The sequence below is a fragment of the Nonomuraea sp. NPDC050786 genome (genome assembly GCF_040654115.1).
In the GTDB taxonomy this organism is placed as follows: Bacteria; Actinomycetota; Actinomycetes; order Streptosporangiales; family Streptosporangiaceae; genus Nonomuraea.
On the sequence record NZ_JBFAHJ010000003.1, the window covers coordinates 392,449 to 449,958 of the forward strand.

General features: G+C 71.1%; 49 protein-coding genes (1 of these 49 only partly in view). 26 read left to right on the forward strand and 23 right to left on the reverse strand.

The features are described 5' to 3' along the window. Window positions 1-105 precede the first annotated feature (105 nt). From AB0H84_RS09410 to AB0H84_RS09425, 4 genes are all read right to left on the reverse strand, one after another. Window positions 106-927, reverse strand: a complete 822-nt coding sequence (locus AB0H84_RS09410; RefSeq protein ID WP_357600669.1) for a sulfurtransferase — start codon at window positions 925-927, stop codon at window positions 106-108. Next, window positions 924-2,204: a nucleotide pyrophosphatase/phosphodiesterase family protein gene (locus AB0H84_RS09415; RefSeq protein ID WP_357600672.1), complete on the reverse strand. Its 1,281-nt coding sequence runs from the start codon at window positions 2,202-2,204 to the stop codon at window positions 924-926. The genes AB0H84_RS09410 and AB0H84_RS09415 overlap by 4 nt, the downstream gene beginning before the upstream one ends. A gap of 70 nt (window positions 2,205-2,274) precedes the next feature. Further along, entirely contained in the window at window positions 2,275-2,865 is a 591-nt protein-coding gene (locus AB0H84_RS09420) for a DUF5998 family protein (RefSeq protein ID WP_344989111.1), read from the reverse strand. A 135-nt stretch (window positions 2,866-3,000) separates the two neighbouring features. Then, window positions 3,001-6,006 (reverse strand): GNAT family N-acetyltransferase, encoded by a 3,006-nt coding sequence (locus AB0H84_RS09425; RefSeq protein ID WP_357600675.1) that lies wholly within the window; start codon window positions 6,004-6,006, stop codon window positions 3,001-3,003. A gap of 168 nt (window positions 6,007-6,174) precedes the next feature. Between AB0H84_RS09425 and AB0H84_RS09430 the strand changes: the two genes are divergently transcribed. Then, on the forward strand, window positions 6,175-7,068 hold the full coding sequence (locus tag AB0H84_RS09430; RefSeq protein ID WP_357600678.1) for a sugar kinase: 894 nt from the start codon (window positions 6,175-6,177) through the stop codon (window positions 7,066-7,068). Window positions 7,069-7,223: 155 nt separating this feature from the next. Then, window positions 7,224-7,457, forward strand: coding sequence for a hypothetical protein (locus tag AB0H84_RS09435; protein WP_357600680.1), 234 nt, complete (start codon window positions 7,224-7,226; stop codon window positions 7,455-7,457). Here the strand turns inward: AB0H84_RS09435 and AB0H84_RS09440 are convergent. Both AB0H84_RS09440 and AB0H84_RS09445 read right to left on the reverse strand, forming a co-directional pair. After that, entirely contained in the window at window positions 7,450-9,555 is a 2,106-nt protein-coding gene (locus AB0H84_RS09440) for a RecQ family ATP-dependent DNA helicase (protein ID WP_357600683.1), read from the reverse strand. The genes AB0H84_RS09435 and AB0H84_RS09440 overlap by 8 nt on opposite strands. Window positions 9,556-9,602: 47 nt before the next feature. Further along, entirely contained in the window at window positions 9,603-10,427 is an 825-nt protein-coding gene (locus AB0H84_RS09445) for a TauD/TfdA family dioxygenase (RefSeq protein WP_357600686.1), read from the reverse strand. Window positions 10,428-10,820: 393 nt separating this feature from the next. Between AB0H84_RS09445 and AB0H84_RS09450 the strand changes: the two genes are divergently transcribed. Further along, the gene (locus tag AB0H84_RS09450; protein WP_357600689.1) at window positions 10,821-13,334 is read left to right on the forward strand and encodes a DNA topoisomerase IV subunit A; all 2,514 of its coding nucleotides are present in this window, start codon (window positions 10,821-10,823) and stop codon (window positions 13,332-13,334) included. A gap of 132 nt (window positions 13,335-13,466) precedes the next feature. Further along, window positions 13,467-16,511: a glycoside hydrolase family 3 N-terminal domain-containing protein gene (locus tag AB0H84_RS09455; protein ID WP_357600692.1), complete on the forward strand. Its 3,045-nt coding sequence runs from the start codon at window positions 13,467-13,469 to the stop codon at window positions 16,509-16,511. Window positions 16,512-16,570: 59 nt separating this feature from the next. Here the strand turns inward: AB0H84_RS09455 and AB0H84_RS09460 are convergent, their stop codons facing one another. After that, complete coding sequence (locus AB0H84_RS09460) at window positions 16,571-16,792, reverse strand: VOC family protein (protein ID WP_357600985.1); 222 nt, start codon at window positions 16,790-16,792, stop codon at window positions 16,571-16,573. 40 nt (window positions 16,793-16,832) lie between these two features. On the opposite strand from AB0H84_RS09460, the gene AB0H84_RS09465 reads away from it, so the two are divergent. Continuing rightward, window positions 16,833-17,396: a thioredoxin family protein gene (locus AB0H84_RS09465; protein WP_357600695.1), complete on the forward strand. Its 564-nt coding sequence runs from the start codon at window positions 16,833-16,835 to the stop codon at window positions 17,394-17,396. A gap of 16 nt (window positions 17,397-17,412) precedes the next feature. Here the strand turns inward: AB0H84_RS09465 and AB0H84_RS09470 are convergent, their stop codons facing one another. Next, window positions 17,413-17,730 carry a hypothetical protein gene (locus AB0H84_RS09470; protein ID WP_357600698.1) on the reverse strand — a complete coding sequence of 106 codons (318 nt, stop codon included), beginning with the start codon at window positions 17,728-17,730 and terminating at the stop codon, window positions 17,413-17,415. Window positions 17,731-17,869: 139 nt separating this feature from the next. Between AB0H84_RS09470 and AB0H84_RS09475 the strand changes: the two genes are divergently transcribed. Next, entirely contained in the window at window positions 17,870-18,364 is a 495-nt protein-coding gene (locus AB0H84_RS09475; RefSeq protein WP_357600701.1) for a carbonic anhydrase, read from the forward strand. Window positions 18,365-18,741: 377 nt separating this feature from the next. On the opposite strand, the gene AB0H84_RS09480 is transcribed toward AB0H84_RS09475, so the two are convergent. Next, window positions 18,742-20,808: a DNA topoisomerase IV subunit B gene (locus AB0H84_RS09480; RefSeq protein WP_357600704.1), complete on the reverse strand. Its 2,067-nt coding sequence runs from the start codon at window positions 20,806-20,808 to the stop codon at window positions 18,742-18,744. Between the two features lie 247 nt (window positions 20,809-21,055). Here AB0H84_RS09480 and AB0H84_RS09485 point away from each other — a divergent pair, with 247 nt between their 5' ends. Then, complete coding sequence (locus AB0H84_RS09485; RefSeq protein ID WP_357600707.1) at window positions 21,056-21,286, forward strand: hypothetical protein; 231 nt, start codon at window positions 21,056-21,058, stop codon at window positions 21,284-21,286. A gap of 128 nt (window positions 21,287-21,414) precedes the next feature. Here the strand turns inward: AB0H84_RS09485 and AB0H84_RS09490 are convergent, their stop codons facing one another. Then, window positions 21,415-22,161, reverse strand: coding sequence for a GNAT family N-acetyltransferase (locus tag AB0H84_RS09490; RefSeq protein WP_357600710.1), 747 nt, complete (start codon window positions 22,159-22,161; stop codon window positions 21,415-21,417). 110 nt (window positions 22,162-22,271) lie between these two features. Here AB0H84_RS09490 and AB0H84_RS09495 point away from each other — a divergent pair, with 110 nt between their 5' ends. After that, window positions 22,272-22,607 (forward strand): rhodanese-like domain-containing protein, encoded by a 336-nt coding sequence (locus tag AB0H84_RS09495; RefSeq protein ID WP_357600713.1) that lies wholly within the window; start codon window positions 22,272-22,274, stop codon window positions 22,605-22,607. A gap of 61 nt (window positions 22,608-22,668) precedes the next feature. After that, window positions 22,669-23,415, forward strand: coding sequence for a peroxide stress protein YaaA (locus AB0H84_RS09500; protein WP_357600715.1), 747 nt, complete (start codon window positions 22,669-22,671; stop codon window positions 23,413-23,415). 336 nt (window positions 23,416-23,751) lie between these two features. Here AB0H84_RS09500 and AB0H84_RS09505 read toward each other — a convergent pair whose 3' ends face one another. The 3 genes from AB0H84_RS09505 to AB0H84_RS09515 form a co-directional block, all read right to left on the reverse strand. Then, window positions 23,752-25,410 carry an RNA polymerase sigma factor gene (locus AB0H84_RS09505; protein WP_357600718.1) on the reverse strand — a complete coding sequence of 553 codons (1,659 nt, stop codon included), beginning with the start codon at window positions 25,408-25,410 and terminating at the stop codon, window positions 23,752-23,754. Between the two features lie 242 nt (window positions 25,411-25,652). Beyond that, window positions 25,653-27,746, reverse strand: a complete 2,094-nt coding sequence (locus AB0H84_RS09510) for a SpoIIE family protein phosphatase (RefSeq protein ID WP_357600721.1) — start codon at window positions 27,744-27,746, stop codon at window positions 25,653-25,655. Window positions 27,747-27,993: 247 nt separating this feature from the next. Next, on the reverse strand, window positions 27,994-28,557 hold the full coding sequence (locus AB0H84_RS09515; RefSeq protein ID WP_357600724.1) for an HhH-GPD-type base excision DNA repair protein: 564 nt from the start codon (window positions 28,555-28,557) through the stop codon (window positions 27,994-27,996). 154 nt (window positions 28,558-28,711) lie between these two features. On the opposite strand from AB0H84_RS09515, the gene AB0H84_RS09520 reads away from it, so the two are divergent. The 5 genes from AB0H84_RS09520 (at window position 28,712) to AB0H84_RS09540 (ending at window position 32,908) form a co-directional block, all read left to right on the forward strand. After that, the gene (locus AB0H84_RS09520; RefSeq protein ID WP_185078019.1) at window positions 28,712-28,936 is read left to right on the forward strand and encodes a hypothetical protein; all 225 of its coding nucleotides are present in this window, start codon (window positions 28,712-28,714) and stop codon (window positions 28,934-28,936) included. Window positions 28,937-29,111: 175 nt separating this feature from the next. Beyond that, on the forward strand, window positions 29,112-30,602 hold the full coding sequence (locus tag AB0H84_RS09525) for a hypothetical protein (protein WP_357600986.1): 1,491 nt from the start codon (window positions 29,112-29,114) through the stop codon (window positions 30,600-30,602). Window positions 30,603-30,678: 76 nt separating this feature from the next. Continuing rightward, window positions 30,679-31,434: a 5-oxoprolinase subunit PxpA gene (locus AB0H84_RS09530; protein ID WP_357600727.1), complete on the forward strand. Its 756-nt coding sequence runs from the start codon at window positions 30,679-30,681 to the stop codon at window positions 31,432-31,434. Then, window positions 31,431-32,045: an allophanate hydrolase subunit 1 gene (locus tag AB0H84_RS09535; RefSeq protein ID WP_357600730.1), complete on the forward strand. Its 615-nt coding sequence runs from the start codon at window positions 31,431-31,433 to the stop codon at window positions 32,043-32,045. Before AB0H84_RS09530 ends, AB0H84_RS09535 begins: the two co-directional genes overlap by 4 nt. Further along, the gene (locus tag AB0H84_RS09540) at window positions 32,042-32,908 is read left to right on the forward strand and encodes a biotin-dependent carboxyltransferase family protein (RefSeq protein WP_357600733.1); all 867 of its coding nucleotides are present in this window, start codon (window positions 32,042-32,044) and stop codon (window positions 32,906-32,908) included. Before AB0H84_RS09535 ends, AB0H84_RS09540 begins: the two co-directional genes overlap by 4 nt. On the opposite strand, the gene AB0H84_RS09545 is transcribed toward AB0H84_RS09540, so the two are convergent. Continuing rightward, window positions 32,886-33,716, reverse strand: a complete 831-nt coding sequence (locus tag AB0H84_RS09545) for a PhzF family phenazine biosynthesis protein (protein WP_357600736.1) — start codon at window positions 33,714-33,716, stop codon at window positions 32,886-32,888. The two genes, AB0H84_RS09540 and AB0H84_RS09545, sit on opposite strands and share 23 nt — an antisense overlap. 60 nt (window positions 33,717-33,776) lie before the next feature. Here AB0H84_RS09545 and sthA point away from each other — a divergent pair, with 60 nt between their 5' ends. Then, window positions 33,777-35,192, forward strand: coding sequence for a Si-specific NAD(P)(+) transhydrogenase (gene sthA, locus AB0H84_RS09550; RefSeq protein ID WP_357600738.1), 1,416 nt, complete (start codon window positions 33,777-33,779; stop codon window positions 35,190-35,192). 20 nt (window positions 35,193-35,212) lie between these two features. Here the strand turns inward: sthA and AB0H84_RS09555 are convergent, their stop codons facing one another. Together AB0H84_RS09555 and AB0H84_RS09560 are read right to left on the reverse strand one after the other, a co-directional pair. Further along, entirely contained in the window at window positions 35,213-35,866 is a 654-nt protein-coding gene (locus AB0H84_RS09555; RefSeq protein WP_357600741.1) for a DoxX family protein, read from the reverse strand. Window positions 35,867-35,901: 35 nt separating this feature from the next. Continuing rightward, the gene (locus AB0H84_RS09560; RefSeq protein WP_357600744.1) at window positions 35,902-37,431 is read right to left on the reverse strand and encodes an MFS transporter; all 1,530 of its coding nucleotides are present in this window, start codon (window positions 37,429-37,431) and stop codon (window positions 35,902-35,904) included. Between the two features lie 260 nt (window positions 37,432-37,691). Here AB0H84_RS09560 and AB0H84_RS09565 point away from each other — a divergent pair, with 260 nt between their 5' ends. The 7 genes from AB0H84_RS09565 (at window position 37,692) to AB0H84_RS09595 (ending at window position 48,975) form a co-directional block, all read left to right on the forward strand. Further along, entirely contained in the window at window positions 37,692-39,539 is a 1,848-nt protein-coding gene (locus AB0H84_RS09565; protein ID WP_357600747.1) for a hypothetical protein, read from the forward strand. A 163-nt stretch (window positions 39,540-39,702) separates the two neighbouring features. Beyond that, window positions 39,703-42,060: an AAA family ATPase gene (locus AB0H84_RS09570; protein WP_357600750.1), complete on the forward strand. Its 2,358-nt coding sequence runs from the start codon at window positions 39,703-39,705 to the stop codon at window positions 42,058-42,060. A 134-nt stretch (window positions 42,061-42,194) separates the two neighbouring features. Further along, window positions 42,195-43,178 (forward strand): ABC transporter permease, encoded by a 984-nt coding sequence (locus AB0H84_RS09575; RefSeq protein WP_357600752.1) that lies wholly within the window; start codon window positions 42,195-42,197, stop codon window positions 43,176-43,178. Further along, window positions 43,178-44,092, forward strand: coding sequence for an ABC transporter permease (locus AB0H84_RS09580; RefSeq protein ID WP_357600755.1), 915 nt, complete (start codon window positions 43,178-43,180; stop codon window positions 44,090-44,092). Before AB0H84_RS09575 ends, AB0H84_RS09580 begins: the two co-directional genes overlap by 1 nt. Next, a complete protein-coding gene (locus AB0H84_RS09585) occupies window positions 44,089-46,101 on the forward strand; it encodes an ABC transporter ATP-binding protein (protein ID WP_357600758.1) in 2,013 nt (670 codons plus the stop codon). The genes AB0H84_RS09580 and AB0H84_RS09585 overlap by 4 nt, the downstream gene beginning before the upstream one ends. A 30-nt stretch (window positions 46,102-46,131) precedes the next feature. Beyond that, window positions 46,132-47,826 (forward strand): ABC transporter family substrate-binding protein, encoded by a 1,695-nt coding sequence (locus AB0H84_RS09590; protein ID WP_357600761.1) that lies wholly within the window; start codon window positions 46,132-46,134, stop codon window positions 47,824-47,826. 45 nt (window positions 47,827-47,871) lie between these two features. Further along, window positions 47,872-48,975 (forward strand): winged helix DNA-binding domain-containing protein, encoded by a 1,104-nt coding sequence (locus AB0H84_RS09595; RefSeq protein WP_357600764.1) that lies wholly within the window; start codon window positions 47,872-47,874, stop codon window positions 48,973-48,975. Between the two features lie 7 nt (window positions 48,976-48,982). Here AB0H84_RS09595 and AB0H84_RS09600 read toward each other — a convergent pair whose 3' ends face one another. Then, on the reverse strand, window positions 48,983-49,234 hold the full coding sequence (locus AB0H84_RS09600; RefSeq protein WP_357600767.1) for a hypothetical protein: 252 nt from the start codon (window positions 49,232-49,234) through the stop codon (window positions 48,983-48,985). Window positions 49,235-49,469: 235 nt separating this feature from the next. Between AB0H84_RS09600 and AB0H84_RS09605 the strand changes: the two genes are divergently transcribed. Next, a complete protein-coding gene (locus tag AB0H84_RS09605) occupies window positions 49,470-49,919 on the forward strand; it encodes a hypothetical protein (protein ID WP_357600770.1) in 450 nt (149 codons plus the stop codon). Window positions 49,920-49,961: 42 nt separating this feature from the next. Here the strand turns inward: AB0H84_RS09605 and AB0H84_RS09610 are convergent, their stop codons facing one another. Next, on the reverse strand, window positions 49,962-50,957 hold the full coding sequence (locus tag AB0H84_RS09610) for a protein kinase family protein (RefSeq protein WP_357600773.1): 996 nt from the start codon (window positions 50,955-50,957) through the stop codon (window positions 49,962-49,964). 91 nt (window positions 50,958-51,048) lie between these two features. Here AB0H84_RS09610 and AB0H84_RS09615 point away from each other — a divergent pair, with 91 nt between their 5' ends. Further along, window positions 51,049-51,492: a carboxymuconolactone decarboxylase family protein gene (locus tag AB0H84_RS09615; protein WP_357600776.1), complete on the forward strand. Its 444-nt coding sequence runs from the start codon at window positions 51,049-51,051 to the stop codon at window positions 51,490-51,492. Window positions 51,493-51,807: 315 nt separating this feature from the next. Next, window positions 51,808-51,975 carry a hypothetical protein gene (locus AB0H84_RS09620; RefSeq protein WP_357600779.1) on the forward strand — a complete coding sequence of 56 codons (168 nt, stop codon included), beginning with the start codon at window positions 51,808-51,810 and terminating at the stop codon, window positions 51,973-51,975. Window positions 51,976-51,990: 15 nt separating this feature from the next. On the opposite strand, the gene AB0H84_RS09625 is transcribed toward AB0H84_RS09620, so the two are convergent. The 3 genes from AB0H84_RS09625 to AB0H84_RS09635 form a co-directional block, all read right to left on the reverse strand. After that, complete coding sequence (locus AB0H84_RS09625) at window positions 51,991-52,611, reverse strand: pyridoxamine 5'-phosphate oxidase family protein (RefSeq protein WP_357600782.1); 621 nt, start codon at window positions 52,609-52,611, stop codon at window positions 51,991-51,993. 89 nt (window positions 52,612-52,700) lie between these two features. Continuing rightward, the gene (locus AB0H84_RS09630) at window positions 52,701-53,774 is read right to left on the reverse strand and encodes a PrsW family intramembrane metalloprotease (protein ID WP_357600785.1); all 1,074 of its coding nucleotides are present in this window, start codon (window positions 53,772-53,774) and stop codon (window positions 52,701-52,703) included. Window positions 53,775-53,832: 58 nt separating this feature from the next. After that, window positions 53,833-55,044: an amidohydrolase gene (locus tag AB0H84_RS09635; protein ID WP_357600788.1), complete on the reverse strand. Its 1,212-nt coding sequence runs from the start codon at window positions 55,042-55,044 to the stop codon at window positions 53,833-53,835. Between the two features lie 134 nt (window positions 55,045-55,178). Here AB0H84_RS09635 and AB0H84_RS09640 point away from each other — a divergent pair, with 134 nt between their 5' ends. Next, window positions 55,179-55,646 carry a TIGR03618 family F420-dependent PPOX class oxidoreductase gene (locus AB0H84_RS09640; RefSeq protein WP_357600791.1) on the forward strand — a complete coding sequence of 156 codons (468 nt, stop codon included), beginning with the start codon at window positions 55,179-55,181 and terminating at the stop codon, window positions 55,644-55,646. On the opposite strand, the gene AB0H84_RS09645 is transcribed toward AB0H84_RS09640, so the two are convergent. Beyond that, a complete protein-coding gene (locus AB0H84_RS09645; protein ID WP_357600794.1) occupies window positions 55,594-56,985 on the reverse strand; it encodes an MFS transporter in 1,392 nt (463 codons plus the stop codon). The two genes, AB0H84_RS09640 and AB0H84_RS09645, sit on opposite strands and share 53 nt — an antisense overlap. Window positions 56,986-57,106: 121 nt before the next feature. Then, on the reverse strand, window positions 57,107-57,510 hold the end of the coding sequence (locus AB0H84_RS09650) for a glycerophosphodiester phosphodiesterase family protein (RefSeq protein WP_357600797.1). Its footprint extends 415 nt past the window's final position; 404 of the gene's 819 nt are visible here — the last part of the coding sequence; its start codon lies beyond the right edge, outside the window; the stop codon is at window positions 57,107-57,109.

The following is a 57,510-nucleotide window of genomic DNA, read 5'->3' on the forward strand; positions in this document are numbered from 1 at the left end:
CCGCGCCTCCGCACAGCCCGCGCCGCACGGCCGGCTGCTCAGCCCGTGGCGGCCGGTCACTGGGACTGCCAGTCACCGGGACGACCAGCCACCGGAACGACGGGGTCAGCCCGTGGCGACGGGTCTGGAGGGGTCGGCGACCCAGTTGGACCAGGAGCCCACATAGAGCGCGGCAGGCAGGCCCGCCACCTCCAGCGCCAGCACCTCGTGCGCGGCCGTCACGCCAGAGCCGCAGTACGCACCCACCGGTACGCCCTCGCCGGCCCCGAGCCCGGCGAAGCGGTCACGAAGAGCGGCTGGGGCGAGGAAGCGGCCGTCGGCCCCCACGTTCTCGGTCGTGGGCGCGCTGACCGCCCCCGGGACGTGCCCGGCCACCGGGTCGATCGGCTCGACCTCGCCCCGGTAGCGTTCGGCGGCCCGGGCGTCGAGCAGCACGCCCTGGGTGGCCAGCGCCGCCGCCTCGTCGGCGGTCAGCACCGGCATCCCGCCCGGCCTCGCGGTGAAGTCACCCTCGGTGCGGCCGGACGCCGGCACGTCCTTCGTCGTGGGCAGCCCGGCCTCGGTCCACGCGGGCAGTCCGCCGTCGAGCACGCGAACGTCCTGGTGGCCGAAGTAGCGCAGCGCCCACCACGCCCTGGCCGCGACCGTGGAGGCGGTGTCGTCGTAGACCACCACCGGCCGCCCGTCGGAGACCCCGAGCCGCCGCATCGCGCTCTGGAACGCCTCCGCCTCGGGCAGCGGATGCCGGCCGCCCTCGCCGGGAGGCGCCGCGAGGTCTTTGTCCAGGTCGCAGAAGACGGCGCCGGGAATGTGCCCCTCGCGATAGGACTCCACGCCGGGCGGTCCGCCCAGCCGCCAGCGAACGTCGAGCACCGTGACGTCGTCGAGCGCGTCGAGCGCGGCAGGTGTGATCAGCGGGCTGGTCAAGTGCGTACCTCCAGGAGCGGGACATGCTGCTCGGCCGCCGTCATCGAACCGTGGTATCCGATGAAGAGCGCCTCGATCGGGTTGCGGGTGGGGGCGGTGATGGCCAGGTCGGTGTGGGGCACGGCCACGACGTCGCCGATGCGTTCCAGCCACGCGTCCCGCACCCGTGGCCCGAACCAGCCCGACTCCACCGCCTCCTGCCTGGACACTACCCAGGCCTTGTCTCGGAGGGTGTCGCGCCACGCCTCCAGCACGTCTTTCCCCGCGCCCCGCTCGGCGTAGACGTGCCTGGCCCTGGCCTCCCCGCCGAGCAGTGCCACGCCCTCCATCAGCCCGGGCACCTGCTCGGCGTCGATCTTCTCGGTGGCGTTGACCATGCCGTGGTCGGCGGTCACGTAGAGCGCGGAGCCGGGAGGCAGTCCCTCGGCGAGCCGGCGCGCCATGTCGTCGACGACGGCGAGCTGCCGGAGCCACTCCTCGCTCCCCCATCCCGTCATGTGGCCGGCGGCGTCCAGGTCGCCGTAGTAGACGGTGACGTGCGCCGAACCCGCCCGCAGGGCCTCGTGCACCCGCGCCACGCGGTCGCCCACGGCGTCGGCGGCCACGTAACGCACGCCTCGATAGACGGCCCTGGTCAGCCCGGTGCCCTCGAACTGCGCGGGACCGACGTAGACGGAGTCGATCCCGGCCCGTACGGCGCGCTGGTAGACGGTCGGGGCGGGCTGCCACTGATCCGGATCCATGGTCAGGCCGCCGGGCAGGCTCCACCGCAGGCAGTTGAACAGGTGACCGGTGCCGGGCACGGCCAGCGTCAGCCCGAGCATGCCGTGCTCGCCCGGTGTCAGGCCGGTGCCCAGGGAGCAGAGGCTGGTGACGGTGGTGGCGGGGAATCCGGCGGTGAGCGTCCTGCCCGCCATCGAGGAGAGGAACGGGGCGGCATCGGCGTGCGACCGCAGCAGCTCGGCGCCCAGACCGTCCACCAGGAAGAGGCAGACGCGCTCGGCGGGCTCCAGGACAAGCGGGGGGACGTTTGACGTGGTGGAGGTGGGGGCCCTGTCGGGCGCGGTCGCCGAGTCTCGCGTGGTCGCCGTGTCCGGCGCGGTCGCCGTGGCCGACGCGGTGGCCGAGTCGCGCGCGGTCGCCGTGCCAGGCCCTTCGGAGGTCGTCTCGGGAGCGCTCGACGTAGCAGAGGTGCCGGGCTCGTGGACGCCCAGCGCCGCCAGCAACGCCCCAGGCAGATCTGCCAGCGACCCGCCGCCGTACCCCGGCACCAGCATGCCCATCATCCTATGCCTTGGCGAATTTCTCCCTTTTCGCGCGGACCTCTCCACCCCTCGGGCGGCGGTTTCAGGAGGCGGCGCGGGCGGTGGCCTCGGACAGGGCCTTGGCGAAGGCGAGAACGTGGGTGACCGCCTCCGGGCCGTCGGCCGCCTCGCTGACCCTGAGCGACAGGTCGTCGGCCGTGATCGCGCCCGTGTAGCCGTGGTCGGCCTCGCAGTTTTCGTCACCGCACGTCGCCGGCTCCAGGTCCACGTGGGAGATGGCGCCCCAGCCGATCGTGAGGGTCGCCTCCGTCGGAGGGACACCCGGCACGTACGAGGCGGGATCGGGCACCACGCGGGTGACCGCGACCGACTGGATACGGCTCAGCCGGACGGCCTCCGTGGTCGTCGAGGCGTGGGATGTCGAGACGCCCTCCACCGCGGGGTGCTCGTCGGTGTGGCAGACCAGCAGCCGCGTCGCCGACAGCACCAGGACGGTGACGTGCCGGCGCACCTCCATCGCGGGATCGAACGTGGCCTCGTGATGGACCACGAAGGCGGTCACCGCCTCCTTGCCCAGCGCGGATTCGACCGCGTCGGTGACGAGGTCGGGATAGTAGCCGCTGCGCTCGATCGCTTCGCGCAGGCCCGCGGCGGAGACTCGGGTTTCCCTCATGGGTCCATCCTGCCAGGGACGGGCAGTACACTCACCCGCCGGATATAACGCTCTATAACGTCTTTTATCCAGGCATCAGATGGCACTTGGGTTCACTTCATTTGCCGCCATTCGCCGTCATTCGCTGAGAGCGGATCAGGAGAGTCTCCGAGGGCCGCCGTCGAGGCGCGGGCCGGCCGGAGTGCGCAGGGTGGCGCGGGCGCCGAGGATGATGACATTCGACTCGCCGACGAGCACCTGGTCCAGGTCCAGCCTGGCGACCTCCGGTAGGTCCCCGGCCAGGCGGCCGACGCGTACGAGGAGGTCTTCCAGGGCCTGCACGGCCACGGGCGGGTAGCCGTACTGGCCGAAGAGCAGGGGGGCCGCCCGCACGGAGCGCACGAGGGCGGCGGCGTCCTCACGGGTCAGGGGCGCCAGCCGGAACCCCTGGTCGAGCAGGAGGCGCGCGGTCACCTCGCCGAGCCCGAACGACACGACGGGGCCGAACGCGGGGTCCTCGACGGCGCCCACGACGGTCGGCACGGCGGGCTGCGGCGCCATCCGCTGGACCGCCAGCTCGACCTCCTGGCCCAGCTGGCCCGCGAACCCGGCGAAGGCGTGCCGCACCATCTCGGGGCCGGTCAGGCCGAGGCGTACGGTGCCCGCGCGGCGCGAGGCGCCGGGATCGGCCACCTTGAGCACCACGGGCCACCCGAGCCGCTCGGCCGCCTCCACCGCCTCGTCCGGCGAGCGCACCACCTCGGACGGCCAGACGGTCAGGCCGTAGCAGGAGAGCAACTCGGTGGCGTCGACCTCGACCGGCGGCCCGGGCTGCGCGAACACACCCGACGGCGACTCGTTGACGGCGCCCCGCGACTCGGCGGGAGCGGCCGCCGACCCGGCGGAAGCGGTCGTCGACCCGGCGGGGGGTGATGGCTCCGAGGTGCTCGGAGGGGCCAACTCGGTGGATGCGCCCGGCGACCGGCCCGAGGGCACGTCGGAGGAGCCCGCCGCCGTCGGGCTGGGACCACCCGCCACCTCAGCCGGAACGCTCGCCACACTCGCGGAGGCGTCCCTGAGGTCGTCCGGTGTGGATGACGGTTCGGCGGCCGGAGCGGACGGCGGTTCGGTGGCCCGAGCGGACGGCGGTTCAGCGGCCCCAGCGGGCGACGAACCCCGTGCGGCGGGGTGGGGGGCGGCGATGGACAGGGCTGTGCGGACCAGGTGCTTGGCGCGGGCCGTGTCGATGCCGTCGAGCTCCGGTGGCGGCACCGCCGGGTGGGCGCGCCACCTCGCATAGCGGACCACGTGGGCCAGCGCCCTGACCGCCTCCTCCGGCGCCGCGTACGACGGGATCGAGCCGCGCGACGGCGTCACCTCGCACCCCGGCACCCGGGTCCCGACGCGCAGCGACGGGTGCATACCCAGATGGCCCTGGAACGTCGCGAGCACCGGCTTGGCGGAGTCCTTGGAGACCCGTAGCAGCTCGGCCGCCACCTCGTCCGTGTCGCCGGGGATGGGCGGCATGTAGATCACGACGGCGGCGTCCACGTCGGGGGAGGCCAGTTCGCCGGCGAGCGCCGTACCGAACTCCGAGGCTCCGGCGGCGGGACCGAGGTTGACCGGCGGGCGCGGCTCCAGCCCGGCTGCCAGGCAGGAGTCGGCGGCGAGCAGGCCGAGCGCGTCGGAGTTGGTCACGAGCGCGACCCTGGGCCCGGCCGGCAGCGGCTGGTACGCCAGCAACTGGCCGACGTCGAAGAGCTGGATGAGGTCGTCGACCCTGATCAGCCCCGCCTGCTCGAACAGCGAGCTGATCGCCGAGTCCGGCAGGCCCAGCTCCTCCGCCGAGTGGCCGGCGGGCGTGCCGCCGCTCTTGACCACCACGACCGGCTTGCTCCGGGAGATGCGCCTGGCCAGCCGGGTGAACTTGCGCGGATTGCCGAGCGACTCCAGGTAGAGCAGGATCACCTCGGTCGAGTCGTCCTCCTCCCAGTACTGCAGCAGGTCGTTGCCGGAGACGTCGGCCCGGTTGCCTGCGGAGACGAACGACGAGATGCCCATGCCGCGCTGCGCCACCCGCTGGAGCAGCGCGGTGCCGAGCGCGCCCGACTGGCTGAAGAACCCCACCTTGCCCCGGCACGGCAGGGTGGCGGCGAGGGTGGCGTTGAGCTTGACGGCGGGGTCGGTGTTGGCGATGCCCAGGCAGTTGGGGCCCACGACGCGCAGCCCGTACGAACGCGCGATGCGGGCCAGCTCGTCCTGCCTGGCCCTGCCCTCCGGGCCCGTCTCGCCGAAGCCCGAGGAGACCACCACCAGCCCGTGGACGCCCTTCTCCGCGCACTCCTTGACCACGTCGACCACGCCCGAGGCGGGCACGGCCACCACGGCCAGGTCCACGTCGCCGTCGATGGCCCCCACGCTCGGATAGGCCCGCACGCCCGCCACGGCCCGCACCTCCCGGTGCACCGGATAGACGGGGCCGGTGAAATCGGCGGCCAGCAGGTTGCGGAGGACGGTCTGGCCGACCCCGCCGGGCTCGCGCGAGGCGCCGATGACGGCGACCGAGCCGGGGGTGAGCAGCCTGGCGATGGACCTGGACTCGGCCCGGTGCTCGCGCGCGAGCGTGACCTCCGTCGAGGTCTCGGTGGGGGTCAGGTCGAGCGTCATGCGTACGACGCCGTCCTCGAACTGGCTCTGGGCCGTGTAACCGGCCTGGCGCAGCAGGCCCGTCATGCGCATGTTGGCGGGCAGGACGTCGGCGACGAAGCGTTCGATGCCGTTCTCGCGGGCGGTGGCCGCCAGGTGCTCCAGGAGCACGGAGGCCACTCCCCTGCCCTGGTGCGCGTCCTCGACGAGGAAGGCCACCTCGGCCTCTCCCGGCCCGGTCCGGTCGTAACGGATGACGGCCACCATCTCGGTGCCGATGGTGGCGATCAGGGCGACGCGGTTGACGTAGTCGACGTTCGTGAACCGCTCGACTTCCCTGTCGGACAGCCGGGGCCTCGGCCCGAAGAACCGGAAATAGATCGACTCGTCTGACAGCCGCGAGTAAAAAGAGCGGAGACGGTCCGCGTCGGCGGGCTTGATCGGACGGACATGTGCCGTGCCGCCGTCGGCCAGGACGACATCGGCCTCCCAGTGGGCCGGATAGTGTGCCTCCACAACGACGAGGGTAAACCCGCATCCCACATGCCAAGACCCGAGCCCCTGTTGGACAACGCTTGTGCATCGACTGCAGCCCGGTGTCCTGGGACCGCCCCACGGGCAGCCCGGAAGCTGTTACTTTTGCCGTGGCCAGGCTCGTTCTGAAGGCAGCAAGGTGGTGACATCATGACGCGGGTCGTCGTGGTGGGCGATCTCATGACCGACGCGGTCGCGCGCGCCCGTTATGCGCTCGCCAGGGCGAGCGACACCCCGGCGATCGTGACCATGCACGGCGGCGGCTCGGGGGCGAACATCGCCTCGTGGCTGGCCGTCGAGGGCGCCGAGGTGGCCTTCATCGGCCGCAGGGGCGCCGACATCACGGGGCGCAACCGTGACATGGAGTTGATGGGCTACGGCGTCGACGCCCGGCTCGTCATGGACCCCGAGCGCCCCACCGGCACCTGCGTGGTGCTCGTCACGCACAAGGGCGAGCGGACCATGCTCTCCGACCCGGGCGCCAACGCGGCGCTGTCGCCCGAGGACCTGCCGCGTGACCTGTTCACGGGGGGCTCGCACCTCCATCTGTCGGGCTACACGCTGATCAACGAGGGCTCGCGTGACGCGGGCCTCGCGGCGCTCGACATGGCCAGGCGCGGCGGCATGTCGATCTCGGTCGACTGTGCCTCGTCCGCGCCTCTGGACCGCACGGGGGCGGAGCCGTTCCTGGAGTGGACCAACGGGGCCAAGCTGCTGTTCGCCAACACCGAGCAGGCCAAGGTGCTGACCGGGCGCGACGACGCCGAGGCCGCCGCCAAGGTGCTGACCGCGTGGTTCCCGCAGGTCGTCATCAAGATGAACGCCGAAGGCGCCCTCTGGTACAGCAACGGCCGCCCCGACCCGGTCCGCGTGGCCGCCGAGCCGGTCGACAAGATCGTGGACGGCACCGGCGCCGGCGACGCGTTCTCGGCCGGCTTCCTGCCGGCCTGGCTGGCGGGCAAGCCGCCGGCGGAGGCGCTCGCCTCGGGCTGCCGGCTGGCGGCGAAGGCGATCATGCACCTGGGCGCCCGCCCGCCGTTCTGACCGGCCCCGCCCCCCTTCTGGCCGGCCCCTCAGACCGTTCTGACCGGCCCCGCGCGCCAGGCCGGTCAGGCTTGAGCGTTGATCCCCTTGTGGGCGGCTCTGCGATGGCTATGGCGGCGAGCAGGTCGGGATTGAGCGCGACATGAGGGAGCCGGATGCAGGGCGTGCATCCGTCACGGCCGGGCGGTCCCACGTCGGTCGGCTCGTACGAGGTCACCGGCTTTCTGGGCGAGGGCGACCATGGCAGCGTCTACCTCGGCGTCTCCCCGGCCGTGCTCGTCCCGCCGGCCTGGACGAGCACGCTGCTGCTGCGCGGCCGGAACGCCACGAATGTCCACGTCAGCCCGGTCCATGGCGACTACGACCTGCTGACCATGGGCGTCAGGTAGTGGTGGCCAGCGCGAGCGGGAGCACCGCCGGGGCGCCCGCGTGCCGGATGAGGGCCGCAGCCAGCGTCATCGTCCACCCCGTGTCGACGCGGTCGTCCACGAGCAGCACCGGCCCGCCGCAGCCGGCGATGGACGCGCTCAGCTCCTTGGGCATGGCGAGCGTGGCCCGGACCGCCTGCACCCGCTTGGCGCTGTTGAACTGCTGCCCCGGCGAGCCCGCCCGATAGCCCAGCTCCCCCAGGTAGGCCAGCCGCCCCACCGACGCCAGCCGCTCGGCGAACGCGCGCACGAGCGCGGGCCGCGTCGCGGACGGAACGTTCACCACGGCGACAGGGCGCTCACGCCACTCCCAGGCCGACAGCACCTGCACCACGGCCTTGAACATGTCGTCGGCCATGGGCCCGTCGTCCCCGTTGAACAGCTCCCGCAGCCGGTTGCCCCACCCGATGTCGGTCAGCCGGCCGAGGGCCCTGCCGGGCTCGGCGCCCAGCTCGGGCTTGATCCGCCCGGACAGGTCGGGCAGCCCGGTCGGCCACTGCTTGCGTGCCTCGATCTCGACGCCCGGCCTGCTCAGCCGCCGGCGGGCGCTCTCGACGGCCTGCGTGCCGATCTCCGGCGAGCGGTGCCGCCCGGTGCAGTTGTCACAGCGCCCGCACGGCGTGGCGGCCTCGTCGTCGAGGTGCCTGCGCAGGAACTGCTCCCTGCACTCGGACGTCGTCAGGTACGCGAGCATGGCCTCCTGCTCGGCGCGGCGCTCGGCGGCGATGCGGGCGTAACGCTCGGCGTCGTAGGTCCACGGCTCGCCGGTGGCCTCCCAGCCGCCCTTGACCCGCCGGACCGCGCCGTCCACGTCGAGCACCTTGAGCATCATCTCCAGCCGGCTCCGGCTCAGGTCGACGGCCGTCTCGAGCGCCGGTGTGGACATGACGCCGCCCTCTTCGAGCGCGCGGAGCGTCGCCTGCACGACGGGCTCGGGCGGGAACGCCAGCGAGGCGAAGTACGCCCAGATCTCGCGGTCCTCGACCCCCGGCAGCAGGATGACCTCGGCCCGCTCCACGCCGCGCCCCGCCCGGCCGACCTGCTGGTAGTAGGCGACGGGCGACTGCGGCGCCCCCACGTGCACCACGAACCCCAGGTCCGGCTTGTCGAACCCCATCCCCAGCGCGCTCGTCGCCACCAGCGCCTTGAGCTTGTTGGTCAGCAGCGCCTCCTCGGCCGCCAGCCGCTCGGCCGGGTCGGTCTGCCCGGAGTAGGCGGCTACCTCGAAGCCCTGCTCGCGCAGGTATCCGGCGATCTCGTGGGCGGCGGCGACGGTGAGCGTGTAGACGATGCCGGAGCCGGGCAGCTCGCGCAGCGTCTGCGCGAGCCAGGCCAGCCGCTGCTCGGCGGTGGGCAGGCGGACGACGCTCAGGTGCAGGCTCTCCCGCTCCAACGGCCCGCGCAGCACGAGCGTGCCGTCACCGCCGTCGTCGGGCAGGCGCATCTGCTCGGCCACGTCACGGGTGACGCGGGCGTTCGCGGTGGCGGTGGTGGCCAGGACGGGGATGCCCGGCGGCAGCTCCCCGAAGAGCGTGGCCAGCCGGCGGTAGTCCGGCCGGAAGTCGTGACCCCAGTCGGAGATGCAGTGGGCCTCGTCCACCACCACGAGCCCGGCGCTCTCGGCCAGCTCGGGCAGGACGTTGTCGCGGAAGTCGGGGTTGTTGAGCCGCTCCGGACTGACCAGCAGCACGTCGACCATGCCGTCGGCGACCTGGCCGTAGACCTCCTCCCACGCCTCGGGGTTGGCGGAGTTGATCGTGACGGCCCTGATGCCGGCCCGCTCGGCGGCGGCGATCTGGTTGCGCATGAGCGCCAGCAGCGGCGAGACGATGACCGTGGGACCCTCGCCCAGCTCGCGCAGGAGCGCGGTGGCCACGAAGTAGACGGCCGACTTGCCCCAGCCGGTGCGCTGCACGACGAGCACCCGCCGCCGGTCCACCACCAGGGCCTCGATGGCGGCCCACTGGTCGTCGCGGAGCACGGCGTGCTCGCCCGCCAGCGCCCGCAAGCGCTCCTCGGCCTCTTCCCGCAGCATCGCCACATCAGGGGCTTCAATCATTCCCCCTTGTTACCACGCTCCCGCGGCCACCATGACCGTCCTCGCGGTCAGGCGGGATCGGCGTGCTCGGGGAAGGCGTTGATCGTGACGCGGTGCATGCGGCGGCGTTCGGTGTAGTCGGCCACGGCGTAGTGCTGTGTCGGCCGGTTGTCCCAGAAGGCGAGGGTGCCGGGCCGCCAGCGCAGGCGCACCTGGTACTCGGGTGAGCGGATGTGGTCGACTAGGAGCGGCAGCAGCGCCTCGTTCTCGCGGTCCGTCAGCCCCACCAGGCGCGTCGTGGAGGCGCGGTTGACGAACAGGGCCTTGCGGCCGGTCTCCGCGTGCACGCGCACCACCGGGCGCTCCACCGGCGGCCACTTCGCCTGGATCTCGGCCAGATCGAACGGGTGGCCCTTCGCGATCGCCTTCTTCATCGACATCGTGATGTCGTGCACGGCCGTCAGCTCGTCGCACAGCCGCTGCAGCCAGGGCGAGAGCGTCTCGTACGCCAGGTACGTGTTCGCCCAGCACGTGTCCCCGCCCACACTGGGCAGCTGGACGCAGCGGAGCAGGGAGCCCATCGGCGGAGTGGGTTCGAAGGTGTTGTCGCTGTGCCATTCGTCCCCGCCCTCGCCCTTGGGAGAGGTCTGGTCGAGGACGTGGATGGGGCTGGCGGAGTCCTTCTTGAAGGCGGGGTGGTTGAGCGTGCCGAAGTTCAGGGCGAACTGCAGGTGCTGCTCGTCGTCGATGTGCTGGTCGCGGAAGAACAGCACGAGGTGCTCGAGCCAGCCGGCGCGCAGGGCCGCGACCTCTTCCTGCGACAGCGGCTTGCGCAGATCGACCCCGGTGACCTCGGCGCCGATGTGCTTGGTCACGGGATGGAACTCGATCATGACGCCTCCGTGAGAGCCGTATCCTCGTGCCGCGAACGTAACACCAAGCAATTGCTTGGTCAAGAGAGTGGGTCGGCGGCGCGCATCGAACACGTATGCGATAAGCGACCGGCATCGAGTATCATCTTGACGTCGGCGCAATGCTCGGCCATCGGCGAGGAGGTGCTGCGGTGACGTGAGCGCCTTCACCCGCCGACGTATGAGGCGCGATGGATACGTCACAGTGAACGTCGCTCGTGCCATCATCTCCAGGGGCAAACACCCCGCAACCCGCCGCCTCAGCCGCCGATCTGACGCTTCTCCAGCGAGCTGACGGATACGGTTACAGCACAAGGACAGAAGGAGGATGCGCTTCCCCTCGGCGCGACGGCCGAGGTAGCCGCGCAGCACAAGATGGCCCGACGCACGACTGCACCCCCTACTGAGGACTTCGAGGAGCGGATCGTCGACATCGACGTCACCTCGGAGATGCGCACCAGCTATCTCGAGTACGCGTACTCGGTGATCTACCAGCGTGCCCTGCCCGACGCGCGTGACGGCCTCAAGCCCGTGCAGCGGCGCATCCTCTACTCGATGAGCGAGATGGGCCTGCGGCCCGACCGCGGGCACGTCAAGTCGTCGCGCGTCGTCGGCGACGTCATGGGCAAGCTGCATCCCCACGGCGACAGCGCGATCTACGACGCCCTCGTACGCCTGGCGCAGCCGTTCTCCATGCGCCTGCCGCTCGTCGACGGCCACGGCAACTTCGGCTCCCCCGACGACATGCCCGCCGCCATGCGTTACACCGAGGCCAGGCTGGCCCCGGCGGCGATGCTCATGGTCGAGTCGCTCGACGAGGACACCGTCGACTTCAAGCCCAACTACGACGGGCAGGAGACCGAGCCGGTCGTCATGCCGTCGGCCTTCCCCAACCTGCTGGTCAACGGCACGAGCGGCATCGCGGTCGGCATGGCCACCAACATGGCGCCGCACAACCTCGTCGAGGTCGTGGCCGCCGCCCGCCACCTGATCAAGAAGCCGGACGCGTCGCTGGACGAGCTGATGACGTTCGTGCCGGGTCCGGACCTGCCGACGGGCGGCTCGATCATCGGGCTCCAGGGGGTGCGCGACGCGTACGAGACCGGGCGCGGCACCTTCCGCATGCGGGCCAGGTGCACGGTGGAGCAGATCACGCCGCGCCGCAAGGGCATCGTCGTCACCGAGCTCCCCTACAACGTCGGCCCCGAGCGTGTCGTCACCAAGATCAAGGAGCTGGTGACGGCCAAGAAGCTGCAGGGCATCGCCGATCTCAAGGACCTCACCGACCGCCACAAGGGCCTGCGGCTGGTCATCGAGATCAAGAACGGCTTCATCCCCGAGGCGGTCCTCGAGGAGCTCTACCGGCTGACGCCGATGGAGGAGACGTTCGGCATCAACAACGTCGCCCTCGTCGACGGCGAGCCCCGCACGCTCGGGCTGCGCGAGATGCTCCAGGTCTACGTCGGCCACCGGCTCGAGGTGGTGCGCCGCAGGTCGGAGTTCCGGCGGCGCAAGCGCGAGGAGCGCCTCCACCTGGTCGACGGCCTCATCATCGCCCTGCTCAACATCGACGAGGTCATCCAGGTCATCCGCGCCTCCGACGACTCGGCGCAGGCGCGCACGCGGCTGATGGACGTGTTCGACCTGACCGAGATCCAGGCCGCCTACATCCTGGACACGCCGCTGCGGCGGCTCACCCGCTACGACAAGCTCGAGCTCGACCGGGAGAAGGAGACGCTGAGCGAGGAGATCGCGCGGCTCAACGAGATCCTCTCCTCGGAGACCAAGCTCCGCCAGGTGGTCTCGGGCGAGCTGGCCGACGTGGCGAAGAAGTACGGCACGCCGCGCCGCACCGTGCTGCTGGAGGCGCCGGGCGTCACCCGCACCCCGGTCGTGGACCTGCAGGTGGCCGACGACCCGTGCCTGGCGCTGCTCTCCTCGACCGGCCTGCTGGCCCGCACCTCCGACGCCACGCCGCTGCCGGGCGAGGGCGAGCGCTCGGCGCACGACGTGCTGGTGTCGGTCGTCAAGACGTCCGTACGCGGTGAGGTCGGCGTGGTGACGTCGCTGGGCCGGTTGATCCGAGTCCAGGTCGTGGACCTGCCGACGCTGCCCACCACGGCCAATCCGCCGTCCCTGTCGGGCGGGCACCCGGTCTCCGAGTACGTCTCGCTGCAGCCCGACGAGAAGGTGGTCGGCCTGGGCTCGCTCGACCCCGACAGCCCCGGCCTGGCCCTGGGCACGGCGCAGGGCGTGGTCAAGCGGGTGGTGCCCGACTACCCGGCCAACCGCGACGACTTCGAAGTGATCACGTTGAAGGACGGCGACAGCGTGGTCGGCGCCGTCGAGCTCGTGTCCGAGTCCCACGACCTGGTGTTCATCTCCTCCGACGCCCAGCTCCTGCGCTACCCGGCCTCGCTGGTGCGCCCGCAGGGCCGCCCGGCGGGCGGCATGGCGGGGATCCGGCTGGACGGCGGCGCCCGGGTGATCTGGTTCGGGGTGGTGGATCCCGAACGTCCCGCGCACGTGGTCACGGTCGCCGGCTCCTCCACGGCACTGCCCGGCACGCAGGTGGGAGGCGGCAAGGTGTCCGACTACGCCGAGTTCCCCGCCAAGGGCCGGGCGACGGGCGGGGTGCGGGCCCAGCGCTTCCTGAAGGGCGAGGACGAGCTGCTGCTGGCCTGGGCGGGTCCGGCTCCGGCCAAGGCGGTCTCCAACGTGGGCAAGCCCGTGCCGCTTCCGGAGGAGCTGGGCCGCCGGGACGGCTCCGGCGTCCGCCTCACCCACACCATCGGCGCCGTCGGCGGCGCTCTCGCCTCGACCCCCGAATCCCTGCTCACGGAGGTCACGGCGGCGGCCCCGGCCGCCTCGGAGGACGAGCAAGCATAGTCATGACGCTGCACCGGGCGGGGGCCGGACTCTTTCACGGGTCCGGCCCCCGCCCGGTGTGGCGCTGTTATGAAATGCCTCCGGGCGCCGATCTCTTCTGAGAGAGCGCTCTCTTCGCCAGCCGGAGGTACCGTGTCCCGATCCAGACCCCCGTTATGGGCGGCCCTTGCCCTGGTCGCGTCCCTGATCGTCACGCCGCACGCCGCCGTGGCGGCCGAGCCGGGCACCATCACCGACTTCGAGTCGGACGCCGTTCCCACCGGCGTGTACGCCTGGGGCAACGACGCGGCCTCGACGCCCGCGCTCACGATCGAACCGGGCCAGGATCGGCCAGGGGCGGCGGAGAGCAACCGGGTGCTCAGGTCCGTCTACCACGTGAGCCAGTGGGGCGGCTGGTCGCACGATCTGGCCGCCACGCAGGACTGGTCCCCGTACGAGGGCTTCTCCTTCTGGGTGAAGGGCGCCGGCTCAGGCCAGAAGATCTTCTTCGAGATCAAGGACGGCGGCGCCGGAGCGGGCGCCGCCGAGCTGTTCGAGTCGTCGTTCACCGACGACGCGGCGGGCTGGCGGCAGGTGAAGGTGCCGTTCTCGAGCTTCACCAGGCGCACCGACTACCAGCCGGGCGGCGCGCCCACCGACGGTGAGCTGGATCTGGTGGCCATGTGGGGCTACTCGATGCGGCTGCCGACCGCGCAGGGCACGCTCGAATGGGACCAGGTCGAGCTCTACGGGACGGCGCCCCCGCGCCCCGCCAGGCTCTCCACCGACAGGCCCGTCTACCCGGTGAACGAGCAGGGCGAGGCGAAGGTGGTCGTCACCGTCACCACCGCCGCCGGCCGCCCCCTGCCCGCCGACCTGGCCGTGACCTACCGGACCGGTACGGGCACCGCCACCCCCGGCAGCGACTACACGCCCGCCGAGGGCACCCTGACGTTCCCGGCGGGAACGGCTTCCGGGGCCGCCAGGTCGTTCACGATCAGGACGCTGAAGGACGGCCAGGACGAGGTCGCCGAGACCATCCCGATCGAGCTGTCCGGCGCCGGGACCAGGCCCCCGGCCGAGGCGCCGGTCGTCGTGATCAACGCGCACGGCCTCCCGTACGTGAACCCCCGCAAGCCCGTCAAGGAGCGCGTGGCCGACCTGCTCCAGCGGATGACGCTGGAGGAGAAGATCGGGCAGATGACGCAGGCCGAGCGGAACGCGCTGGGCAAGCAGAGCGACATCGCCACGTACGCGCTCGGCTCGCTCCTGTCGGGCGGCGGCTCCGCACCCACGCCCAACACGCCGCAGGCGTGGGCCGACATGATCGACGGGTTCCAGCTCCAGGCGCAGCGGACCAGGCTCCAGGTGCCGCTGATCTACGGGGTGGACGCGGTGCACGGCCACAACAACGTGACCGGCGCGACGATCTTCCCGCACAACGTCGGCATGGGCGCCACCCGCGACCCCGAGCTCGTGAAGCGGGAGGGCGAGATCACCGCGCGGGAGGTGAAGGCGACCGGCATCCCGTGGGACTTCGCGCCGTGCCTGTGCGTGTCGCGCGACGACCGCTGGGGCCGGGCGTACGAGTCGTTCGGGGAGGACCCGGCGCTGGTGTCGCGGATGGCCACGATCATCGACGGCCTCCAGGACCACGGCGTGCTGGCCACCGCCAAGCACTACGTCGGCGACGGCGGCACCGCGTACGGCTCCTCGACGAGCGGCGACTACACCATCGACCAGGGCGTCACCAAGGTCGGCCGGCAGGAGCTGGAGGCGGTTCACCTGGCGCCGTTCAAGGAGGCGGTCAGGCGGGGCGTGGCCACCGTCATGCCGTCGTTCTCGAGCGTGGACCTCGGCGACGGCCCGCTCAAGATGCACGCCCACAAGGAGCTGATCACGGACGTGCTCAAGGGCCGGCTCGGCTTCACGGGGTTCGTGATCAGCGACTGGCAGGCCATCGACCAGATCCCCGGCGACTACGCGAGCGACGTGCGCACCTCGATCAACGCCGGACTGGACATGATCATGGTGCCGTACGCCTACCCGGCGTTCGAGAGCACGCTCAAGGCCGAGGTGGAGGCCGGGCGCGTGCCCGTGCGGCGCGTGGACGACGCGGTCGCGCGGATCCTGGCGCAGAAGTTCCGGCTGGGGCTGTTCGAGCACCCGTACGCCGACCGGTCGGGGATCGGCGACGTCGGCTCCGCGGCGCACCGGGCGGTCGCCCGCACGGCCGCGGCCAAGTCGCAGGTGCTGCTGAAGAACGACGGCGGCCTGCTGCCCCTGCGCCGCGACGCCAAGGTCTACGTGGCCGGCTCGAACGCCGACGACATCGGCAACCAGACCGGCGGCTGGACGATCAGCTGGCAGGGCTCGTCGGGGCCGATCACCCCCGGCACCACGATCCTGCAGGCCATCCGCTCCCGTGCCGCCTCGGTGACCTACTCGAGGGACGCCTCCGCCGGCCTGTCCGGGCACGACGTGGGCGTCGTGGTGGTGGGCGAGACACCGTACGCCGAGGGCCAAGGGGACGTGGGCCGCGCCGGCCGCACCCTGAACCTGGCCGCCGCCGACCGGGCGGCGATCGACAAGGTGTGCGGGGCGATGAAGTGCGTCGTCCTGGTCGTCTCGGGGCGTCCGCTGCTGCTCGGCGACCTGTCCGGCGTCGAGGCCGTGGTGGCCTCCTGGCTGCCGGGCACCGAGGGCGACGGCGTGGCCGACCCGCTGTTCGGCGCGCTGCCGTACACCGGGCGGCTGCCGTTCACCTGGTTCCGCTCGGCGGAGCAGCTGCCGATCAACGTGGGCGACGCCGCGTACGACCCGCTCTGGCCGTACGGGTGGGGCCTGCGCACGGACCGGCCCCGTGACCGGCTCAAGGCCGCACGCGACCGGCTGGCCTCCGGCGACGGCCTCTCCAAGGCCGCGGCGGCGGTCCTGACGCTGCCTGTCCGCGGCTGGAACGCCGACGGGTCGGTACGTGACGCGCGCGCCGTCCTGGCCGCCCTGGGCACGGCCGCGGCGCTGCTCGAACGGTCGAAGACCGACACGTACGCCGTGGACGACGCCGTCGTCTCGGTGGCCAGGGACATCGCGCAGAGCGCGGGCAGGCGTCCCGACCTGCAGGCGTCGGCCGACCACGAGCTGGCGGCGGGCAACCTGCGCAAGGCGGTGGACCTGCTGGCCCAGGCCGCCCGCTGAAACGACGGGGGCTGACCCCGCGCCGCGCGGGGTCAGCCCCTCTTCCCGGGACTCTTCCGCTAGTCCCTGCAGAGGCAGAACGGGTGCCCGGTCGGGTCCAGGAACACCCGGAAGCTGTCGTCCTCGCTGGGCTGGTGCTCGTGCTTGGTCGCGCCGATCTCGAGCACCTGCTGCTCCGCCTTGTCCATGTCGGTGACCGTCAGGTCGATGTGGAGCTGCTGCGGCCGTTCGGCACAGTGGTGCGGAACTCCGCGATGCCTCTCACTCGATTCACCTCTCAGGTTCGTTTTGCCGGCACCACGTCAGACAAGAATGAATGCCATGGCTGCCAACTCCTTCATGGTGCCGCTGGGCACTCCAGCGCCCGCCTTCGACCTGACCGCCATCAACGGTGGCAGCGTGTCGCTCGAAGACCTCAAAGATTCACCCGCCACTCTGGTGGTCTTCCTCTCCAACCACTGCCCGTACGTGCGGCACATCGAGAAGGGCCTCGGCGCCCTTGCCGCCGACTACGGCGCCAGGCTGTCGATCGTCGCGATCTGCAGCAACGACAGCGTGAACTACCCGGACGATGATCCGACACACCTGGCGGAGCAGGCCGCCCGCGCCGGATTCACGTTTCCGTACCTGCTGGACGACACCCAGGAGGTGGCCAAGGCGTACCGGGCGGCGTGCACGCCGGACTTCTTCCTGTATGACGCGCAGCTGCGGCTCGTCTACCGGGGCGAGTTCGACGGGGCGAGGCCCGGCAACGCGCTGCCGGTGACCGGGGAGTCGCTGCGTGCGGCCATCGACGCCCTGCTCGACGGCCGGCCGGTGCCCGAGGAGCAGAACCCCTCGCTGGGCTGCGGCATCAAGTGGAAGCCGGGCAACGCACCCGCGTGATTCACGCCGTCGGCGGCTACTGGCCGGCGGTCGTGATGGCGGAGGGGAGCGCGAGCAGCAGTTCGTGCGGCTCGCCTCCCTGCCAGTGGCGGATCAGCCGGTCGCCCGCCTCCCCCGGGTCGAAGCCCTCACAACCCAGAGGCCCGAAGCAGCCCGCCTGGTCCAGCATGAGGATCAACGGGTCGTCGTCGGGCAGCCTGGCCGCGTAGGCGGCGGTGTCGAGGAGGGCCAGGGCTGTCCTGGCGTTGCGGCCCTCGTCCTTGGACTCCACGCGGTCGAGGCGGCGCCATGCCTGGGCACGGAGATACGCGGCGAGCGATTCGGACCTACTCACGACAGACCTTCTTCGATCACGTACAAAGGGCTACGACATCATCACGCAAAGTTAGGCGCTTTCGTGGGATGTTTGCCAACTCCCGCCAGTCGCGACCCCGTTCACCACCAGCTATGAGGCGCAGGGCATCATTTGTGGCATGAGTGCGTTCGACGACCTGTATGCCGCCAACGCGGAATTTGCCAACACGTTCGCGAACTCCGGGCTCACCGGCCGCGCCGCTCGCGGGCTCGCCGTGGTGACCTGCATGGACTCCCGCATCGACCCGCTCGGCCTGCTCGGCCTCAAGTCCGGCGACGCCAAGATCCTCCGTAACGCCGGCGCCCGGGTGACGGACGACGTGCTGCGTACCCTGGTGCTGGCCGTGTACGTGCTCGGGGTGGAGCGCGTGCTCGTCATGCCGCACACGGACTGCGGCATGGCCAAGGTGACGGACCCGGACGTCCATGCGCTGACCCAGGCACGCGGGGTGGACACGCGCAGCCTGGAGTTCCACACGGTGCCCGACCAGAACGAGGCGCTCCGCCACGACCTCACCCGGATCAGGTCCACGCCGTTCCTGCCTCAGGGGATGCCGGTGGCGGGCGCCATCTACGACGTCCACACCGGCCGCCTGGCGCCTGCGCCGTTCTGACCGTGCTGCCCGGTTGTGCGGACGTGAAGCACGACCGGGCACCCGTAACCCTGAGGTTCTGCCGGAAATGGCCCCCAGAGCCTGCCAGGGCGCCGAGAAGCGAGGCAATGGCTGCCCAGGCTGAATGACCGCTGTACGGGCCTGAGAGGCGCTCAGAGCCGTCTCAGGAGCCTCACGCGGTCTCCCACCACCTCTTCCGGCCCACAGGCCCGTGCTCGGCCGAGGAACAGCCGATCAACCACCACCACGACACCGTCCCCGAGCACGACGTCACCACCACGACACCGCCCCCCGGGCACGACGTCACCACCATGACGGCATCGCGGGCCAGGAACGCCCTGCCCTCAGCGGCTCAGACGTGCTCAGCGGGCGATCGCCTACGCGTCGATGTGGTCGCGGTCCACCTCGGCGGCGCTCTTGACGATGAACTCCCGCCGAGGCGCCACGTCGCTGCCCATCAGCAGGTTGAAGATGGCCTCGGCCTCTTGGACGTCCTCGATGCGGACCCGGCGCAGGATGCGGTGGCGCGGGTCCATGGTCGTCTCGGCCAGCTGGTCGGCGTCCATCTCGCCCAGACCCTTGTAACGCTGCACCGGGTCCTTCCACCGCTTGCCGCGCCGTTCGAGATCCCGCAGCACCTTCTGCAGCTCGCCGTCGGAGTAGCAGTAGATGTACTTCTCCTTGCCCCGCCCGGGGTTGGTCAGCTCGATGCGGTGCAGCGGCGGCACGGCGGCGAACACGCGCCCCGCCTCCACCATCGGCCGCATGTAACGGTGGAAGAGGGTCAGGAGCAGGCAGCGGATGTGCGCGCCGTCGACGTCGGCGTCGGCCATGAGGATGATCTTGCCGTAGCGGGCTGACTCGATGTCGAACGAGCGCCCGGAGCCGGCTCCGACCACCTGGATGATGGCGGCGCACTCGGCGTTCTTGAGCATGTCGCTCATGGACGCCTTCTGCACGTTGAGGATCTTGCCCCGGATCGGCAGCAGCGCCTGGAACTCCGAGTCGCGGGCCAGCTTGGCCGTGCCGAGCGCCGAGTCACCCTCGACGATGAACAGCTCGCTGCGGTCCACCGCGTCGTTGCGGCAGTCGACCAGCTTCGCGGGGAGCGCGGAGTTCTCCAGGGCGCTCTTGCGCCGCTGGTTGTCACGGTGCTCGCGGGCCGCGATGCGGGCCTTGGCCGCGGCGACGATCTTCTCGAGAACGGCGCGGAGCGGCTGCTTGTAGCCGCGCGGCGGGTTGGTGAACAGCTCCCTGAGCTCGCGGGAGACCACGTGGGAGACGATGCGGGTGGCCGCCGAGGTGCCGAGCACCTCCTTGGTCTGGCCCTCGAACTGCGGCTCCGGCACCCGGACCGTGACCACGCCGGTCAGGCCCTCGGAGATGTCGTCCTTGGTGACGGGGTCGTCGCCGTTCTTCAGCAGGCGGGTCTCGCGCAGCAGCTCGTTGATCGTGCGGACCAGGCCGCGCTCGAAGCCCGTCAGGTGGGTGCCGCCCTTGGGGGTGGCGATCACGTTGACGAAGGAGCGGACGGTCGACTCGTAGCCCTTGCCCCAGCGGACCGCCACGTCGACGGTGAGCTCGCGCTGCACCTCGGTGGGCGTCATGTGGCCCTGGTCGTCGAGGACCGGCACGGTCTCGTGGAAGTGGCCCTCGCCCTGCAGCCGCAGCACGTCGCAGATGGCCTCGTCGCGGGCCAGGAACTCGGTGAACTCGGAGATGCCGCCGTCGAAGCGGAACTCCTCCTCGACGCGCTCCTCCTGCCTGCTGTCATAGACGGCCAGGGTCAGGCCGGGCACCAGGAACGCGGTCTGCCGCAGCCGCACGTGGATCTCGTCGAGCGAGACCTCCGCGTCGGGCAGGAAGATCTGCTTGTCGGCCCAGAAGCGCACGCGGGTGCCGGTGACGTTCTTGGGGAGCGTGGCGCCGAGCCGGAGCCCGGACTTCTTCTTGAACTTCGCGTTGGGCCCGGGGCCGTCGAAGACGCCGGTGACGCCGCGGCGGAAGCTGATCTCGTGCACGCGGCCGTCGCGGTCGACCTCGACGTCCACCCGCGAGGACAGGGCGTTGACCACGGACGCGCCGACGCCGTGGAGGCCGCCGGAGGCGCCGTAGGAGCCGCCGCCGAACTTGCCGCCCGCGTGCAGCTTGGTGTAGACGAGCTCGACCCCGGCCAGGCCGCTCTTGGGCTCGACGTCGACGGGAATGCCCCGGCCGTTGTCGCGCACCTCGATGGAGCCGTCTGCGTAGAGCTCGACCTCGATGCGGTCGCAGTGCCCTGCGAGCGCCTCGTCGACGCCGTTGTCCACGATCTCCCAGAGGCAGTGCATGAGCCCGCGGCTGTCGGTGGACCCGATGTACATGCCCGGCCGCTTGCGGACCGCTTCAAGGCCCTCAAGCACCGACAGGTGACGAGCCGTGTAACCCGCCTCCACTAGCGTCACTCCAGCTCCCCTGGTCTAGGCATCGAACACGTGTGCGTAGCCTACCGTTCTTCCCGTACGCGCGCGTACAAGCTTGCCACGCCGACACGTTTGCCGTTACCAACCGGCTGATCGTCATTACTTTGGGACACATTCCGCTCTGGGCGTAGCGAGGGGGCGGTTGGGAACGTCCACGTCCGGTTAGATGTTGTTCCAAGTGACTGACGCCAGATCCTCGCTTCGGCGGGGGTGACCCGAAAGGCGATACGTGACTGGAGCTCTCGCCCCCGTTAAGCCGCTGACGGCCCTCGACCGCTGCGACCGCTGCGGCGCCCAGGCCTACATTCGCGCGACCCTGCCTGTGGGTGGGGAGTTGCTGTTCTGCGCCCATCACGGGCGTCAGCACATCGCAGCGCTGCGCGAAAAGGGCGCCGACATCCTGGACGAGTCGGCTCGACTCAGCGAAACCCCTTCAATTGCCCATAACGACGAGCGCTGAGGCAGCGCTGGTCGTGCTGAGATAACCACATATCGTGTCACACAGGACGGCGACCCCGGGCCACACCCGGGGCCGCCGTTCTGTGCGTCCGCGCCCCGGGAAACGCCCTCCGCGGCAGAGCGGGCGGGTCAGCGCACCCGGTAGTGATACCGGCCCGCGACCTCCAGGCCCTCGCCGCGATAGAGCGCCTGGGCCGCCAGGTTCGCGGCGGTGGTGACCAGGTAGGCGGATCCGGCGTCCGCGTGCCGCACCAGCGCGCGCAGGACCGCGCGGGCCAGTCCCCGGCGGCGGGCCTGAGGCAGGGTGGCCATGCAGTAGATCCCGAGCGTGTCGCCATGGGGCACTCCTGACACCTCCCTCCCCGGCGCTTTCGCCGGATCCCCCTGCGGCACGGCGCGCCCGACGGCGAGCGCCACGCCGTCCTCCTCGTACGCCGCGTACCACGCCGGCACCCCCGTGCAGATCCGCTCCGCGTCCTCGAAACCGCTGCCGTACCGGCCGTCCACGGCCCACCACGCCTCCAGCCAGCCCCGCCACGGCCGGTCCTCGATCCTCACCTTGTACGCGGGCGGACCGGCGGTGGGCGAACCGGCCATGACGACGGTCGGGTCGACCGGCTCGTAGCCTCTCCGCTCCAACTCCTCGTCCAGCCCGGGCGTGGCGTTCAGGCCCAGCGAGAAGACGCAGCGCTGCCCGCGCGCCGCGTAGAACGCCTCCGCCGCCTCGATGGCGCCGCCCAGGTCGGCGGGCTCGCCGAGAGCGAGCACGGAGTTGGCCCGCTTGGTCACACCACCGGCATGACGGAACACCCATCCGTCGTGGATGTGCTGCTCGTAGGCAGGCCAGGCCTCGTGGACAAGGAGGTCGAAATTCACCCGCGCAGCCTAACCGACCTCCAGAAGCCTCCTTGACCAACCGGACCGCAGTCCGATAAATTCCACAGCGCAGATAATCGGACCGCAGTCCAGTTAATTGGAGGAACGCCATGACCGCGCTCATCACCCGGGAAGAGCTCAAGGCCGCCATCGACGCCGGCACCGTCACAGTCATCGACGCGCTCGGCGGCGACTACTACGCCAAGCAGCACCTCCCCGGCGCGATCCCGCTGGTGGAGGCCGAGGTCGCCGACCGGGCCGCGCAGCTGCTGCCCGACCGGAACGCGGCGATCGTCACCTACTGCAGCAACCCCGCCTGCAACAACAGTCAGGCCGTCGCCACGCGCCTGGAGGGCTTCGGCTACACCCAGGTCCGCAAGTACCGCGAGGGCATCGAGGACTGGGCCGCGGCGGGCCTGCCGCTGGAGGGCGCGGCCATCGCCTAGCCGTACGGTGTCGAGATGCGGCGGTGAGAAGCCTCCTACCAGGAGCAATAAGGTAGGGGGCGTGCTGATCCTGTTGCCGCCGTCCGAGGGGAAAGCTTCTGAAGGCAGCGGACCGCCCGTCGGCGAGCTGTCTTTCCCCTCCCTCGACAAGGCCCGCAAGCGCGTGCTGAACGCGCTCATCCGGGCTTCCAAGCGCCGCGACGCCCTCGACGTGCTCGGCCTCACACCCGGGCTGGCGGGCGAGCTGGCCAAGAACGCGGCACTCAGAACGGCCCCCACCCTCCCCGCGGCCGGCCTCTACACCGGCGTCCTCTACGACAACCTCGGCCTCGACACCCTGGAGGAGGAGCCGAGAAGGCGGGCGGAGGAGTCGGTGCTGATCTTCTCCGGCCTGTGGGGCGTGGTGCGGATCACCGACCGCATCCCGCCGTACCGCCTCTCCATGGGCGTGAATCTGCCGCCCGTCGGCGGGCTGGCCGCGTTCTGGCGTCCACTGATCGCCAAGGAGCTGGATCGGACGCCGGGGCTGGTGGTGGATCTCCGATCGGCCACGTACGCGGGGGCCTGGCAGGCCGGTGAGCGTTCGGTGACGGTACGGGTGTTCCGCGACGGCAAGGTCGTCAGCCACATGGCCAAGGCGACCAGGGGCGAGATCGCCCGAGCCCTCCTACGGCACGACACCGAGCCCGGCACGCCTGACGAGCTGGCTAAGACCCTCGACGCCCTGGGCTACTCCGTCGACCTCACCGCACCCACGCGCGCCAAGCGCCCATGGACCCTCGACGTTCACGTCACCGAACCGTCCTGATCCGTTACCGTCCCGACCACGTTAAGCGCCGACCACCGCCGCCCAACACCTCACCGACCCGGCGCGGGCTGGTGGCCGGTGGGCGCGGCGACCGGCACAGGCGGGACACGCCACCGGCACCAGCATGAGCGCCACAACCGGCACAGGCGGGACACGCCACCGGCACCAGCATGAGCGCCACAACCGGCACAGGCGGGACACCCCAGCGGCACCATCGTCAGCCCCACACGAGTGCGGATGGGAGCGCGGCCGTAGCCGCCGCCGTAGCCGCAGTGGGGTGAAAAGCCGCCGCCCCGCGCCGGAAAGCTCCGGGCGGGGCGGCGGGTGGGGCAGAGGTCAGTCCAAGTAGTCCCGGAGGACCTGGGAGCGCGACGGGTGGCGCAGCTTGGACATGGTCTTCGACTCGATCTGGCGGATGCGCTCGCGCGTCACCCCGTAAACCTTGCCGATCTCGTCCAGCGTCTTGGGCTGCCCGTCGGTGAGACCGAAGCGCATCGAGACGACGCCCGCCTCCCGCTCCGACAACGTGTCGAGAACGGAGTGCAGCTGCTCCTGGAGCAGCGTGAAGCTGACGGCGTCGGCGGGGACGATGGCCTCGGAGTCCTCGATGAGGTCGCCGAACTCGCTGTCACCCTCCTCACCCAGCGGGGTGTGGAGCGAGATGGGCTCACGGCCGTACTTCTGGACCTCGACGACCTTCTCGGGCGTCATGTCCAGCTCGCGGGCCAGCTCTTCCGGCGTCGGCTCGCGGCCGAGGTCCTGCAGCATCTGCCGCTGGACGCGGGCCAGCTTGTTGATCACTTCGACCATGTGGACCGGGATGCGGATGGTCCGCGCCTGGTCGGCCATGGCACGCGTGATCGCCTGCCGGATCCACCACGTGGCGTAGGTGGAGAACTTGTAGCCCTTGGTGTAGTCGAACTTCTCGACGGCCCTGATCAGGCCCAGGTTGCCTTCCTGGATCAGGTCGAGGAAGAGCATGCCGCGCCCGGTGTAGCGCTTGGCCAGCGAGACCACGAGCCGGAGGTTGGCCTCCAGCAGGTGGTTCTTGGCCCGGCGGCCGTCCTCGGCGATCCACTCCAGCTCGGCCTTGACGTCGACCGGCAGGCCGTCGGCCTCCCCGCCGCCCAGCTGCTCCTCGGCGAACAGGCCCGCCTCGATGCGCTTGGCCAGCTCGACCTCCTGCTCGGCGTTGAGCAGGGGGACCTTGCCGATCTGCTTGAGGTAGTCCTTGACCGGGTCGGCCGTGGCGCCGGCGGCGGCGACCTGCGCGACCGGGGCGTCATCGTCGTCGTCGGAGAGGATGAGGACCTCGTCCTCAGTCTTCGCCGCCGCGGCGACGTCGGCGGCCTTGGGCTCGTCGTCGGAGTCGTCGTCGGAGTCGGAGTCACCCTCGTCGGAGTCGCCCTCGGCGACGATCTCCTCGTCGTCGACGTCGATGTCCTCGAGGTCCTCCAGCTCGACGTCGCCGTCGAGCTCGAGGTCCTCGTCGTCGTCCACGTCGGCCCGCGGGGCCTCGGGTGCCTTCGGCTTGGTCTCGGCAGGCCCAGCGCTCTTAGGCTCGGCCTTCTTGGCGGCGGCGGGAGCCGCGGCCTTCTTCGCCGCCGGAGCGGCCTTCTTGGCTGGGGCCGCCTTCTTGGCGGCCGGCTCGGCTTCAGCGGTGCCCACGACCGCGGTCACGGTCTCAGGCTGCTGCTCTTTGGCGGCCGCCGCCGTCTTGGTCTTGACGGGGGCGGCGGTGCGACGCTTTGCTGGACCACGAGACTTCTTCGGCGCAGCCGAATCCGCGGCGGTCACCACCACGGTCACGCCCTCTTTGCTGAGGTTCCGCAAGAACGCGGCGGCGTGCGACATGGGGATGTCCGCCTCCTCGAAGGCCTGACGAACATCCTCAGACTCGAGGAAACCCTGCGAGCGCCCACGCTCGAGCAGTCGCTGAATGACGGGCTCGTTCAGCTCTTGTGGCTTCGAGCGAGTCGAACTTGCAGGCGACACGAACACCTCTCGAACGAACGCGTGGCGACAATGGACCCAGATGCCCGCTGGGGGGCTGTTGCCTCTCTCGGAGATCGGTGAGGCCGTGCGGACCGCGACGGACCTGCACAGCATTGTGGCACGACCCCGCGCTCCATACGGCCACCTCCCGGCGGTTGACCTCCACCCTAGGCCGACCGAGACAGTAGTGCGTACGGAAGCGGGGCACTGATACCCGAAAGCAACCGTTATGACTGTTTCATTCAGTCACTCTTCGTGGCTGGCGGGACGTGTATAGCTAGCGCGGTAACGTCATCATCCTGTTCATATCCAGACAGCATCCGGTCAACCAGGAAGTCCAGCAACATATGCGGACTACTCACCACCTCAGGCGGCGCTTCGGTCACAACACTGCAAAGGTCTGCCAAACCCGCGTCCAATCCGCGCTTCCTGTTCTCCACGAGGCCGTCGGAGTAGAGCACGGCGGTGTGTCCGGGCGGCACCACGAACCGGAACTGCCTGCGACTGGTGGGCCAGCCTAGCGGCGTGCCCGGCTCCCCGTCGCTCAGGATCGCGGTGCCCTGGGGCGAGACCAGGACGGGTGGCGGATGTCCGGCCAGGGCCAGCGTGCCCTCGCCGGTGCCCGGCTCGACGACCATGTACGCCAGGGTCGTGACCTGCTCTTCCTCCTCCGTGGCCTCGAAGACCCGGTCGAGACCGGTGAGCACGGCCGCGGGCGGCGGGTTGGTCAGCGCCAGCGCCCGCATGGCGTTGCGGATGCGGCCCATGCCCGCTGCGGCCTTGACGCCCTTGCCCATGACGTCGCCGACGACCGCCGCGACCCGCCCGTCCTGCAGGACGAACGCGTCGTACCAGTCGCCGCCGACCTGGACGTGGCGGCTGCCCGAGCGGAAGCGCTGGGCCAGCACCAGGCCCTTGACCACGGGCAGGCGGTCGGGCAGCAGGCTGCGCTGGAGCGTCTCGGCGGTCTTGTGCTCGCGCTCGAAGAGCGTGGCCCGCTCGACCGCCAGCGCGCACTGGCCGGCCAGCGCCTCCAGGAAGACGCCGTCCTCCTGGGAGATCTTCTGTGGCCTGGTGAAGGAGAATCGGAGCGCTCCCAAGGCCCGCCCTGCGGCCAGCAGCGGCAGGCCCACCCAGGCGCGCTCGTCGCCGTGGGTGAGGAAGCCGGCCAGGACCTGCTCGTCGTCGCCCGCCTCGAGCAGCTGAGCCTTCAGCGACTCGGGCGACTCGGCGAAGACCGGCCTGCGGCTGTTGACCGCCATGGTCATCACGTTGGAGTGGGACAGCGGGATCTCGTCGCCGGTGACCCCGGAGGCCTCCAGGATGCCCTCGCCGTTGATCACCTTGAGCGCCGCGCGGTCGGGGTCGAGCAGCGCCACGGCCGAGCGGTCGGCGGCCAGAGCGGTGCGGCCGACGTCGATGATGACCTGCACCACCTGCTCGACCGTCAGCGCCTCGGCCAGCTGGGCCGTCGCGCCCTGGAGCCTGGCGGTGCGCAGGGCGGCGGCGCCGAGCTGGTCGGTCAGCCTGCCGCGCATCTCCTCGGCCTCGCGCTGCGGCGTGACGTCGGTGTTGGCGCCGACCCACTCGACGACCCTGCCGTGCCTGATGATCGGCACGGCGCGCACCTCGAAGTGGCGGTAACCGCTGGCGCGGGTGCGCACGCGGTAGTTCCACTCGAACATGGTGCGCCCGCGCAGCGCCTCCCGCCACGCCTCCTCGGTCTGCTGCCGCTCGTCGGGATGGACGACCTCCAGCCACCCGCTGGCCAGGTATTCCTCCAGGCCCTGGCCGGTGATGGCGCGCCACTGGGGCGCGTCCTCGACGACGGCGCCGGTGGGCGAGGTGATCCAGACCAGCTGCGACTGGGCCTCGACCAGCGAGCGGTAGCGCTCCTCGCTGCGGCGCAGCGCCTCCTCGGTCTGGCGGCTCTCGGTGACGTCCTGCCCGATCAGGGCGACCGCGCGCAGCTCGCCCGCCTCGTCGTGGACCGGCGAGAACGACAGCGACCAGTGCCGGGTGTCGCCCTCCGCCGACCGCACGCGCACGCGGCTCTCGGTGACCGGCGCGTCGCTCTCGATGACGGCCTGCACGGCGTGGGTGATGATCTGGCTGAGGTCGGCGGCGAGCACCTCGACGGGCTGCCGGCCGGCCAGCCGCTCGGCGGGCACGTTGACGACGTCGCTGAAGACGTCGTTGACCCGCTGGATGAGGCCATCGCCATCGAAGAACGCGAAGGCGAACTCGGCCTCCGACAGCATGCCCTTGAAGAGGGCGGAGTCTGAGATGTCCACATCCGACTCCCGGGGACGGGGAACGGAGGTCTCGGCGCCCATGGTCGGCACCTCCGTCGCGTGCCAGGGTCTCCCACGCGGCACATCTCCATAACTGTGTATCGGCGTAGCGCAGCTCCGGGCGACCGGATCCTGCAGTACATCATCGGCGATGGGCCGGTGCGGACGGAAGCCCCCGCCGCGGCTCGGTCGCCTTTAGGGTCTACGCATCCTGTCAAAGTCGCTCCACGTTGCGCAGCAAGATCAGGTTACAGCGCCAGATTGCCGGGAGCCGAGTCCCGGCCACCAACTACTTGGCCGCGCGCTTGGCCTCCTGCTTGGCGGCCCGTACGCGGGCCAGGCTGTCGCCGTCGACCACGTCGGCGACCGATCGGTGTGACCCCTCCTCGCCGTAGAGTCCGGCCGCCTCACGCCAGCCTGGCGGTTGGACCCCCAACTGCTTCCCCAGCAATGCCAGAAAAATCTGGGCCTTCTGCTTGCCGTATCCTGGCAGGGCCATCAGTCGTTTCAACAACTCTGTGCCGTCGGCCGCGTCGGCCCACATCTTCTCCGGCCGGCCGTCGTAGTGCTCGACGAGGTAGGCCGCGAGCTGCTGGATCCTGGCCGCCATGGACTTGGGATAGCGGTGGACGGCCGGCTTGCCGGCCAGCAGCGCGGCGAACGCCTCCGGGTCGTAGGAGGCGATCTCCCCGGCGGTGAGGTCGTGCCCCAGCCGCTGGGAAATCGTGTACGGACCCGTGAACGCCCACTCCATGGGAATCTGCTGGTCGAGGAGCATGCCGACGAGCAGGGCGAGCGGACTTCGGCCCAGGAGCTCGTCTGCCTCGCTCCGCTGGGCGAGCTGGATGCGCATGGAGACAGCTTCGCATGAATGGGCACCTGGTGAAGTGAACACAACCATCGCGGAGCCTTGACACTCGCCCGAGAAAAGGTGGAATGGGAGCGCAAGTCGCCCTGCAGACATTCCTGGGGGTTTGCCCCTGGGTCTCCAGAGGAATCTCACATCTATGCTCGCTCTGGCCACACGGTTCCTGCGGGAACCGGTCAGTCTCAGGCTGGCCGAAGAGTTCCTGACCGTGCCCGTGGACACGATCGACCGCTGCGTGGCCGACGTGTGCGCGTGTGCGCAGCATCTCGGCGTCTCCGCGACGCCGGAGATCGTGGAGCGCATCGCTCGCGAGCATCTGCTCGCGATCGTCAACTCAGCGCCTCCACCCCGAAGTTCCCGGTAAGACAAAGAAGGCCCGAAACTTCAGTTAAGTCCCATCCGGAAGTCCCCGATAACATCGGGGTCACCAGGCCGAGTTCTACGCACCGTTTACGCCTGGAATACGAGAGAGTGAGGGCGTGCGCCGACACCGACGAGATCCCCGGGAGAGCACCCCGCCAGACGACGTGTTCAAGGAGATGGTGCAGGCGGCTCGCGAGCTGCTGGCCGTACGCACCCCGCTGGACGCGGAGCTGATGGTCTCCGACATGATCGGCGCCTGGTGGGGCAGGCGGGTCAGGGGCGGCGACGTCGAGCAGGTGCTCGGGGAGGGGCTGGTCGACTACGCCGCCAAGGCCGGCACGCCGGCCTCGCTGACGTTGCTGATCTGCCTGGCCTATCTCGGCACGGCCCGCCAGGGCGCCAAGGCCGAGGGCGCGGCGCTGGCCATGATGGAGTCGGGCGTGGCCAGGCCCGGCTGGGCGGACCGGGTGGGCGCGGTGAAGCCGGCCGGATGCTACGTCTCCCGCGACGCGTACGGCGACCAGGACACGGTGATCTGCACCTTCGCCTACCGCTGGAACGCGGACTCGCTCCCTGCCGACCGCCACGCGCTGGTCATGGTCGTCGACTACAACATGAGCGGCATGGCCCGCGACGCCTGGGTCTCCTCGCAGGTCGACAAGTTGCTGGAGCAGGCCAGGGCCGAGGCGGCGGGCAATCCGCTGCTGCTGTTCGAGGAGATCGAGCCCGACCAGGCCAGGGCGCTGCTGGAGTCGGCCATGAAGGCCACGCGTGAGCCGAAGACGCCGCCGCCCGTCAGCGACAGCTACAGCGCCTACCACGCCTTCGCCAGGGCCAGGCTCAAGGCGCTGCCGCCTGGGCGCAAGAGGCCGGCGCCACGGCACACCGAGGCCCCGTACAGCAGGGAGCGGCGGGCCATGCTGGCGGCGGAGTTCCTGGCGTCCGACGCGGCCGAGCACCTGTCCGACCCCTCGGCGGCCTCGCGCTGCGCCGACCACATCATCGACTACGGCTGCGACCAGGACTTCAGCCGGCCGCTGCGGGTCAGCCCGACCAAGTGTGAGACGTTCCTGCTCGACTGGCTGCCGCGCAAGGTGATGCTGAGCGTGGCCGAGCAGGAGGCCATGCCGCACGTGCTGTCGGCGTGGGTGCGCTTCGCCGCCGCCCGCACGGGCCTGCCCGAGCAGGGGCTCAAGGCCACGCTGGACGCGGTGTGGGAGGCGATCGGCAAGTTCCCCGAGGCCTACCGCGACCCGACGTCGTTCGGCCTCGACAGGCCGCTGCTGGAGCGGCTGCTGCCGGACGGCGACCTGTCGGCGCTGGCCAGGCGGGCCTTCGCCTTCCCGTTCCTGCAGGGCACGCACAACGGGATCGAGCTCGACAAGCTCAACCCGGCCGACGAGGCCGACCGGCGCACGCTGCTCGAGATCGACCACGGCGCCACGATCGACCAGGAGCACCTGGCCTGGCACGAGGAGATCGCCACCCGGCTGTGGGAGGGCGACCCGCCGCAGCTCTGGGAGGCCGCGCAGCGCCTGCTCGACCTCGGCCACGACCGTCACGACGTGCTCCACGTGCTGATCGAGATCGCCGAGCGGATCGGCGACGACCCGGACGAGCTGGCGGCCGCGCTCGACGACATCGCCGACATTCCCGACGAAATCTAGGGAGCAATCCACCTGGTACGGCGACTCAGACGGTGTTCACCACACCGGAAGAGGCGTCGAGATAGCCTCTACTGCCATGGTGATCGACCTCAACGCCGACCTGGGCGAAGGCTTCGGGATCTGGCGGCTCGGCGACGACCTCGCGCTGCTCGACATCGTCACGAGCGCCAACGTGGCCTGCGGCTTCCACGCGGGCGACCCCGTGACGATCAGGCGCACGTGCGCGGCGGCCGTCGACCGCGGGGTGACGATCGGGGCGCAGGTGTCCTACCGCGACCTGGCGCACTTCGGGCGCAGGGAGATGGAGGTCGAGCCGGAGGAGCTCTGCGCCGAGGTGCTCTACCAGATCGCGGCGGTCGACGGCATCGCCAGGGCGATGGGCGGCCGGGTCTCCTACGTCAAGCCGCACGGCGCGCTCTACAACCGGATCTGCCGTGACGAGGTGCAGGCCGCGGCGGTGATCGACGCGGTGGCCGACTACGACCCCGCGCTGCCGGTGCTCACGCTGCCCGGTTCGGCGGTGCATCCGGTGGCGGCGGCCGCGGGAGTGCCGACGGTGAGCGAGGCGTTCGCCGACCGGGCGTACACCCCCGAGGGCACGCTGGTGCCGCGCAGGGAGCCGGGCGCGGTCGTCCACGACGCCGCCGCGGTGGCCGGCCGGGCCCGCCAGATGGCCGTGGAAGGCTCTGTGACGGCCGTCGACGGCAGCCGCGTGCCGATTTCCGCCCGTTCCATCTGCGTCCACGGAGACACGCCTGACGCCGTCCGGCTGGCGCAGGGGGTGCGGGACGCGTTGCTGACGGCCGGAGTGGTCCTGCAGGCGTTCGCGTGATCCGTACGGCCGGGGAGCACGGGCTGCTCGTGGAGACCGGGTCGCTGGAGCTCTCGCACCGGCTGGACGCGGCGCTTCGGGCCGATCGGCCCGCCGGGGTCGTCGAGATCGTGCCGGGGCCCGAGACCGTGCTCGTGCTGGCTCCAGGAGCGGATCAGGGGCGGTTGCGGGCGCGTCTGGCGGACGTCGTGGAGCGGGAGCGCGGCAAGGGCGGCGCGGCGGCGGCCGAAGGAGCGGCCGTGACGATTCCCGTCGTCTATGACGGGGCTGATCTCGATTCCGTCGCGGCGCTGGCGGGGATCACGGCCGACGAGGTGATCTCCCGGCATTCGGGGCGCGAGCTGGTGGTGGGGTGGCTGGGGTTCGCCCCGGGGTTCGCCTATCTGACGGGGCTCGATCCGGTGCTGGAGATGCCCAGGCTGGACACGCCGCGCACGTCGGTGCCCGCCGGCTCCGTGGCGGTGGCGGGGCCGTACTCCGCGGTCTACCCGACCGCCTCGCCGGGCGGTTGGCGACTGCTCGGGCGCACGTCGGTGCGGGTGTGGGACGTGGCGGCCGACCCGCCCTCCCTGTTCAGGCCGGGCATGCGCGTGCGGTTCGAGCCGGCATGATCGAGGTTCTGGCGCCCGGTCCGTACGCGACCGTCCAGGATCTGGGTCGGCCCGGTTTCGCCCATGTGGGGGTGCCTCGCTCGGGAGCGGCCGACACGAGGAGTCTGCGGCTGGCCAACAGGCTTGTGGGCAACGCGGAGGGGCTGGCGGGGATCGAGCTGACGCTGGGGATGGCGCGGCTGCTCTTCCACGACGGCGCCTGGGTGGCGCTGGCGGGCGCGCCGGTACCTGCCGGCGTCACGGCGGGCGTGCCCCTGGCCGCCGCGGCGGGGATGGGGGCGCCGTTCTGGGTGCCGCCGGGGGCGGAGCTGCGGCTCGGCATGCCCGCCCGGGGGCTGCGCACCTACCTGGCCGTGCGCGGCGGGATCGCGGTCGAGCCGGTGCTGGGCAGCCGCTCCACCGACTCGCTGTCCGGGCTGGGGCCCGAGCCGCTGCGGGCGGGCACGCTGCTGCCCGTCGGCCCGCCGGAAGGTCAGATCTCCGTCGATCTGGCGCCGCCGCCCGAGCCCAGGCCCGCCGTGCTGGGGGTGACGCCCGGGCCGCGGGACGACTGGTTCGCGCCGGACGCGCTGGCCGTGCTGTGCGCGCGGCCGTACACCGTGAGCCAGGACAGCAACCGCGTCGGGGTGCGCCTCAGCGGCGCCGCGCTGGTCAGGGCCAGGGCGGGCGAGCTGCCGAGCGAGGGCATGGTCACGGGGGCCGTCCAGGTGCCGCCGAGCGGGCAGCCGATCGTCTTCCTCGCCGACCACCCGCCGACCGGCGGCTATCCGGTGATCGGCGTCGTCCGCGAGGCGGACCTGCCGGTCGCCGCCCAGCTCAGGCCGGGCGACGAGGTGCGGTTCACAGCTCGACCTGGCCGGTGACGCAGGTCACGACGGAGCCGCCCACCCACACGTTCCCCTCCTCGTCGGTGGAGATGTGCACCCGTCCTGAACGGTCGAGCACCGTGCCCTGGCTCGCCACGTACGGCGCCTTGGCCCGGCCCGTGCGCAGCAGCCACTGCGCCATTGAGGCGTTGAGGCTGCCCGTCACGGGGTCCTCGATGGTGGAGCCGTGCGCGTGCGTGAACGCCCGCACCTCGTAGTCGTACGGTGACCCCTCGGGGTACGGGCCCGCCACGCCCAAGAAGTTGGGCACCAGGCCGGGCCGCAGCGCGAGCACCGACTCGGCGTCCGCGAGGAGCACCGCGATCCAGCCGGGCCCGTTGTCGGCCCACTCCACGTCCACGATGTCGTCGCGCTTGATCCGCAGGGACTCGGCTATCTGCTCGACCAGCGCTTCCTCCACGGGTCCCGACTTCACGAGGGGCGGCGCCTGGAACGCCAGCCTGCCCTCGGTCTTGCGCACCCGCACCAGTCCGGCCCCGCACTCCTGGACGATCTCCCCCTCCTTGTGCGGCACTCCCCCGGCTTCCAGCCAGGCGTGGCAGGTGCCCAGCGTCGGGTGTCCGGCGAAGGGCAGCTCGACTGACGCGGTGAAGATCCGCACCCGGTAGTCCGCCTCGGGTGTGCTCGGGGGCAGCAGGAAGGTGGTCTCGGCGAGGTTCGTCCACGAGGCGAACCGCTGCATCTCCTCGGCCGTCAGGCCCTCGCCGTCGAGCACGACCGCGAGCGCGTTTCCGTGGTACGGGGTGGCCGTGAAGACGTCCACCTCGGTAAATGGGCGCAACATACCTGGAGTCTCGCAGACAGGGTCTTTTCCCGCCGCCACGGCGCCCCCAGACTGGACGGTGTGGCGGACTTTGACGTTGTGGTCCTGGGTTCCGGGCCAGGTGGGCAGAAGGCCGCGATCGCGGCGGCGAAGCTCGGCAGGCGCGTCGCGGTGGTCGAGAAACGGCACATGATCGGCGGCGTGTGCATCAACACGGGGACGATCCCCTCGAAGACCCTTCGCGAGGCCGTCCTCTACCTCACCGGGCTCAACCAGCGGGAGCTGTACGGCGCCAGCTACCGCGTCAAGGACGAGATCACGGTCGCCGACCTCGGGATGCGCACCCAGCACGTGATCGGCCGGGAGATCCAGGTCATCCGCAGCCAGCTCGCCCGCAACCACGTGACCGTGTTACAGGGCACCGGCCGCTTCCTGGACCCGCACACCATCGGGATCACCCACGAGGAGGGCAAGACCGAGGAGACGAAGATCTCCGCCGAGAAGATCGTGATCGCCACCGGCACGTCGCCCGCCCGTCCCGCAAGCGTCGAGTTCGACGACCGGACGATCATCGACTCCGACGCGATCCTGCATCTCGACCGGATCCCGGAGACGCTCGTCGTGGTGGGGGCCGGGGTCATCGGCATCGAGTACGCCTCCATGTTCGCCGCGCTCGGCACCAAGGTGACGGTGGTGGAGCGGCGCGAACGCATGCTGGAGTTCTGCGACCTGGAGATCGTGGAGGCGCTGAAGTACCACCTGCGCGATCTGGCCGTGACGTTCCGCTTCGGGGAGAACGTGGCCGCGGTCGAACGCCGCCCGGGCGGGGCGCTGACCCTGTTGGAGAGCGGCAAGAAGATCCCCGCCGACTGCGTCATGTACTCGGCCGGGCGCCAGGGCAAGACCGCCGAACTGTGCCTGGAGGCCGCCGGCCTGGCCGCCGACGACCGCGGGCGGATCTCGGTGGACGCCTGCTATGCCACCGAGGTGCCGCACATCTACGCCGTGGGCGACGTGATCGGCTTTCCCGCGCTGGCGGCCACCTCCATGGAGCAGGGCAGGCTGGCCGCGCAGCACGCGTGCGGCGAGCCGGTCGACGACATGCGCGAGCTGCCGCCCATCGGGATCTACACCATTCCCGAGATCAGCTTCGTCGGGCGGTCGGAGGACGAGCTGACCCGGGACAAGGTCCCGTTCGAGGTGGGCATCTCGCGGTACCGGGAGCTGGCCAGGGGGCAGATCATCGGCGACTCGTACGGGATGCTCAAGCTGCTCGTCTCCCCCGAGGACCGCAGGTTGCTGGGCGTCCATGTGTTCGGCACGGGGGCGACAGAGCTCGTGCACATCGGGCAGACGGTCATGGGGTGCGGCGGGACCATCGACTACCTGGTCAACGCCGTGTTCAACTATCCGACGCTGGCCGAGTCGTACAAGGTGGCCGCGCTGGACGCGATGAACAAGATGCGGGTGGTCGCCCGGCTGACCTCCGGCATGTGATCACCCGCAGGGGGGCGGCGTCAGTCGGCGGCGGGGCGGCGTGGGCGGGGCGTGGGCTTCTTGCGGCCTGCCACCAGCGTGTCGCCCGGCGCCGGGGCCGGGCCCTCCGCCCGTGCGGTGTCCCCCTTCTGGGTGCGCGGGCGCGGGTGCGGTGCCGTGTCCTCGGTGGCCGACGCCGGGGGCTCCTCCGGCTTCTGGGCGGGTGGCTTGTCGGGATCACGGAGTGAGGCGATGACGCGGTCGGCCTCCGTGTCCGCGGCGAACTCGTTCGCCGCCTCCGTCTCCCTCCTCCTGATCACCACCATGTGGTCCACGGAGACCCGTCCCGCGCCCACCACGGCGAGCAGGAGGGAGGCGGCCCCGAGGAGGATGAGCTCGTTCATGCTGATCGGGTTGAGCGGCGGGGCGACGAGGAAGACCGCCAGCGCCTCGGCGAACAGGACCAGCCCGGTGATCGAGACGGCCAGGCCGGCGATCAGCAGCGCGCCGCCGATGAGCTCGGTGAGCATGGTGACCGTGGCCCAGGCGCCGGGCGCGGGCGCTCCTTGCTGGAGAAACTTCACTCCGGTGGCCTTGAGCCCGTCTTCCAGCTTGGTCCAGCCGTTGGCGAAGAAGATGCCGCCCACGCCGACGCGGGCGACTAAAGCGGCAAGATCACGGAGGGCCTGTTTCACGGTAGTTGTTTGCCCTAATCGGGACATGGCACACCTCAATCACGGCTGAGCAGCATGGCCACCGCGACGGCGGTCAGGCTGAGCAGGACGACGCTCACGACCACGGTCGTGTGCAGGGCGTTCACGAAGGCCCACCGGGCGGCGTCCATGAGCGCGCCGCCCGCGCTGCCGCCGATCTCGTGGGCGACGTGCGCGGCGCCCGCGAGCGACTGCCGGGCCTGGTCCATGCCGCTCGCGGACACGCCCGGCACGGAGGGCAGGCCGGGGGCGTACACGATGGTGGTGATGGTGCCGAGCACGGCCACGCCCAGACCGGCGCCCAGCTCGTACGCGGTCTCCTCGATGGCCGCGGCCCCGCCCGCCTGGGACTCCGACGCCGACGACATGATCGTGTCGGAGGCCGCGAGCAGTGCCACCTGCACCCCGAACCCGATGCCCACGAAACAGAGCGCCAGCGTCACGGGGTGGGCCTCGACCCCCCAGCTCAGGGTGGGGGCCAGGGAGAGGGCGACGAGCCCGAGCCCGCCGCTCATCGTGGCCCGCATGCCGATCCTCGGCAGGATGTGGGCGGCGGCGAGCCCGCCGGAGATGGCCGAGATCACCAGCGGCAACATCCTGACGGCCGCGTGCAACGGACTGTCGCCGAGCACGAGCTGCAGGTATTGGGCGAGCATGAGCTGCAGGCCCACCAGCGAGAACACGCCGAGCAGCACGCCCGCCACCCCGGTCGCGAATTCGCGCCGCCTGAAGAGCCCCACCTCCAGCAGCGGCGCGCGCAACCGCAGCTGCCGTCGTACGAACAGGCCCAGCAGGGCGAGCCCGCCGAGGAACACCAGGACCGACGCCCACAGCGGCATCAGGCTGCCCGCGCCCGCCTCCTTCAGCCCGAACGCCAGCGCCAGGATGCCGAAGACCGACAGCACCGCGCTCACGCCGTCCCACGGGCGGTCCTTGCGCACGGGCGAGTCAGGGAGCAGGCGTACGGCGGCGGGCAGCAGCGCCAGGAGGATCGGCACGTTGATCAGGAAGACGGCGCCCCACCAGATGCCGACGAGCACGCCGCCGATGAGCGGGCCGACCGCCGCTCCGGCCGCCGCGACCGCGCTCCAGACGCCCAGGGCGATGGCCCGCTCGCGCCTGTCGGTGAAGACCTGGCGGATCAGCGAGAGCGTGGCCGGCATGATCATCGCGCCGCCGACGCCGAGCAGCGCCCTGGCGAGGATGAGGGTCAGCGGCGTCGGGGCGAACGCGGCCCCGGCCGAGGCCAGGCCGAACAGCAGGTAGCCGCCCAGGACCAGCCGTTTGCGCCCGTACCGGTCGCCGAGCGTGCCGAACATGATCAGCAGTGGCGCGACCACCAGAGAATAGGTGTCGATGATCCACAGCAGCTCCACCGCGGACGGCTCGAGCGCGGCGGTGAGGGCGGGCACCGCGATGTGCAGCACCGTGGCGTCGACCGTGATCAGCAGCAAGCTCACGCAGAGCAGCACGAGAACGGACCAGCGGCGGTCCCGGTGCTCCTGATCGGCAGTCCGTATGAAAGGTGCGGCCTGTGTGACGGTCATGGGGCTCCTTGCAGGCCGATCCGTTGACAGGGCCCGCACGTGCTCTAGGTCGGTGGTGCGGGAAGCCCGGCTCGACGCTCGCTCCTCCCGAGCTGCTCAGCCTCGACTCCCACCGCTCCGGCTTGCGTCGCAGCTTAGGGTATGTCAGGCGCTCGTCATAGCGGTATCGGACGATCCACCCCTGACCGGAACCTCTCTAGAGAGATACAGCCATATGTCGGCATCTATCCAACATTGGCTCGCCAACCGATCATGGACCTGTGGGGACCGACGCAAGTGGCAGAAATGGCGATATTGCCGATAGGTCCGCACGCGAATGGTGTGACGAGGCTCTCGCCAGGCTGACCGCCGGCCGTCCGGAGTCCGCGCTCGAGGCCGCCCGCCGCGCGGCCGACCTCGACCCGGGCGCCGAATGGGCGTACCGGCTCATCAGCCTCGCCCACGAACGGCTGGGCCGCGACGCCGACGCGGCGCCGGCCGCAGAACAGGCCGTGGAGCTGGCCCGCGGCTCCTGGCCGGCCCGGCTGCGCCTGGCGGCGGTCCTGCGCCGCGTCCCCGGCCGCTGGCGGGAGGCGGTGGAGCACGCCACGCTCGCCGCGAGGTTCGCGCCGGAGGAGCCGGGCCCCGAGGTCATGCGGGGCGACCTGGCCCTGCTGCGCGGCGACCACACCTGCGCCGAACAGGCGTACCGGGCGGCGCTCGCCATCGACCCCGGCCACCCCCAGGCCCGCGTGAACCTCGGCCTGGCCCTGCTGTGCTGGGACCGGCCGCGCCCGCACCACGATCTTGCCTGGTCCGTGGACCCGCGTGACACGGGCAGGGCCAGGCGGGCGCTGGAGATCTGGTCGCGGCAGGCCCGCCTCCTGGTCGCCGTCGCCACGCTCGCGATCGCCGGGGCGGCGCTCTTCCTCGACTGGGGCTCGCGGGCCGTGCTCGGCGGGTTCGCGGTGCTCGTGCTGCTGGTGCCGCTGACGGTCAGGCAGGCGCGGCGGGTGGGCCTCTGGTCGTACGTGCCCGCGATGCTCTGCAGGGACCCTTGGCTCGGCGCGGCACTCGTGTCGACCGCTGTGTCGGTGCTCGCGTTCGCCGCCTGGCTGCTGCTGGGCGCGATGCCGTCCGTGCCGTCCGCGTTCGATCCGGTATGGGCGGGGCTGGCGGGCATCGTGGTGCTGGGCTGGCCGGCGCTGGCGGCCGTACGGGCGCTGGCGGAGGCGTGGCGCGGCCGCCCGCTGTCGGCGTTGGCCGAGACGGAGCGCGCTCTTTCTTCGGGTCAGGTCCAGGCGCAGGCGGAGCGCACTCTTTCGGATCAGGCCCAGGCGCAGGCGGAGCGTGTTCTTCCGGATCAGGGCCGGGCGCAGGCGGAGCGGACCGCGAAGAGGAACGTGGGCGTGATGCTCTGGATCGTCCTCGGCCGGACCTGGTCCGTACTGGTCCCCCTGGTGGGCGGTGCCCTGGCCGTGGAGCCGAGGGCGGCCGTCGCGGCGGTCGCGGTGCCGTACCCGGTGATCCGCGGCTACCTGCGCGCCCGCCACCGCGACGACCGGTGGCTGCCGGTCGCCGTCGCGCTCGTCGTCCTGTCCGCCGCCGCCTGCGCGGTGGGCGGCCTGCTGGAGCTCTGGCGGATCGACCCGGCCGCCGCATGGGCGTGGCGGGCCGGGCTGGGCGCGATGGCCGCGGCCCTGGCCGTGTTCGCCGCGCGGGCCGCGCGTGCCTGGTGGCGGGGCGGGCCGGGCCCGTGGCGGGCGTCCCTGATCATGTGCGACCTGCCCGTGGGCGCCGAGCCCTCCGTCGCGCTCGACCCGGAGGTGCGCCAGACCTTCTCGTACGCCCGCAGCATCGTGCTCTCTTTCGCCGACTCCCTCGGTCCCAGGGTCGCGGGCGCGGTCGCGTCCGTCACCTCGTCGGGCGAGCTGCGGGTGATCACGGAGACCGAGGCGTGGGACGCCGTCGAGACCGATCCACGGGTGGCGGTGTTCGCGGCGGACCCGCTGCAGCGGCGGTTCTGGGTCGAGGTGCGCGGGATCGCCATGGCCGACTCCGACGTGCTGCGCGTCACCCCCAAGCAGGTCCTCGTCGGGGAGTTCCCCGGCCGGCACCAGCGACGCTAGCCGGCACGTCGTTCTAGGCGGACTTCGCGCACGCATCGCGAGGCTCGTCCAGGCGGGCCGCGGGACGGAGCGATCGCCGCTTTCGTGACCTTCACCTAGCGTGTCAGGAGCGCCCAATCGTCGGTCCGGTGCGGTATAACCGGGGGCGGACCGGGGAGGCGTGATGCAGGAGTCCGGCAGGGCCCAGGCCGCGGGGCGGGTCGCGGCGCGGGATCTGTTCGAGAAGGTTCGGCTGCGTTATTACCAGATTCCCCCGGCCGTGCGCCGGGTGCTCTACATGGTCGTGCTGGTCGCCACCATGGGCGTGGGCGCGGCGCTCGGGTGGAACCTGCTCACGACCTTCCCCGTCGTCCTGCTGCTGCTCGGGTTCGTCGCGCTGACCATGCGCTTCCCCCGCGCGGCGGCCACCGTCCTGGTGGTGGCGGGCTGGATCCCCCTGGCGCTGGTCATCTTCTCCGGGCTCGAGCTGTTCCCCCCGGGCTCCAACGCGGTGCACCTGATGGTGGCGCTGGCCCTGCCCGTCGCCGCGGGCGCCCACCTCATCCGCTGGGTGGCGCCGTGGGCCACCACGCTGCTGGCGCTCGCGCCCGCCGCCGTCCTGGCCGTGCCATTCTCCTTCGTCACCGCGAGCGTGGCGGTCTGGGTGGCGTACGCCGTGGCCGCCGCGGTGCTGGTCTACCGTTTCCTGCTGGCCCGCAAGGTCAGGGCGGAGCGCGCCGCCGCCGAGGAGCAGCAGGTACGGGTCAGGGTGCGCGAGGGCAGGCTCGAGTCGCCGCAGGACAAGTCGGGCGCGCCGCCGCAGATCTCCGTCGAGGAGGCGCTCGGCGAGCTCGAGAGCATGGTCGGCCTGGCCCCGGTCAAGGAGCAGGTGCGCTCGATCGCGGCCTCCATCGAGGCGTCCCGGCTGCGTGCCGAGGCGGGCTACACCACCGAGCGGCCCACCAGGCACTTCGTGTTCGTCGGCCCGCCCGGCACCGGCAAGACCAGCGTGGCGCGCGCGCTGGCCAAGATCTTCTACGCGTTCGGCCTGCTGGAGACCCCTTACGTGGTCGAGGCGCAGCGGGCCGACCTGGTGGGCGAGTTCCTGGGCGCGACCGCCATCAAGACCAACGAGCTGGTCGACAGGGCGCTCGGCGGCGTGCTCTTCATCGACGAGGCGTACGGGCTGGTCAACTCCTCCGACGGGCAGCCCGACAGGTTCGGCGCCGAGGCCGTGCAGACGCTGCTCAAGCGGGCCGAGGACGACCGCGAGCGGCTGATCATCATCCTGGCCGGCTACGAGCAGGAGATGAGCACGTTCCTGTCCAGCAACCCCGGCCTGGCCAGCAGGTTCGCCACCCGGGTGCGCTTCCCCGGCTACTCCCCCGCCGAGCTGGTCGAGGTCACCGAGCTGCTCCAGCGGCGCAGGGGCGACACGATGGACGCCGAGACCAGGCGGGTGCTGCTCGGCCTGTTCGAGGACGTGCACCGGCGCGGCCTGGTCGACGAGCTGGGCAACGCCCGGTTCGCGCGCAGCCTGGTCGAGGCCGCCGCACAGGCCCGCGACGTGCGCGTGGTGGGCGCGGGCGGCACCCCGACCACCCAGGACCTGGTGACCACCATGACGCCCGACGTGACCAAGGCGTTCGACGAGCTGACCGCACGCTTCCGCGGTTACGTCGCCACGCCCACGCTGGAGGAGGCACTGGCCGACCTCGACAGGATGGCTGGCCTGGCGCCGGTCAAGCGGCAGGTGCACGCGATCGCGGCCCAGCTCCAGGTGGCGCGGATGCGGCAGGAGCGCGGGCTGCCCACGCCGCAGCAGATGCGGCACTTCGTGTTCGTCGGCCCGCCCGGCACCGGCAAGACCACGGTCGCCAGGGTCGTGGGCCGCATCTTCGCCGCGCTCGGCCTGCTGGCCAGGCCCGACGTGGTCGAGGCGCACCGGGCCGACCTGGTCGGCCAGCACCTCGGCTCGACCGCGATCAAGACCAACGAGCTGGTCGACAGGGCGCTCGGCGGCGTGCTCTTCATCGACGAGGCCTACAGCCTGGTCAACCCCGGCTACCAGGGCGGCGACGCGTTCGGCGCCGAGGCCGTGCAGACGCTGCTCAAGCGGGCCGAGGACGACCGCGACCGCCTCGTGATCGTGCTGGCCGGCTACGAGCGCGAGATGGACGCGTTCCTGGCCACCAACCCGGGCCTGGCCAGCCGGTTCAACCAGCGCGTGGCCTTCCCCAGCTACTCGCCCCGCGAGCTGTCCGAGATCGCGGTGCTGCTGGCGGAGAAGGCCGGCGACACCTTCGACGACGAGGCGCTGCGCGACCTCGACGAGGTGTTCGCCTGGGTGTGCGAGGAGCGGCTGATCGACGGCCTCGGCAACGGCCGCTTCGCCAGGTCGCTGTTCGAGCGCGCCGCCATGCGCCGCGACGTGCGGCTGGCCGCCCACGCGTCACGCGGCGGCTCCGCCAGCTCGGCCGACCTGACGACGATCACGAGCGAGGACGTGCGCACGGCGGTCGACGAGCTCTCCGGGCGCTGACGTCCTCGCCGGCCGCCTGCGGGGCGGAGGCGGAGTCCCGGTCCATGTTCCCCCACAGTGACGGGGCGATGTCGTAGAGTGAGCGGCGTCGGCGGTGACCAGGCCGATGTGCGGTGCACGGCGGAAGGGGAGCGATGGCGGGGTTCTTGGCCCGCAGGCTGCTCAACTACGTCGTGCTGGTCGTTGTGGCCGCCAGCCTCGCCTACCTTCTGGCGGCCACGGCCCTCGATCCGCGTTCCAACTACGCGCAGCGCACGCCCAAGCCTCCGCCCGCCGTCGTGGACGCGCAGCTCACGGCGCTCAACCTCAACGACAAGACGCCGCTGCTGCAGCGGTACGCCACCTGGGCGAGCGGGGTGCTGCACGGCGACTTCGGCAGGTCCGTCGGCGGCGCTCCCGTCAACGACGATCTCAAGCGGCGCATGGGCGTGACGTTCCGGCTGGTCCTGCTCGGGATGGTGTTCGGGAGCCTGTTCGGGGTGCTGCTGGGCGCCTTCGCGGCGGTCAGGCAGTACGGGTGGTTCGACCGGGTCTCGACGGCCCTGTCCTTCGTGCTGCTCGCCGTGCCGGTCGTCGTGCTGGCCAACACGCTGATCCTGGCCGGCTCCTGGGCCAACGAGCACATCTTCCGGACCCTGGTGTTCATGGTGAGCGGCGAATACAGCATCGGGCTCGACGCCGGCTTCTGGAGACAGCTGCTCGACCGGCTCCAGCACCTGATCCTGCCGACGATCTCGCTGTCGCTGGGCCTCGTCGCGGTCTTCAGCCGCTACCAGCGGAACATGATGCTCGACGTGCTCGGCGCCGACTTCGTCCGCACGGCGAGGGCCAAGGGGCTGACCCGGCGCCAGGCGCTCGTCAAGCACGCGCTGCGGACCGCGCTCATCCCGGTGGCGACCTATTTCGCGTTCACGTTCGCGGCGCTGCTGATGGGGGCCACGTTCACCGAGAAGATCTTCGGCTGGCACGGGCTCGGCGAGCAGCTGATCAACTCCATCTTCAGCAACGACGTCAACACCGTCGCCGCCATCTCCCTGCTGGCGGCCATCGCCGTGCTCTGCGCCTCGCTCGCCTCCGACCTGCTGCAGGCCGCGCTCGACCCGAGGGTGCGGGCGTGATGACGCTTTCCGACGAGGAGCTGGCCGAGGAGCTGTCCGGCGGCGCTCTGGCGCGGGCGCCGTCCCGGGTGCGGGTGGTCTCCGGGCGCTTCTTCCGCTCCACGCAGGGCCGGATCGGGTTCGCGGTGCTGGCGCTGATGTTCCTGCTGGCCTTCGCCGGGCCGCTGTTCAGCAGGTGGACCTACACCGACAAGGACTTCACCGCGTTCATGCAGCCGCCGTCGGCCACCCACTGGTTCGGAACGCTCCAAACCGGGTCAGACGTGTACGCGGTGACGCTGCGCGGCATGCAGAAGTCCCTGGTTGTGGGGCTGCTCGCGGCCCTGGTCTCCACGGCGCTGGCGGCCATGGTCGGGGCGTTCGGCGGCTACTTCCTGGGGTGGACGGACCGGGCGCTGAGCTGGATCACGGACCTGCTGCTCGTGCTGCCCGGCTTCCTGATCCTGGCCATCATGTCGCCGCTGTTCGGGGCCGGTCAGTGGCCGCTGTTCGTGATCATGCTGGCGCTGTTCCTGTGGATGGTCACCTCCAAGATCGTCAGGGGGATGACGATCTCGGTGAAGGAGCGGGAGTTCATCCAGGCCGCCCGCTACATGGGCGTCTCCCCCGTACGGATCATCTTCCGCCACGTGCTCCCCAACCTGTCGTCGCTGCTCATAGTGGACGCCACGCTCAACGTCAGCAGCGCCATCCTCACCGAGACCTCGCTCTCCTACTTCGGGTTCGGCATCCAGCCGCCCGACGTGTCGTTCGGGACGCTCATCGCCGACGGGTCCAGGACGGCCGTCTACGCGCCGTGGACGTTCTGGTTCGTGGCGGGGCTGCTGGTGGTCACCGTGCTCGCGGTCAACCTGGTCGGCGACGCGCTGCGTGACGCGTTCGACCCGTCGGCCTCACGGAAGGCGCGGCGGTGAGCCCGGTTCTCGAGGTCAGCGATCTGCACGTGTCGTTCGACGGCGTCCCGGCCGTGCGCGGGGTGAGTCTCGAGGTACGGCCGGGCGAGGTCCTCGGCATCGTCGGCGAGTCGGGCTCCGGCAAGTCGGTCACCTCGGCGGCCGTCATGGGGCTGCTGCCGCCGGGCGCGCGCGTCACCGGGTCCGTGCGGCTGCACGGCAGGGAGCTGATCGGGACCTCGGACCGGGAGCTGACGTCCTTCCGCGGCAAGTCCATCTCGATGGTCTTCCAGGACCCGCTCTCCGCACTGACCCCCGTCTACCGGGTGGGCGACCAGATCGCCGAGGCCGTACGCGTGCACCAGCGGGTGAGCAAGGAGACGGCCATGGTCAAGGCCGTCGAGCTGCTCGAACTCGTGGGCATCCCGCATCCGGCCGAGCGGGCGCTGGCCTTCCCGCACGAGTTCTCCGGCGGCATGCGGCAGCGCGTGGTGATCGCGATGGCCATCGCCAACGACCCCGACGTGATCATCTGTGACGAGCCGACCACGGCGCTCGACGTGACCATCCAGGCGCAGGTGCTGGAGGTGCTGAAGAGGGCGCAGCGCAAGACCGGCGCCGCGATCATCATGATCACGCATGATCTCGGGGTGGTGGCGGGATTCGCCGACCGGGTGCTGGTCATGTACGCGGGGCGGCCCGTCGAGGTGGGCGACGTCGACGACATCTTCTACGGGATGCGGATGCCGTACACGGTGGGGTTGCTCGGCTCGATCCCGCGCGTGGACCGGGGCGGGCGGCAGCCGCTGGCGCCCATCGAGGGCAACCCGCCCACGCCGCGGGCGCTGCCGCCGGGGTGCCCGTTCGCGCCGCGCTGCCCGATGAAGATCGACGCGTGCGACGAGCGGGAGCCGCCGCTGTTCGAGGTGGGGGCCGGGCACCGGGCGGCCTGCATCCGCTGGTCCGAGGTGCGCCCGCGCGTGCCCGAGCCCGTCCACGCGGAGCCGGGGCCGCGGGTGCGCGAGGAGCGTACGGTGCTCGAGATCAGCGACCTGGTCAAGGAATATCCGCTGCTCAAAGGGGCGATTTTCAAGCGCAGGGTGGGCACCGTGCACGCGGTGGCGGGGGTCAGCTTCGACCTGCGGCACGGCGAGACGCTGGGCCTGGTCGGCGAGTCGGGCAGTGGCAAGACCACCACGCTGACGCAGATCCTGGAGCTGGCGCAGCCCCAGGGCGGCCGCATCGTCGTGCTCGGGCACGACACCGCGCGGCTCGGCGGCTCCGAGCGCAGGGCGATCAGGCGCGACATGCAGGTGGTCTTCCAGGATCCGCTGGCCTCACTCGACCCGCGCATGACGGTCCACGACATCCTGGCCGAGCCGCTGCGTACGCACGGGCAGCGGCGCCCGGGGCGGCGGATCGGCCAGCTGCTCGCGCTGGTCGGGATGGACCCCTCACACGCCGCCCGCTACCCGCAGGACTTCTCCGGCGGCCAGCGGCAGCGCATCGGCATCGCCAGGGCGCTCGCGCTGGAGCCCAAGCTGCTGGTCCTCGACGAGCCGGTCTCGGCGCTGGACGTGTCGATCCAGGCCGGTGTGATCAACCTGCTCGGCTCGCTCAAGGCCCGGCTGGGGCTCTCTTATCTGTTCGTGGCCCACGACCTGGCCGTGGTGCGCTACATCGCCGACCGGGTGGCGGTGATGTACCTGGGCAGGATCGCCGAGATCGGCCAGGTGGACGCCGTCTTCGACGGTCCGGCGCATCCGTACACGCAGGCTCTGCTGTCGGCGATCCCGCTGCCCGATCCGGTACGCGAGCGCGCGCGGGAGCGGATCCTGCTCGAGGGCGACCTGCCCAGCCCGGCCCACCCTCCGACGGGCTGCAGGTTCCGCACGAGGTGCCCGAAGTTCCGCGCCCAGCTCACCGACGAGGAGCGGCGGCTCTGCGTGGACGTCGAGCCCGAAGTACGCCCGCTGGGCGAGGACCAGGGGGCGGCCTGCCATTACGCCGAGAGGCGCGAAGTCGTATAGACCTCGCACATACCAGGAGGAATTCGCTCGATGAAAGCATCACGTCGTGTCGTGGCCGTCGCGGTGACCGGCTCGCTGTTCCTGGCGGGCTGCGGCGGGGAGCGGGCGGGCGGCCCCGGCGGCCGGGCGAGCGGCGGTGACGAGCGTACGATCAAGGCCTTCGACATCAACCTGCAGCCGCGTGAGAAGGTCAAGGACGGCGGGACCCTGCGGTGGGGGATCAACGAGTTCCCCGCGCAGTGGAACAGGAACCATGTGGACGGCAACCTCGCCGTGGCCGCCTCGGTCAGCAACGCGCTGCTGCCCTCGCCGTTCCTGTCCAACGAGAAGGCGGAGATCTCGGTCAACACGGACTACGTGCTCGAGGCCGAGGTGACCCGGCAGCAGCCCAAGCAGGTGATCACGTACCGGCTCAACCCCAAGGCCAAGTGGTCCGACGGGAAGCCGATCACCTGGGCCGACTACCAGGCGCAGTGGCACGCGCTGAACGGGCGCGATCCCGCCTTCCACATCGCCTCGCCCACCGGCTACCAGGACATCGAGAAGGTGGCGCGGGGCAAGGACGACTACGAGGTGGTGGTGACGTTCGACAAGCCGTTCGGGGACTGGCAGTCGCTGTTCGGGCCGCTGCTGCCCGCCTCCACCAACCAGACGCCCGAGGCCTTCGACAACGCCTGGCTGAACAAGATCCCGGTGACGGCGGGGCCGTTCAAGTTCGGCGGGTTCGACCAGACGGCCAAGACGATCACGCTCCTGCGGGACGACTCCTGGTGGGGAAGGCGAGCCAAGCTCGACAAGATCATCTATCGGGCGTCGGAGCAGGACTCGCTGATCGGGGCGTTCAGCAACGGGGAGCTCGACATCATCGACGTGGGGCCGTCGGCTCCCGACTACGCGCGGGCCAAGGGCACGCCGGGCGCGCAGGTGCGGCAGGCCGCCGGACCCGATTTCCGGCATTTCACCTTCAACGGCTCCAGCGACCTGCTCAAGGACCAGAACGTCCGCCAGGCCATCCAGCTCGGCATCAACCGCCAGGCCATCGCGCAGTCGGACCTCCAGGGCCTCGACTGGCCGATCACCCTGCTGAACAACCACTTCTTCATGAACACCCAGGAGGGCTACCAGGACAACGCCGGCAAGCTCGGCGTGTACGACCCCGCGCGCGCCCGCCAGCTCCTGGACGCCGCCGGGTGGAAGCTGAACGGCACGGTCAGGCAGAAGAACGGCAGGACGCTCGACCTGCGGTTCGTGGTGCCGTCGGGGGTGCAGGTGAGCAAGCAGGAGGGCGAGCTGGCGCAGACCATGCTGGCGCAGATCGGCGTGAAGCTGACCATCAAGGCCGTGCCCAGCGACGACTTCTTCACCAAGTACGTCATCCCCGGCAACTTCGACATCACGCCCTTCGCGTACATCGGCACGCCGTTCCCCGTCTCCAGCAGTTACGGGATCTACGCCAACTCTCCCGACGGCAAGACGTGGAACGCCAACTTCGGCCGTACCGGCTCGGCCGCCATCGACCAGGCCATGAGCCGGGCCGCGCAGACCCTGGACCCGGCGCGGGCCCGTACGCTGACGAACAAGGCGGACGAGCTGATCTGGCAGGAGGTCAACGTGCTCCCCCTCTACCAGCGCCCGCAGAACGTGGCGACCCGGCAGACGCTGGCCAACGTGGGGGCGCGCGGCTTCTACGACACCCGCTACGAGGACATCGGTTTCACCGGCTGAGCGCCCTTTCCGGGTTTGTCGGCGACGGGGTGTAGAAGTGCACGCGTGACGACGAAGGTGACCTGGTCCCAGATTCTCGCGTGGCGCTTGCGCAGGCAGTTCGTGAGCGAGCCCGACGCGCCGGACGCCGTGGCGGTCGCCCGGCGGCTCTGCGGCGTCCAGGCCCAGGTCGCCTCCTCGGCGCAGCTCGCGGTGGCGGTCAGGCGGGCCACGCCCGATCACGGCGAGATCGACCGGGCTCTGTGGAGCGACCGCACACTGGCCAAGACGTGGATCATGCGGGGCACCCTCCACCTCGTCCCCTCCGACACGCTGGCCGACTACTGCGCGGCCCTGAGCACGCTGCGGTTCTGGGAGAAGGGCTCGTGGCAGCGCGGCCACGGGGTCACGGCCGACGAGATCGCCGCGATCATCGACGCCGTGCCGCGCGCGCTGGGGGGCGCGGCCGACGTGCGGGCGCTGACCAGGGAAGAGCTGGTCGATGCCGTGGTGGCGGTGACGGGGGACGCCCATCTCAGGGAGGCACTCGGGTCCGGCTGGGGCGCCCTGCTCAAGCCGCTGAGCCGCCTCGGCGAGCTCTGCTACGGCCCGCCGCGCGACGGCAGGGTGACCTTCACCGCCCCGCGTGCCTGGCTGCCGGGGTGGCCTGCCACGCTGCCGCCGTACGAGGAGGCCGGGGTGCGGGTGGCCCGGGCGTTCCTGGGCGCGCACGGGCCGGCGACGCCGGAGATGTTCGACACGTGGCTGTTCGGCGGCGTGGCGAAGAAGGCTGTGCTGAAGGGCTGGTTCCGTGCTCTCGCGCCCGAGCTGACCGAGGTGGAGACGGACGACGGCCGGACGCTGCTCGCGTTGACCGAGCACCTCGACGACCTGGCCGGCACCGGACCGTCGGCCGAGGTCCACCTGCTGCCGGGCTTCGACCAGTACATCCTGGGCGCCCCACGCTCCCTCGCCGCGCTCATCCCGCCGCCGCTCAAGCCCAAGGTGAGCCGCCAGGCGGGGTGGATCTCCCCCGTGGTCGTGCACGAGGGGCGGGTCGCGGGCGTCTGGGAGGCCAAGAACGGCCACCTCACCGTGGACCTCGCGGCCCCGGTCCCCGAGGAGCGCCTCGACGAGGCCATCACCCGCGTCCGCTCCTTGCTGCCGTAGCCCCCGTTCAGGTGCCGGTGGAGGCCATGATGCGGTCGACGATGCCCTTGGTGCCCTCCTCCCGCGCGCAATGCGCACAGCAGTACCAGTGCTCGCCGGACTGCACCCCATGTCCGATGACCTTGGTGCCGCAGTGCTCGCAGATGGGCGCCATGCCCTCGATCGCGCACTGGAAGCAGTCGAACGTGTGCACCGCTCCCTGCGCATGCACCTCGAACGCCATGTCGTAGTCGTTTCCGCAGGTCTCGCAGACAGCCATGGTGATCCCCTTCGCAGTCGATCCGCCCGGGGGATACCCGGTTACGTGGTTTGTCTTCCTCAACGGACCACCAATTTCCCCAAAGGGTCCAAAGCCCTCAACTCACCGCTCGGACCCGCCGTGAGGAGCGAGCTCGTGGCAATAAGCGGCATTTGCCAAAACTCCCAGCGAAATTTTCGGTAATGTCGCCGCGAAGATCAACGAGGTCCTTGCTACCCCTGTCGAAGGAAAAATCGTGCTCATCCGAACCGCCATCGCGACCGCCCTGGTCGCGGCCGGTGTCGCCGCCATCCCCTCCTCCGCGTACGCCGCCACGGCCACCTACACCCCCGAACGCGTCTGCGGCTCTGGCTTCCACCGCGTCAAGGACGGCCACCGGGCGATGACGACCCGGGAGGGCGCGGTGTTCGGGCACGTGTACCTGCTCTACAACAAGCGCTCCGGCAAGAACTGCGTAACCGCGATCAAGACCGCGTACACGGGCAGCCGCACGCTCACCGGCGCCTACCTGGAGGTCAAGGGCGGCGGCAAGTCGGAGGACGTGCAGCAGTACCAGTACTACGCCGAGACCGGCCACATCGACGGCGCCTGGAAGTGCGTGCGGTACGCCGGCTGGACCCGCGACCCCAGCGGCCGCGTGGAGGCCTGGGGCGGCCGCAAGGACTGGGACAACTGCAAGGGCTGAACGGCTGGTTGAGGGCGGGCCTCCGGTGCCCGCCCCCTCCTGCTAGGGGCAGACATTCTGGTACGGCGCGCCGCCCAGGTACCGCTCCCACTCGGCGGGCGACAGCGAGCGCCCGGCCCGCGCGCACACCTCCCGCGCGACCCGTTCGTCCTGAACGGCGATCGCATGCACCGCGCCGTCCGTGCCGGCGTACAGCGTCCCCCCGTCCGCGCTGAACTGCAGCGAGGCCGCACCGTCCTCCCCCAGCTGGTAAGACTCGCCGAGCCGCCGCCTGGACGCCACGTCCCAGAGCTGGAGCACGCCCTGCTCCGTGACGGTGGCCAGGGTCCTGCCGTCGGGCGAGAAGGTCAGCAGCAGGAGGTCGGCGGCGGCGCGGGGCATGGCGGGGCGCAGCTGAGCGGGCCCGTCCACCGACCACAGCCCGACCCGCCCGGTGGCGTCCTCCTTCACGGCCATGAGCCCGTTCCGGCTGAACGCGATCGCGTTCGTGGGCCCGAACCCCGACCCCACGGCCTTTCCCGTGGCCAGGTCGACGAACCTGCCGCCGAGCAGCGACGCGTACGCCTTGTCGCCGGGCAGCAACGGCCCGCCGTGATACCGGGTACCGGCCGAGCTGAGCACGTGGCCATCGGCGGCGTCGAGCACCACTTCCTTGGCCATCGGCTTCTGCTCGAACACGACGTTCATCGCCAGCCGCCGGCCGTCCTGGGTGAAATGCACGTCGGTGAGGGCGCCGCCCTGCCCGCCGATCCGGGCCGTCCAGAGGTACTCGGAGACCCGGTACGGCGTGTGCCCGTCCAGATCGGCGGCCAGCACGCGCGCCGTGCAGAACGACGACACCCGCCTCGCGGCCGTCGCCTCCTTCGCGAACCGATCGCGCAGCGCACGATCGCCGGCCGCGTGCAGCACCTTGACCGCGACCCGGTTGCCGTCGGCGTCGTAGGCGTCGTACACCACGCCCTGCCCGCCCGAGCCGAGCCGGCCGGCGAGCCAGTAACTCCCGATGCGCTGGGGAGCCCCCGCGCTCAGCGCGTCCATGGCGGGTTAGATGTCACTTTTTTCGCGGAAGTTGTCACAGGTAGGGGGGCTGTCCCGTCCTTCTCTTGCACAGACACATGAGGAGGCTCACATGACCCAGCGGATCAACGTCGCCCAGCAGGTTCCCCAGGCGTACCACCACTTCATCGCCGTGGAGAAACTGCTCCACGACAGCGAGCTGCCGACCACCACCATCGAGCTGGTCAAGCTGCGCGCCAGCCAGATCAACGGCTGCGGCTACTGCGTGGACATGCACAGCCGTGACCTGAAGAAGGCCGGTGAGAGCGACGAGCGGCTCTGGTCGGTGGCCGCCTGGCGGGAGGCCACCGTGTACACGCCGGCCGAGCGGGCCGCGCTGGCGCTGACGGAGGAGGCGACCAGGCTGGCCGATCGCGAGGCGGTGCCGGACGCGGTGTGGGAGGAGGCCGCGCGGCACTACAGCGAGAAGCAGCTGGGGCTGCTCATCGTGGCCCTCGCGATGATCAACGCCTGGAACCGGATCGGGGTCACGGCCCGGCTCACCCCCGGAACCTGACCATTCGTGGAAATGCGTTGAGCACTCGGACGTAGCCGGTTAGGTTGGCGCGCACGGCGGGCGACAGGCGCCCGCCCTGCCGCCGCCGAGCCGGGAGAGCCGGCCCAGGCTCCGGGAGGGGGAGACCATGAGACGCGTCAGAGTCACGAAGTCGACGGCCAAGCGGCGCACGCGGCTTGCCATGGAGCTGGCCATGGAGCTGGACCTGCGGACGCCGGCGGGCCGCACCCTTCCCTACTGAAAGGCTCCTTACACCAAATTTATCGTGGGTCCTGTAGATAACATAGGTAACAAAGTCATCACGGGGGGCTCACGATGAAGAGGCTTGTGGTGGTGCCGCCACACATCGCCAGGCACAAGGTCCGCGACATCCGTTCGGCGGACCACCGCAAGCCACCCGCCGATCCCAAGGTGATCGACCTGCGGGCCTACACCGGCCGCAACGTCATCCGCTTTCCCGGCGGGCCCGTCCCCGCCGCCTGACGCCGGCCGCTCGACTCAGCCGTAGAGGCGCTTGGTGTAGGCCTCGCCGTAGTAATCCTCCAGCTGTTCGAGGGTCTCCTCGACCACCTGCACGTCCTTGACGAGCTGGGCGTGCGGGGGCAGGTCGCCGGGGTTCCAGGTCTCCGGCTTCCAGAGTGCGGAGCGCAGGAACGACTTCTGGCAGTGGAGGAAGATCTGCTCGATCTCCACCACGAGCGCGAGGTGCGGGCGGTGGCCCTTGACGATCATCTCGTCGAAGAACGGGGCCTCGCGGATGAGCCGGGCCCGGCCGTTGACGCGCAGGGTCTCGTTGCGGCCGGGGATCAGGAAGATCAGCCCCACATGCGGATTCTTGAGGATGTTCCGGAATCCATCGGCTCTGCGGTTGCCCGGGCGGTCCGGGATGGCGATGGTCGTGTCGTCGATGACGTGGACGAACCCGGCCGGGTCGCCCTTGGGTGAGACGTCGCAGTTTCCGGCGTCGTCGGACGTGGCGATCAGGCAGAACGGGGAGGCCGCCAGCCACTGGCGGTCGCGCTCGTGCAGCCGTACGCGCTCCTTGGTCGCCGCCCTCGGCATGACCTCGCCGAGCAACTCGCGCAACTCCGCCTCGGACCCGATCTCCACCCAGCTCATCTGCTCTCCCTTCGGGGGTTTCCGCCATTCTCTCAGGCGCCGTCCCTCGAGATCCGCGCCGTTTCGCAGAGCGAGACTCCCCCGCCCGGTCACCAGCGGCGGGCGTGCGACATCGCGGTCAGGTACGTGTCGCGTTCCGCCGCGAACCGGGCCGGGTCCATGTCCTGGCGTTCGGCCCGCGCGTGCAGCATGGTCAGCTCGGTCGCCGCGTGCTGGTAGTCGCTCATGGCCCGGCCGAGCCCCACTTTCCTGGCCCACTTGCGGGCCGCCTTGCGCGCGGACAGCGTGCTCAGCATGCGGACGTCGGCCGGCGTGACCAGGCCGGTCTGCTCGTAGCCGGGCAGGTAGACGCCCATCCTGGCGACGAGCTGGCGGCGCTCGACGACGGTCACGACGATCAGCAGCACGAGCACGGCCATGATCACGAGGTACGCGGCCCCCAGCCACGCCAGTGACGACGTGGTGGCGGCGCCGTTCCAGAGGCCGTGCAGGGAGACCGCGCCCACGTAGCCGAGCGGGACGGCGGCGAACCTGGCCGGGGTGCGGCGGGTGAGCGCGTACGCGACGCCGAGGCCGATCAAGGAGGTGTAGATGGGGTGGCCGAGCGGGTCGATCAGCCCTCGCATCACGAACAGCTGGACCGCCCCGCCGGCGCCGTCCGCGTCGTACGCCAGCAGGTAGTAGCCGACGTTCTCCACGGCGGCGAAGCCCAGGCCGGCCATGGACGCGTACACGATGCCGTCGGTCAGCCCGTCGATCTCCTGCCGCCTGCGCAGGAGCAGCAGCAGCGCCGAGCCCTTCAGCGCCTCCTCGACCAGCGGGGCGAGCAGCACCTTGCCCACGTCGTCGACGACCGCGGCGCCGAGGCCGGCTCGGCTGAACAGCTCCTGTCCCGCGAGCGTGAGGGCGACGCCCAGGACGATCGCCACCCCGGCACCCCACGCGAACGCGAACGCCAGGTGCAGCTTGGGCTCGGGCTCCAGCCGGTCGAGCGAGAGGACGGCCGCGAGCAGCACCGGCAGCGGGGCCACGGCCAGCAGCGCGGAGAGGGCGAACCCGACAGGGCCGCCTTTCAGCAGCATGGCAGCCAGCACGATCAGCGCCAGGGCACTGGAGACGACCAGGCCGATCAGGAGTGCCACGCTGGGTCGCTGCGCTGTCATCGTGATCCCTTTCTATCCACCGCTGCGCCCACTATGCGCGGCCCGCATCTACAGCCGCTTAACGGTCACTTGATTCGCGGTAGTACGGATCCGCGACGACGGACTCGCCGTCGGCGTACGTGTACACCTCACGCCCGGAGACGAACACCCGCAGCGCCCGGCTCATGACGTCCAGCGGGTCCCCGGACCAGATCACCACGTCGGCGTCGAGGCCGGGCTTGAGGGCGCCCACCCGGTCGTCGAGGCCCATGATCCGGGCCGGGTTCAGCGTGATCGAGCGGAGCGCCTCGGCGGGGTCCAGGCCCTCCTTGACCGCCAGCGTGGCCTGGTGGACGAGGAAGTGGATCGGCACGACGGGATGGTCGGTGGTGATGGCCAGCTCCACCCCGGCCCGTGCGAGGATCCCGGGGTTGCGCAGCGAGCGCTGACGCAGCTCGACCTTCGAGCGGCTGGTGAAGAGGGGGCCGATGATGACGGGGACGTTCCTGGCGGCCAGGGTGTCGGCCAGCAGGTGGCCCTCGGTGCCGTGGTTGATGATCAGGCGGTAGCCGAACTCGCCGGCCAGCCGGAGCGCGGTGGCGATGTCGTCGGCCCGGTGCGTGTGCTGGCACCACGGCAGCTCGCCGTCCAGCACGCGGGCCAGGATCTCCAGTGTGCCGTCGCGGTCGAACGGCTTGCCGTCCGCCGCGGCCGCCGCCCGCCTGGCCTGGTAGTCCTGCGCCTTCATGAACGCGTCCCTGATCACCGCGGCCACGCCCTGCCGGGTGGAGGGCAGCTTCTTCTGGTCGCCGTACACGCGCTTGGGGTTCTCGCCGAGCGCGCTCTTGACGCTCACCGGCTCCTTGATCAGCATCTCGTCCACGGTCCTGCCCCAGCACTTGACCGCGACCGTCTGCCCGCCGATCGGGTTGCCGGAGCCCGGCTTGATCACCGCGGTCGTCACGCCGCCCGACAGCGCGTCGGCGAAGGCCAGGTCCGCGGGGTTGATGGCGTCGAGCGCGCGCAGGCGGGCGCCGTTGGGGTCGGTCATCTCGTTGGTGTCCTGACCGGCCCAGCCCTCCGCCTCCTCGTGCACGCCAAGGTGGCCGTGGGCCTCGACGAAACCGGGCAGCACCCAGCCGCCCGCGGCGTCCACGATGGAGATCCCCTCGGGCACGGCCACGTCCCGGCCGACCGCAGTGATCTTCCCGTTCTGTACGAGCACCGTGCCGCCGTCGATGGGGTCGCCGTCGATCGGCACGACATATCCACTGGTAATGGCAAAATTCATGGCTTGTAACTTAGCGGGCAGCGGGTAGCACCTGCCCGACGGGCTCCGTGCGGCGTGCCTGGCACGAGCCCCACCACGGGTAGGGATAGGCTGACATATCCGTATTTGCATGGGTCGTGCAGGGAGTACGGCGAATGGCGCAGGAGTACGGGCCAGAAACGAGCCCGGCCCCCCGGTCGCTCAGCGACGAGGAGCTCTCGAGCCTGCTGTCCGGCCAGCGGTTCGGCTCGCTGGCCACGAACAAGGGCAGCGGCAACCCTGACCTGTCCACCGTCATCTACACCTGGGACCCGCACCAGCGCGTGGCGCGCATCTCGACCGTCGCCGACCGGCTCAAGGTCCGGCAGCTGCACAAGGACCCGCGCTGCGCGCTCTACGTGGCCAGCGACGACTTCTGGTCGTACGCCGTGGCCGAGGGCGAGGCGGAGCTGTCGCCGGTCAGCACGGAGCCGGGCGACGAGGTGGGCATGGAGCTGCTCGCCATGCACGAGGGCGTCGAGGACCCGTACGCGTTCCTGCGCCAGATGGTCGACGACCGGCGGCTGGTGATCAGGATCCGGGCCTCGCGCCTGTACGGGACGGCTCTGTCCGCGTCCTCCTGATGGCGCGGTGCCTGTTGTAGGCCACCGACGCGATCACCACCAGCACCAGCCCCAGGTCGATGCCGGCCGACCAGCGCATGGCGAGAACATGGTGGCCGCCCTCGGCGGCCGCGAAGAAGACCGCGCCGATCACGGCCACGCCGCCCGCGCCCGCGAACTGCTGTGCCGTGCTGAGGATGCCCGACCCGATGCCGGCCTGGTGCGGCGCGACCTCGACCAGCGCCGCCCCGATGAGCTGCGGCAGGACCAGCCCGTTGCCCGAGCCGACGAGCATGAGCGCCGCCATGACGTACGGCAGCCCGAGCCCGGCCGTGACCGCCAGCAGCGTGAGGCCGAGCCCGGTGACCGTGCCGCCGATCACCACGACGATCAGGCCGTACCTCCTGACCAGCCGCGTCCCCAGGATCGAGGTCACCGAGAACAGCACCCCCATCGGCGCGAACGCCAGCCCCGCTTGGAGGGCCGTCAGCCCGAACCCGCCCTGCAGCAGCAGCGTCAGCGTGAACATGAACGACGCGAAGTACGCCATGAACGCGACGATCGACCCCACACCCGCCAGGTAGGAGCGGACCTTGAGCAGCGCCAGGTCGAGCACCGGCTGTCCGCCGCGCGCTCCGAGCACCCGCTGCCGGCGCCAGGTCAGCGCGAACACCGGAACGGCCGCCGCCATGCTGACCCACGTCCAGGCGGGCCAGCCCAGGCTGTTGCCGAGGCCGAGCGGCACCAGCACCAGAGCCAGCCCGGCGGCCAGGCCCGCCGCGCCGGGCAGGTCGAGCCTGGCGCGGCGGGCGGTCTCGACCTCGGGCAGCAGCCGGACGGCCAGCGGCACCACGATCAGGCCGACGGGCAGGTTGACCAGGAAGATGATCCGCCAGCCGAGGCCCAGCACGTCGCTGGTCAGCAGCAGGCCGCCCAGCACCTGCCCGGCGATCGAGCCCAGGCCGCCCGCGACGCCGTACCAGCCGAGGGCCCGCCCCCGCTCCTCCGGCGGGAACACCGCGGAGATCGTGGCCAGCACCTGCGGCACCATCGCCGCGCCCGTCAGTCCCTGGAGCAGGCGCGCGGCCACCAGCTGGGGCGGGTTCGCGGCGATCCCGCACAGGACGGACGCGAGCGTGAACGCGGCCACACCCCAGATGAACAGCCGCCGGTAGCCGTAGCGGTCGCCGAGCCGCCCTCCGGTGATCATGCCCGCCGCGTAGGTGAAGGCGTAGCCGCCCACGATCAGCTCGAGCGCGGCCGGGCCCGCGTCCAGGTCGTGTTCGATGGAGGGGGCCGCCACGTTGACCACGAAGAAGTCGAACTGGGCCATGAACCAGGCCGACAGCAATACAGCCAACGTAGCGCCATATTTCACACCATTCAGGCTAGAGCTTCGTGAACACCTCAGCCCCACTGGGGCTCTCAGGGCCGGCCACGGCCGGCGAGCTCTCCCGCAGGCCGTGCCGGCCGCGCGGTCGTCAGGCGTTCAGTAGGCCGTGCAGGACGTCGGGCCTGTTGGTGATGATCCCGTCTACCTTGTAGGCCAGTAGGCGGCGCATGACGTCCGGGTCGTCCACCGTCCAGGCGAGCACCTTCATGCCGAGTGCGTGCACGCGGCGTACGTACGAGGAGGTCAGCGTCGTGTACGGCGGGTTGATGTGGTCGGCGAACTTGGCCAGCCCCGGCAGCTGGGCCGTGGACGGCGTGCCGAGCAGCCCGATCGGCACGTCGGGCAGCAGCCGGTGGAAGGTCCGCATCGACGCCCAGCTGAAGGACTGCACCACCAGCCGCCCGGGCGCGAGCCAGCTTGAATGGCGACGCAGCTCGGCGGCGACGCGGGCCTCGGTGCCCGGGTAGAGCTCCGGCTCCTTGATCTCCAGCA

Bases quoted from the DNA above. Each gene is read 5' to 3' on its own strand.
- AB0H84_RS09440 (WP_357600683.1), bottom strand. From the start codon at position 9,555: ATGATTGAAGCCCCTGATGTGGCGATGCTGCGGGAAGAGGCCGAGGAG.
- AB0H84_RS09625 (WP_357600782.1), bottom strand. From the start codon at position 52,611: ATGAGCTGGGTGGAGATCGGGTCCGAGGCGGAGTTGCGCGAGTTGCTC.
- AB0H84_RS09600 (WP_357600767.1), bottom strand. From the start codon at position 49,234: ATGGCTGTCTGCGAGACCTGCGGAAACGACTACGACATGGCGTTCGAG.
- AB0H84_RS09445 (WP_357600686.1), bottom strand. From the start codon at position 10,427: ATGATCGAGTTCCATCCCGTGACCAAGCACATCGGCGCCGAGGTCACC.
- AB0H84_RS09435 (WP_357600680.1), top strand. From the start codon at position 7,224: ATGCAGGGCGTGCATCCGTCACGGCCGGGCGGTCCCACGTCGGTCGGC.
- AB0H84_RS09575 (WP_357600752.1), top strand. From the start codon at position 42,195: ATGGCGGGGTTCTTGGCCCGCAGGCTGCTCAACTACGTCGTGCTGGTC.
- AB0H84_RS09525 (WP_357600986.1), top strand. From the start codon at position 29,112: ATGGTGCAGGCGGCTCGCGAGCTGCTGGCCGTACGCACCCCGCTGGAC.
- AB0H84_RS09630 (WP_357600785.1), bottom strand. From the start codon at position 53,774: ATGACAGCGCAGCGACCCAGCGTGGCACTCCTGATCGGCCTGGTCGTC.
- AB0H84_RS09495 (WP_357600713.1), top strand. From the start codon at position 22,272: ATGACCGCGCTCATCACCCGGGAAGAGCTCAAGGCCGCCATCGACGCC.
- AB0H84_RS09415 (WP_357600672.1), bottom strand. From the start codon at position 2,204: ATGCTGGTGCCGGGGTACGGCGGCGGGTCGCTGGCAGATCTGCCTGGG.
- AB0H84_RS09430 (WP_357600678.1), top strand. From the start codon at position 6,175: ATGACGCGGGTCGTCGTGGTGGGCGATCTCATGACCGACGCGGTCGCG.
- AB0H84_RS09610 (WP_357600773.1), bottom strand. From the start codon at position 50,957: ATGGACGCGCTGAGCGCGGGGGCTCCCCAGCGCATCGGGAGTTACTGG.
- AB0H84_RS09420 (WP_344989111.1), bottom strand. From the start codon at position 2,865: ATGAGGGAAACCCGAGTCTCCGCCGCGGGCCTGCGCGAAGCGATCGAG.
- AB0H84_RS09520 (WP_185078019.1), top strand. From the start codon at position 28,712: ATGCTCGCTCTGGCCACACGGTTCCTGCGGGAACCGGTCAGTCTCAGG.
- AB0H84_RS09570 (WP_357600750.1), top strand. From the start codon at position 39,703: ATGCAGGAGTCCGGCAGGGCCCAGGCCGCGGGGCGGGTCGCGGCGCGG.
- AB0H84_RS09615 (WP_357600776.1), top strand. From the start codon at position 51,049: ATGACCCAGCGGATCAACGTCGCCCAGCAGGTTCCCCAGGCGTACCAC.
- AB0H84_RS09540 (WP_357600733.1), top strand. From the start codon at position 32,042: ATGATCGAGGTTCTGGCGCCCGGTCCGTACGCGACCGTCCAGGATCTG.
- AB0H84_RS09560 (WP_357600744.1), bottom strand. From the start codon at position 37,431: ATGACCGTCACACAGGCCGCACCTTTCATACGGACTGCCGATCAGGAG.
- AB0H84_RS09635 (WP_357600788.1), bottom strand. From the start codon at position 55,044: ATGAATTTTGCCATTACCAGTGGATATGTCGTGCCGATCGACGGCGAC.
- AB0H84_RS09475 (WP_357600701.1), top strand. From the start codon at position 17,870: ATGAGTGCGTTCGACGACCTGTATGCCGCCAACGCGGAATTTGCCAAC.
- AB0H84_RS09510 (WP_357600721.1), bottom strand. From the start codon at position 27,746: ATGGGCGCCGAGACCTCCGTTCCCCGTCCCCGGGAGTCGGATGTGGAC.
- AB0H84_RS09620 (WP_357600779.1), top strand. From the start codon at position 51,808: ATGAAGAGGCTTGTGGTGGTGCCGCCACACATCGCCAGGCACAAGGTC.
- AB0H84_RS09450 (WP_357600689.1), top strand. From the start codon at position 10,821: ATGGCCCGACGCACGACTGCACCCCCTACTGAGGACTTCGAGGAGCGG.
- AB0H84_RS09590 (WP_357600761.1), top strand. From the start codon at position 46,132: ATGAAAGCATCACGTCGTGTCGTGGCCGTCGCGGTGACCGGCTCGCTG.
- AB0H84_RS09465 (WP_357600695.1), top strand. From the start codon at position 16,833: ATGGCTGCCAACTCCTTCATGGTGCCGCTGGGCACTCCAGCGCCCGCC.
- AB0H84_RS09530 (WP_357600727.1), top strand. From the start codon at position 30,679: ATGGTGATCGACCTCAACGCCGACCTGGGCGAAGGCTTCGGGATCTGG.
- AB0H84_RS09545 (WP_357600736.1), bottom strand. From the start codon at position 33,716: ATGTTGCGCCCATTTACCGAGGTGGACGTCTTCACGGCCACCCCGTAC.
- AB0H84_RS09515 (WP_357600724.1), bottom strand. From the start codon at position 28,557: ATGCGCATCCAGCTCGCCCAGCGGAGCGAGGCAGACGAGCTCCTGGGC.
- AB0H84_RS09640 (WP_357600791.1), top strand. From the start codon at position 55,179: ATGGCGCAGGAGTACGGGCCAGAAACGAGCCCGGCCCCCCGGTCGCTC.
- AB0H84_RS09580 (WP_357600755.1), top strand. From the start codon at position 43,178: ATGACGCTTTCCGACGAGGAGCTGGCCGAGGAGCTGTCCGGCGGCGCT.